Source organism: Formosa sejongensis, from assembly GCF_033447105.1.
Taxonomy (GTDB): Bacteria; Bacteroidota; Bacteroidia; order Flavobacteriales; family Flavobacteriaceae; genus Formosa.
In genome coordinates this window covers 1-57,671 of sequence record NZ_JAWQUN010000008.1, presented here as the reverse complement: position 1 = coordinate 57,671, position 57,671 = coordinate 1, and the positions used below count along the sequence as shown (strand labels likewise).

Sequence of the window (57,671 nt, the reverse complement as noted above, 5' to 3'; positions counted from 1 at the left end):
AAGCTAGACTTAAAGCCATCGTCTTTAGAAGGGCAAGACGTATTGGGAGACACTTACGAGTTCTTAATCTCAAACTTTGCGAGCGATGCAGGTAAAAAAGCAGGTGAATTCTACACACCTAAGGAAGTTTCTACTCTATTAGCACGTTTAACTAAATCTAAGTCTGGTGCACGTATTTACGATCCAACTTGTGGTTCAGCATCATTATTAATTAAAGCAGGTCAGCAAGTAGGTGATAATAACTTTTCTTTATACGGACAAGAAGCCAACGGAAGCACTTGGGCATTAGCTGTAATGAATATGTTCTTACATGGCTTCGACAATGCCTCAATACGCTGGGGAGATACGTTGCGTAATCCTAAGCATACTGAGGGTGATAACCTTATGAAGTTTGACACCGTGGTAGCAAATCCTCCATTTTCACTTGACAAATGGGGACAAGAGGAAGCGGAAGAAGATAAATATAATCGTTTTAATAGAGGTGTTCCCCCTAAAAGCAAAGGCGACTGGGCATTTATTAGTCACATGATAGAGAGTGCCTACGAAGACACAGGAATGGTGGGCGTAGTAGTGCCACACGGTGTATTGTTTAGAGGTAGTGCAGAAGGACGTATCCGTAAACGTGTCATAGAAGATAATTTATTAGATGCCGTTATAGGTTTGCCTGCAAATTTATTTTTTGGTACTGGTATTCCTGCAGCGATTCTAATTTTCAATAAAGGAAAAGACAAACGTACAGAAACCTTATTTATAGATGCTAGCCAAGGATACGAAAGCGGTAAAAACCAAAATGTATTAGGACCAAAACACATTTCTGATATCGTTGAAACTTACCTTGAATTTCGCGAAAAAAAAGCAAATCCAGGTGTACTGAAAGAGAAATATAGTTATGTCTCTACATTATCCGAAATGGAAGAAAATGAATACAACCTTAACATACCTAGATATGTAGATACTTTTGAGGAAGAAGAAGAAATTAGTATTAGCGAAGTGCAAAATGAGATTTCTAAAATAGAAAGCGAATTGGTAGATGTGCAACAGAAAATGCAAGAGTATCTAAAAGAATTAAGTTTATAGTTTATGGAAGAACAAAATAACATCATTATTTACACAGCCGATGATGGTAAAGTATCTATAGCATTATTTGAAAGAGATGGTAGTGTTTGGTTAAATCAAAATCAATTAGCTCAACTTTTTGTCACCTCTAAGCAGAATATTAGCCTGCATATAAATAACATATTGTCAGACAATGAATTAAGTGCTAATTCAGTTGTCAAGGAATACTTGACAACTGCCGTAGATGGTAAAGATTACAATATTACATTTTATACCTTAGAAATGATTCTTGCCATTGGCTATCGTGTACGTAGCAAACGTGGCGTACAATTTAGACAATGGGCAACCAGAAACCTTGCAGACTATATGCGTAAAGGTTTTATTATGGATGACGAGCGTCTTAAAAATCCTGATGGTCGTGCTGATTATTTTGATGAATTATTAGCACGCATTAGAGACATACGTGGCTCTGAAAAACGCTTCTACCAAAAAGTACGCGACCTGTTTAGTTTAAGTAGCGACTATGATGCTACCGATAAGGCGACCCAAATGTACTTTGCCGAAGCACAAAACAAACTACTATTTGCAGTAACAAAAAAAACAGCTGCAGAAATGATTGTAGCCCGTGCCGACGCCAAAAAATTAAATATGGGACTCACTAACTGGAAAGGCAGCGTGGTGCGAAAGCAAGACATAGCAATCGCTAAAAATTATCTTACCGCCGATGAGCTAGATAGTTTAAACAGATTAGTCGTTATCTTTTTAGAGCAAGCAGAGTTACGAGTTAAAAACCAAAAAGATCTAACTATGAATTACTGGCAAGGTAATTTAGATAAATTAATAGCTTTTAATGAGTTTCCTGTACTTAAAACATCGGGGAGCATAAGTAAAACCATTATGGAGAAAAAGGTGAAAGCACATTATATGGCTTTCGATAAACTCCGTAAAACAGAAGCTGCACAAGAAGCAGACAGGCAAGATTTAGAAGATTTAAAAGCGCTTGCAGAGCAAATTAAAACCAAAAAACAATAATGGAGCTACAAGCAATAGAAAATAAAAAAGGTTTTAAAGAAACCAAGTTGGGTTGGATTCCTGAGGATTGGAACGTAGTAAATCTTAGTAAAATTGGAACCTTCAAAAAAGGAAAAGGAATTTCAAAGTCTGAAATTAAAAAAGAAGGACTTCAATGTATTAGATACGGTGAGCTGTATACGTATTATGATAACACTTTTAAAGAAACAGTTTCTTTTATAGATAAAGAAACAAGTAGAAAAAGTAAGCTTCTAGCTTATGGAGATGTGCTAATTACTTGTTCAGGTGAAGATCGGTATGAAATCGGTAAGGCAGTGGCTTTTATTGGATCAAAGGAAACATATGCAGGTGGAGACTTAATGATTTACAATTCGAATAAATTAAATAGCCCATATTTAGCTGCTTTTTTAAATTCATCAATGGCAATAAAACAGAAGATAGCTTTAGCGCAGGGATATTCAGTAGTACATATATATTCATCGCAAATATCTGAGTTGAATATTCCGATGCCACCACTACTAGAACAAACAGCAATAGCAAATTGCCTAAGCACTTGGGACATTGCAATTACAAAACTAAACAATTTAATAAAAGCAAAACAACAGCTTAAAAAAGCTCTAATGCAACACTTGTTAAGTGGCAAAAAACGCTTGCCTGGGTTTAGTGAGGAGTGGGAAGAAAAACGTATTGAAGAATTTGCTGATGAATACAGTCAGAAAAATGAAACCAATGATGACATTGAAGTCTTATCCTGCACTAAATATGATGGACTAGTGCCTTCATTAGAGTATTTCGGGAGGCAAGTTTTTGGAGATGATTTATCAAAATACAAAGTAGTCCCTCGCAATTACTTTGCTTATGCTACAAATCACATAGAAGAAGGTTCTATTGGTTATCAAGATTTTAATGAGTGCGGCTTAGTCAGCCCTATGTATACTGTTTTTAAAACTAATGAAACCATAGATGATATTTACTTATTCAAAGTACTTAAATCACATAAACTAATCCATGAATACAACCGTAGAATGGAAGGCTCTATTGATCGTCGTGGAGGTCTTAGATGGAAAAATTTTAGAGGTATTAAGCTAAATATACCACCTCTAAAAGAACAAACCGCAATAGCTCAAGTTCTAAACACAGCAGATCAAGAAATAAACCTCTTAATTAACCAACGAAACCAATTGCAATTGCAAAAAAAAGGATTAATGCAGCAATTACTAACTGGTAAAAAAAGATTGAAAATATAATTAAAATACACTAAGGAAATTAAATTTATGGAAAGCAATTACGAATACAATATATATATTGACGAGAGCTGCCATTTAGAAAATGACAAGCAGCCCTTAATGTGTATTGGTTACATGAAAAAGATTATGTCGTAATCATAAGAGAAATAACCGATGCTTTACAATTGGTAACTGCTTTTAAAGTAGATAGTATAGAAGTAAATAGATATAAGAAGTGGTACTATGAATACGAAAATTAAAGGCAAAAAAAAACCTCACTTCGTAAGTGAGGAACGTATCTTTAGGCAATACGAACGATGCAACAAGTGCTAAGCCAAGTCCTGTACCCTTTGGGTAATGACATTGCAAAAGTAATTAAATTTTACTTGTAAACAAAATATCAACAAGCACATCACTCCTGTTATAGTGGTTTTGCAAACAATAAAACTATGGATACACCTTCGTTTAAAGAAGATCATATTTCACAAATACCTGCACTGCAGTTATTAATTAATATGGGCTACAACTACCTAAATCAAGAAGAAGCTTTAAGTGCTAGAAGCAATAAAACATCAAGTATTTTATTAGAAGGTATTTTACGTTCTCAATTACACAAAATTAATAAAGCACGTGTCTCTTCAGGTAAATCGGTTCCATTTACAGATAATAATATTGAAAATGCAATTATTGCATTAAGAGATATTCCTATGGTAGATGGCTATATGGTAACTAGCGAAAAATTATACGAGCTTCTTACGCTAGGCGTTTCATTGGATCAAAGCATTGAAGGCGATCGTAAAAGTTTTGATTTACATTATGTAGACTGGAAGAATCCTGAGAATAACATATTTCACGTAACAGAAGAGTTTAGCGTACTTCGCTCAGGGTTAAAAGAACAGTATCGAACAGATATAGTCCTTTTCGTAAATGGTATTCCACTTTGTGTTATAGAGTGCAAAAGACCAGATATGAAAGAACCTATAACTCAGGCAATTTCTCAGAATTTACGTAATCAGAAAGAAGATGGTATTCGACCTCTTTATGCAATGGCACAATTGGTAATGTCTATAACTGTAAATGAAGGCAGCTATGCTACCACAGGCACACCAGAAAAGTTTTGGGCTCAATGGCAGGAGGATTTTAAAAAACCAAATGCAGTAATAGACAAAGCAAAAGAAGATCATTATTATCAAAGTTTGTCTAAACTAAAAAACACGCCTATTCCAGATTCAATTAAGCAACGTTTATTTACGGATCGCTTTTATTATGTGAGAACATATTTTGACGCTTTAGAAGAAGAAGAAATAAAAGCAACACCACAAGATGAATATTTATACAATCTATGCCGTAAAGAACGCTTGCTAGACCTTATATATAATTTCACTTTATATGATAACGGAGCAAAGAAAATAGCGAGATACCAACAGTTTTTTGCCATTAAAAAAGCAATGAGGCAGATTGTAAAAGGAAACAAAGACGACCAACGCACAGGAGGAGTTGTTTGGCATACTCAAGGAAGTGGAAAATCTTTAACAATGGTAATGCTCGCACAGGCTATTGCTATGGAATCGAGTATTATAAACCCTAAATTAATTTTGGTTACAGACCGAACAGATTTAGACACCCAAATTACAGGGACGTTTAGAAAATGCGGTATGGATGTAGACAATGCTAAAACGGGTTCGCAATTAATAGAATTACTACATACAGAAAGTGATGCAGTAGTTACTACCATTATTAATAAATTTGAAACAGCCGTAAAGAAAATTAAAACACCTCTAACTAGTAATAATATATTTGTATTAGTAGATGAAGGGCACCGTACTCAACACGGAACGTTTAATATTGAAATGCAAAAAACACTACCAAATGCTTGCTTCATTGCATTTACAGGAACACCATTATTTAAAAAAGATAAAAGCACACTATCAAAATTCGGAACACTTATAGACAGTTACACTGTAGATCAGGCTGTAAAAGATAAAGCTGTAGTACCGCTATTATATGAAGGACGACACGCATTACAAGATGTAAATGCCACCCCTTTAGATAATTTTTTCAATATGGTATCAGAGCCATTAAGCGATTACGAAAAGGCAGATCTAAAAAAGAAGTTCTCAAGAGCTAATCAACTTAATATTGCTGATCAAAAAATTCTTGCAATTGCTTGGGATATCACTAAGCATTATGAGAAGAATTTTCAAAATACTAAATTCAAAGGTCAAATTGTTTGCCAATCTAAAGCAGCAGCGGTTAAGTATAAAAACTATTTAGACGAAATAGGACGTGTAACATCGGCACTTGTAATTTCTCCACCAGATGAACGAGAAGGAGAAGATTCGGCTTATGGCAAGACAGACGATTTAGTGAAGATATTTTGGCATAAAATGATGGATGAGCACGGTTCTCCAAATAAATATCAAAAGAATATTGTAAACCGTTTTAAAAACGATGATGACCCCGAGTTAATTATAGTTGTAGATAAACTCCTTACAGGTTTTGATGCTCCCAATAACACTGTTCTGTATTTAACGAGAAAATTAATAGGACATACTTTACTACAAGCAATTGCTCGTGTAAATAGAGTAAGTCCAGATAAAGATTTCGGATATATAATAGATTATTATGGCGTTTTAGAAGAATTGGATAAAGCATTAAAAACCTACTCTACTTTTGGAGATTTTGATGAGGAACAATTAGAAGGCACGCTTACAAATATTAGCGAAGAAGTAGATCAATTACCACAAATACACAGTGACCTTTGGAAACTATTCTCTCCTGTTACTAATAAGAAAGATGCTGAAGGATACCAACAACTATTAAGAGACGAAGCGTTACGAAACAAGTTTTACGACCAATTAGCAAAATATGCACGTATTTTAAAACTAGCCTTATCATCAATTGTTTTTCATAAAGAAACCGAAGAGAAACGAATTTCCAAATACAAGGAAGATTTATCTTTCTTTATGAAACTTCGCTCTGCGGTAGCATCTAGATATTCTGACAAGATAGATTACAAAAAATACGACGGTCAAATACAGAAGCTTATAGATACTCATATACCGACTTCAGGTGTAGTAACACTTACAGATCTAGTAAATATTTTCGATAGAGATGCTTTTGAAGAAGAAATAGAAAAGGCAACAGGAAAAGCCGCTAAGGCAGATATGATTGCTTCAAGAACATCAAAACACATCTCTGAGAAAATGGATGAAGATCCAGCTTTTTACAAACGCTTTTCTCAACTTATTGAAAAAACAATAGAAGATTATTTACAAGGTAGGATTGATGAAACGGTTTATTTACAAAGAATTAAAGAAGCAAAAGACGCTGTTTTAAGCAGAACTGACTCGAATATACCTGCATCTCTCGAAGATAAAGAAGTAGCAAGAGCATTTTTCGGAATAGGTATTGAGGAATTTAGCGGAATATCTGAAGATAAAGAGATGGTATTATTAATAGCAGAAGAACTTGCATTAAAATCCGACAGTATTATTTTAGAATTAAAGCAAGTAGACTGGTCTAAAAGCGTTGATATACCAAAAAAGATGGTGTTCTTAATTGGTGATTTTATAATAGATGAAATTCGAGATAAATACGATCTCAAATTGAGCTTTCAAGAGATTGATAAAATTGCTGAACGTATTGTGGAAGTAGCGAAAATTAGATGCAAATAATGGAACGTTCACTAAAATATGGTCCTGAAGAGATCGTTTACACTTTGTACTTTCGAGAGAGAAAGACATTAGGAATTACGGTAAATCCAGACAGAACAACAGAGGTTAATGCTCCAATAGGTAGTAGTATAAAGAAAATAGAAGAAAAAATACATAAAAGAGCAGCTTGGATTTTAAAGCAACAAGATCATTTTTTATCTTTTGAACCTAGAGAAACGGCACGAAAATTTGTTTCAGGAGAATCTCATTTATACCTAGGAAGACAATATCAACTGCAACTTATAACTAGTAATGAAGAAAAAGTTAAACATATAGGAGGAAAAATTGAAGTAAGAACAATTAATTCCAGCAAAGCAGAAAAATTATTAGAAGCCTGGTATTTAGAAAAGGCAGAAACTTGGTTTCATAATATTGCAGAACCTTTAATAAATCACTTTAAAAAATATCGAGTAGAACCCAACAAGTTGGAAATAAGAAAAATGCAAAATCGTTGGGGGTCTTGTTCAACAAAAGGAAGAATATTATTAAATCCAGAACTTATAAAAGCGCCTAAGGCTTGCATAGAATATGTTATTACACATGAACTCTGCCACTTAGTGCATAGAGACCATACAAATGCTTTTTTCGAACTACAACAAAAAGAATTTCCAGAATGGAAGAAATGGAAAAATAAATTGGAAGTTTTATTGGCTTAATTATGCCTTCCCTAAATTATACGAATTGCTTTTGGATCTGCAATAGAAACCTAGACGATTAGTCGAATGGCTATGTGGCTTGTTTGAGTCTAAATATTTCTGTTTCTAAAAAGAAATGTCTTCATTTAATATTGAGCCAATTCTCTGTCCCCCCGAAGAGGAATAATTCAGCTTCGGATCTTAATTTGTACTTATGTATATAAAACCAATAGCGTCCTAAACGATTAGTCTCTTTTTCAAAAAAGATATAACGACGTTGACATTATAGAATTACTTGTACTGAGGGGATACTTTTTCTATGTAAGTTGAATTTTGTTTTTTTGTTGGCCTATCGAAAATTTATAGTAAAATTTGAAGAGAAAGTATCGTAAAATTTAAACCTGCCTGCCGGTAGGCAGGTTTGAGCTAAACGAATGTATCTACTTATCTGAATTTCAGTTGCGAGTTCTTTAAATTTAGATGGTGAACGAAAAATTTAGATAAAAGTTCGTAAGCCTAGATTTTTTTGGCTTGGTTTATCCAGAGCGAAGCCGAAGGATCTTTTTATCAATGAAAAAAATGAGCATTTAATATTATTTAGGACACGATTGATATAAAACCTATTCTGATTCTAAAGATTTAATAAAGGATTCTGTTAGAGTGTTATCTCAATAATTTCCCTTGCCTCTCATAGATTATTTGACTATACCTTTATAATTTTTAATAATAGAAGTGAGTTTTTCGCTTTTTTCTACCTTGATAGTCTACTTGTTGTCTATCTTTTAATGCTGTGGTATGGCTACCATCCAAATCACTACTTGATCCGGTCTATACTTGATTTATTATTCTTTAGGAGTTGTATCCATCAGGATTTCCAAACATCTTCTTTACACCATTTACGATAGTGCTCAAAAATGGTTTTATAATGTGATTTTTTGTCACTAAACAAACTTTCAATGGGTAAATATTCCCATTGAGCACCTGTCTTTAGCTTGTATAGAATAGCGTTAACTGTTTCTTATAAAGGTGCTTTTGGCTTAAAACCTCTTTTTGTTGCTGGTAAATATGGAACTATATTTAATTCTTTAATATCTTTGCTCAGTACTTGGTACAGTGGGTTGTGATTTTATGTTTCGCAACACAAATATCTGCAACCCTTTTATTTTTCTTTAAAGAAAGTCAAGATAACTTCAGTAACAACTTACAGGAAATCAAACTTTTTAGTTTCTTAATTTTATTTCTTTAACAAACGTAAAACCTACTATAAGCAGTTTAGAATTAGGAAAACTTAAAAAAAAACTTGAAATTTGCAGCGTGAAAACAGCAACACTTTTTTTAGCATTATTCTTGCTTCTTAAACCTCTAATCCCATTAGTGGAATATGCTGCGTTTTATGATTACATTAAAAACGAGCTTTGTGAAAACAAAGAAATAGTTGAAATGAAGTGTAATGGAAAATGTTATTTAGCTAAAGAAGTGGCTAAAGTTTCAGATACACCTGAGTCTGGAAACGATAAAAAACAAGTTTCTTTTGAAACACTAGTCGTTTTTTATCAGAACATAACAGAGAACACTTTTACATCATTCGTTTTTCACATAAACAAAACAAATATTTCTTCAGAATATAATAGGTCTTATACTTATCTAGATAAAGACTCTGTTTTTCACCCACCAAAAGTTTAATCCTGTCCGTTTTTTTAAAGTATTCTATTGATGTTTTTTATCAATAGTTGATTGAGTACGTTCAATTCTGAATGTGCCATCTGTATGCCTTTAAAAAAACTCAAAAATCAATTTTTCGTATTAACACAATAGGATCACCTATAATGTAATCGCGTGTTTTAAATTTTTAAAACATTGTGTTTTACGTTATGTGATGCTGTGTTTACAAAGATTTCAATCAGACAATCTCTAGGTTTACCTATGGGAAATTCTTAAGAAAATAATATCGACGTGGCTGCGAAAAGTATCGGGTATGCGAAGATTAAACAGGCATTAAACCTATGAAGTTTTCAAACTTTCTTGTCATTGCACTATGTATTGTAGTTGCATCTTGTACAATAGAAAAAACCGATTATGAGGCTGAAATAGCTACAGAAACAACAGAATATTTCGATTTCGAAGTGGTTACTTCTGTAACTTATGATGGCTATACTATTAACATAGAAGCCTTAAACGGTACGCTTTATAAAGGGTATAACGAAATTCATCTTACAATTAGTGATTCTCAAACAGAAGAGCCTTTAGAGTATTTAGATGTATCTTTTTTACCTATAGTAATAGATGTTAATGGTAATAAAACCTCTTGTCCGCATAGTTATAATTTAGACTATAATGCAGCAGAAGGCTATTATTCAGGCTACACTGTTTTTACAAGCGAAAGTGATACTACAGTAAGCTGGCAGGCATATATTGATTTTCAGATTAACTCTCAATCGTACGCTATTAATCAAACTATTACCATTGAAGAACAATCTAATATGAATCTAAATATGACTGCCTTTACTGCTAGTGATAACGAGCAATATTTTATTGCGTTAGTGTCTCCGCAAAGTCCAGGTATTTCAGAAAACGATTTGGTTGCAGGGATTTACAAATACAATAAGCCAGAGCAGCCTGCGGGAACGTTTCCTGATTTGTCACAGTATTCATACGCAATTGTTAAGGGTTATACCTTGTTGTTAGATCCAAGAATGCCTGAACCTTCTATGGGGAATCATTCGTCTCCAAACAATCAAAATTTAACGCAGCAAAGCGATAGTTTATATCACGGTGTGGTGAATTATACGATGACTGGAAATTGGACATTGAATTTCATTTTTCAGAATGAAGATGGACAAACGCTAAAAGGGGCAGAGGTTTCTACAGATTTTACACCAGGAATTGAAGGTGCGAAAAGTGATCTTTTTATAGACATTTTATTCTAGAGTATGAAAAGAATAACACTCGCCATACTATTCCTGGGAACATTTGCAAGTGCTCAAACTATACCGGTTAAAACCGATAGTTTGGATGTGGTCTTGGATGAGGTTTTAATTATTGCGGCTAAAAAATCTAAAATTGAAACGGATATGAAAATGGCTGTTTCTGTTGATGAATTTCTAGCATCTTCCGATAATATAAGCTTTATAAAAAGAGGCGCTTATGCTTGGGAACCGCTACTTAATAATATGAGTACGGAGCGTTCTATGGTTACTATTGATGGGATGCATGTGTTCGGAGCGTGTACAGATAAAATGGATCCAGTTACGTCTTATGTCGAAAGTAATAATCTTTCAGATATCGATATTAAATCGGGACAGGAGGGAAGTATGCATGGTGCGACTGTGGCAGGAAGTATTGATTTGAAACGTAAAAGTACTGCGTTTGGACTCGGTCAGGTCTGGAATGGGGCCTATCAAGCGGGTTATGAGTTTAATAATAATCAGTTTTTTAACCTCGGAAATGTATCGTATTCAAGCGATAAATTGGTTGCCGATGCGAGTTTGTCGTATCGTAAAGCAGGAAATTATACCGATGGAAATAATGATGAGGTTGAGAATTCGCAATTCGAAAAATTCAACACCTCATTAGGATTGGCCTATAAAACAAGTGACTTGTCTTCTATGCGTGTCGATGCTATTTTTGATGAAGCTAGAGATGTGGGATATCCTGCGCTACCAATGGACTTGTCGCTTTCTAGAGCACTGATTACATCTGTCGGGTACAAGCAGTTTTTTGAAGATAAACTCTTAAAGGTTTGGGACACTAAAGTGTATTACAACGCTATCGAGCACTATATGGATGATACGACACGACCAGAAAATTTAGTACATATGGATATGCCTGGTTGGAGTACGACTTATGGTTTGCTGTCTAATGTAAATTTGAAAAAAGGAAATTATGCTGCAGAAATTCAGTTAAATGCTTATGATAATTTATCTATTGCAGAGATGCGTATGTATCCTCAAGATCGAAGTGAAACGACAATGTTTGCTTACAGTTGGCCTTGGGTAACGACGCGTTATGCTGGCTTGTCGATGAGTAATACATGGGATATTTCTGAACGTAGTCTGATAAGTTTTGGAGCAACTTTGGGTGTGAATTACAATTATTCAAAATATATAGAATTCAATTGGATTTTTCATCCGGGAGCACCTCAGGAAAAGACACGGTTTTTGCCAAATTTATACGCGAGCTACCAGTTTAATACTGGTGGATTTGATGCATCTATTGGAGGAGGTTACGGACATAGAGCACCTTCTGTATCTGAAGGATACGGCTATTATATCTATAACAGTTTCGATAGATACGATTACATTGGAAATCCTGATTTAGAGAATGAAATTTCTTATGAAGCCAACGCAAGTGCAGGTTTTAAAAATGAAAAGGGAGGAATTCAGGCACAGGTAAACTATTTCTATATTCAGAATTACATCATCGGGAGAATTTTAAGTCAGGGTAGTCCAATGAATTATCAGTCGGTTGGAGTTAAAGGCTATACCTCTTTGGAGTATGCTACTTTGTTCAACTTTTCATTGAATGCGAACTATTCCATTTTAAATAATTTACACTGGGATGGTACAATAACGTATGCTCGTGGCTTGGATGATGATAAAAATAATTTACCGTTTATCCGACCATTTAGTTATCAAACGTCCTTGCATTATTCGTATAAAAACTTTGGATTTTTAACGTCGATAAATGGCGATTTAGAACAGGTTAATTATAGTCCAGAATATGGGGAAGATGAAACGCCGTCGTATACCAATTGGAATGTGTCTGCAGATTACAGCTTTTACATTAAAAATCACAAAACAGTTGTTCAAGTAGGGGCAGAAAATGTATTTAATACGTTCTATACCACCTATGCAGATTGGGGAAATATCCCAAGAATGGGACGTAATATATTTACGTCGTTAAAAATAAATTTATAAACATGGATGCAAAAAATTGTAATCTATACTAAAACACTCGTCAGCCAGAACAAGTTTCAGCATGACGACAAATCAAAATAATATTAAAAAAATAATAATAATCAATTAAGTCTAAACCAATGAAAAATTTAAAAAAGTACCTTTTATTAGCCGTTATAGGAGTATCACTAGCAGCGTGTAGTGAAGATGATGTCCCTGTTGCAAACAATGTAACCTTAGAATTTAACAATACATTTTCAGGAACTCCAATTGTTCTTGGCGAAACAGAAAATATTTCAGCAGAAGGACAGGTTCATCAATTTAATGAATTAAAATATGTAATAAGTAATATCCGTCTTGTAAAGGCCGATGGAACGGAAATTCCTTATCATGTAAGCGATTTAGATAATGGAGCAACTATTGTCGATCAATCAAAATCAGAAACATTACAATATGTTTTAAGTGATATTCCAACTGCAGAATACAGCCAAATTAAATTTGGATTGGGAGTAGAATCTGCTTTAAACACTTTAGATCAAGTGAGATTTCCAGATTTTTATGCTAAAGCTGGAGCAAACGATACAGAAATGCATTGGGAATGGGGAACAGGATATCGTTTTACTAAAATTGAAGGTTTTTACGATACCGATAATAAAGAATTGTCTTTTCATTCTGGCAGTACAGTTGAGGGAACAGTGGATGATGAAAGCACTTATGTGCCAGGTTTTGATGGGTATAGAGATATTACATTAAATCTTCCTTCACATGCTGTTGTAGGCGAAAATGCACCTAAAATTAATATCGAAGCAGATTTTAATACTTTTTTAAGCGGAGAAAGTAACAAAGTAACTTTAGTCTCAACTTCAGATATTACTAATAATGCAACTCCAAGTGCCCATACATCTACAGAAATGTCAAAGTTTGTCGATAATATTGGAGGTAATGGAACAACAGATACTACAGGAATGTTCTCTATTATGAACGTAGAAAACTAAACAAAATTTCAGAGCCGGTTTTGATATGAAATCAGATCGGCTCTTTTAATCAAACAATACCAATTTAACATGAAACAAATAATCAGAGCAGTCTTTGTATTACTCGTGTTCACATCGTGTAGTCAAGATGATTCCGAGCTTGTTTCTAATAACAATCCGGAAATTACATTAGATATTCCATCTGGTTTTCCGGAGTTAAATAATTCAGTATATACTAATATTCCTACACTATACGGTGTGGAATTGGGAAAGAAATTATTTAACGAAAAAAAATTGAGTATCGATAATTCTATATCATGCTCGAGTTGTCATATACAAAGCAATGCCTTTGCAGACCATAATACAAAAGGGATTGGTGTAGGGGCCAGAATAGGACTTCGCAATCCGCCACCAATACAAAATATGGCTTTTATGCGGGCTTATAATTGGGATGGAAATAAGAGTAGATTAGAAGATCAGGTTTTGGTGCCTATCATCACCCATGTAGAAATGGATTCTTCAATTCTAGAAGTCATGGCTAAACTTGAAGCCGATGGGTCCTACACAGAATTATTTAATAAAGCTTTTAATGGGGATGGTATTACTGCTAATGGGATTTACAATAGTATCGCCCAATTTGAATATACACTGATTTCAGCCAATAGTAAATACGATAGAGTGAAACAAGATACGAGTGAAACGTTTACAACAAACGAAGCAGCCGGTTATCAAGTATTTCAAGACAAATGTATAAGTTGTCACAGCACGGAATTATTTACCGATCAGAGTTTTAGAAATATCGGATTTCCTTTAAATCCAGACCATGAAGAAGCAGGACGCGCACGTGTTACTGGTTTGCTAGAAGATTATATGCGTTTTCGAGTGCCATCGTTACGTAATATAGAATATACAGCTCCTTATGGAAGCTTTGGACAGTTTTCGACTTTAAAATCGGTTTTAGATTACCTAGATAGTGGTGTTTTAGAAACCGATAATTTAGATCCTATTCTTAAGGATAATAACAATAGAATTCCGCTATCAGAAGTAGAAAAAAGTAATCTTATTGCCTTTATGAAAACCTTGAGTGATGGTGAGTTTGTTGGGCAGTAATCCAAAATTACGACTAATAAATTAGGACGTATTTTGCTAAAAAAACATTCTAAATAAATTCTCTATTCTCATTAAAATCTTCATTTGGAATAGGATGTACAGCGTAAACGACATAGATTTGATAAAAGTGAACACCGTAAAGTAAGTACTCAAAACTAATCGTGTCCTAAATAATATTATATGTTCATTTTTTTCATTGATAAAAAGATCCTTCGACTTCGCTCTGGATAAACCAAGCCAAAAAAATCTAGGCTTACGAACTTTTATCTAAATTTTTCGTTCACTATCTAAATTTAAAGAACTCGCTACTAAAGATCAATAATATAGAAACATACGTTTAGCTCAAACAGCTTTAAATTTCGCGATACTTTCTCTTCAAATTTTACGATAAATTTTCGATAGGCCAACCAAAAAAACAAAATTCAACTTATGTAGAAAAAGTACCTCCCTCAGCGCAAGTAATTTAATAAAGTCAGCACCGGTCAATCTTTTTTAAAAAAGAGATTAATCGTTTAGGACGCTATTGACTCAAAACCTGTGTTTACGATTTTTATTTAATCTGTTGTAAGATGTACTATACCTGATTTTTTCAATAATTAATGAAATATTTATAACTAGATTTTCTGGTTGTCGCTTATTCAAAATTGTTATTCTTCTCATTTTAAATTACAATATCTTTTATAATAACATTTGCAAAAGCATGATATATGTTTAAATGAATTCCATAACCCTTGATTTGAAATGAATTTTAGTTATTTTTTTAAGGGATTTAAGAGTAGTAAGGGACTGGTCTCAGTATGAAACAAAATATTAATTTGAAATAATAATTATTAAATTGTTGATTTATTGTTAAAATTTTATTAATTTCAGTAATACCTAAACCTACTTACTGTTATTATTATGAAATATTCATTTTTTTTCATATTACCCTTTTTCTATTGTTTCGAGAGTAATACTACATCTACAGAATATGATTCTATGTTTTATAACATAGCGATTAACGTTTCTTCTAAAAATCCTTTAAAGGCTGTTCGTGTAGCAGATTCCTTATTTATACATGCAGAAAACTCAAAACAAGAAATGAAGTCATTACTATTGATGGCTATGGTTTTAGAGAAACAAGAAAGAAGAGTAGAGGCAATTACCTTTGCGTTACGCTCCTTGAAAATTGCTCAAGAGGAAGAAGATTACAATTCGCAGGCTAATACTTACAGGTTTTTATCTAGACAATACAGAAGTATAGGATTTATAGATAAAGGGAAGTTTTTTAATCAAAAAGGACTTGATGTTAGCACTCAAATTAAAGATCAAGCACTTGCCATTAAATTTAAAACGGTATCCAATTTAGAATTTGTAGAATACGAAATCGAAAATAAAAATTACGGACAAGCAATAGAATGGTTAAAATTGGCTGCTTTAAAATTAGAGAAAGAGAGAGATGGGCAAGTAAAGTATTTTAATTTGGCAAACTGTGAAGAACAGTTGGGAAGAACTTATATGGCAATGGGTGAAAAAGATAAAGCACTTGTTCATTATTCTAAAGCTAATTTTTATATAAATAAATCAGAATCTGGAGAATCTTTATGTGCAGCTTCAATTTATAATGGTTTAATAAACATCTATTTAGATTCTGGAAAAACAGACAGCGTAGCTATTTACTTAAAAAAAAACTTGATTATTGCTGAAAAAGGAAGTAATAACATAGTGAAAGAATTAGTTTATAAAAGTGCTACTGAATATTACAAACAACTTCAGGTTATGGATAGTTTTAATTTGTATGTGTCTAAATACGAATTAATTAATTCTGAAAATGTAATCAAGAAAAGGAGTATGGTAAACAGTGCTCATAATAAACTTAACGAAATTCCTGATTGCGAACCCAAAGATTCATTTAACATTATGGCTACCATGCTTTTTTGTGTTTTACCTTCTTTAGGAGTTTACTATAAAAGAAAAACGTTTTTACCTTATTTAGAGCATAAAATTTATAGTAATAAAAACAAACCTACTACTATTAAGTTTACTGAAAAAACAGAAAAAGAACTTTTACTAAAACTAAAAGAGTTTGAAGAATCGAAAGCATACTTAGATGTAAATATGTCGTTTCCTAAATTGGTAGGGAAACTAAATACGAATATAAAATATCTTAGACAGATGCTTAAAGCTCATAAAAGTTCAGATTATAACACATATATAAACGAGTTAAGAATATCTTATATTGTTGAAAAATTAAAGACTAATGAAGATTATTTAAATTACAAAATAAGTTTTTTAGCAGATGAATGTGGTTTTTCCTCTCACAGCAAATTTTCAACTAATTTTAAGAGATTCACAAATCAATCTCCTTCAGTTTTTATTAATTCTTTAAAAAATAAAAGTGCTTAACGGCATTCTTAAAAAGGGATGGTTATCTAATCACATTTAAATGTATATACTTAACGGAGTCATTTTACTTTCAAATCCTATTTTAAATTTAAAATAGGATTTGAACTTTTAGAACTGGAAGTCGGGATGCATTTTCTAGCCTATACTGTTCCAGTTATTCCTTCCTATCTATGCGTATAGTGATAAAACAGGTTTCATTTATATTTAGTGTTTTCTCCAAAAACTTCCATTTTATACCGATAGCTAACCTTTTGTAAGGTTTCTTGTCAGTTTAACACGTATTCATATTCCACTTTAAGAAATAAGATTATCCAAATTTATGTCTGTTTTCCACTGCAATAGGCATCACAGCTTTGGATCTATAAACAAGGTGTGTCTTTAAGTGTTTAGATTAAAAAACAGTCCATTAATAATGTTCTGAAAAAATAATAGCTAAGCAAAATTTAAAGATTATTTAGTTGGAAATAACCTTTAAAGGGAATGTGCTTAAATATTTCAGTGTATTAAGTAAAGTGTAAATTATCTCTGTTTAGATTCTATTTATATTTTATATTATTTGTGCTGTATTGTAAAATTTCAGGTTTATTCTTTACATCTGTTTTGGATGTCTCTTCATATGTATTAGGTAATAAGTCCATACCTCAAGTTTCTTCTTAAATATCAAACTTTTGATATTGTAATCAACTTTTAAACACGCATTTACAGCAGATAAAATATTTTGGTAATCCGTGTAAATACATTTAAATCAGTGTTTTAGTTTTGGAGTCCTATCTGTATTCGGGAAAATGGGTAAACAAGGGTTTTTTAACACAGGTATTATCTATTACATTAGTTTTAGAGTTGATTATTAAGAAATTCTAATATTATCTAATTGTTTTTTGATAATATTTTAATCTTAATCAAGCTCATAATTCATTTAGGCTACATGTTAAAAAAATCCAGATTTATGAAAAAACTTTTACTATTATTAATTGTATTCACGGCTAATCTTACCTATTCTCAAGTAGGTATTGGTACAGATATGCCTAATTCGTCTGCTCAACTAGAAATCGTATCTAGTAATAGAGGTGTATTAATACCACAAGTACCACTAACAAGTGTTACAGATGAAACTACTATTTCCGCAGGAAATATTGAAAGTCTATTGGTGTATAATACTAATACAGCAACAGATATAACTCCAGGTTACTATTATTGGTATCAAGGAAGTTGGAACAAGTTATTAGCAAAAAAGGATTTGCAGGGTAATATTGTTTTTTGGGATGTCGTAAATAATCAGTTTACTTATATCGATGAAAATGGTGACGTGCAAATTATTAATAATGATAACTTAGAAACGATTACAACTCTTGTTGATAATGGAGATGGGACTATAACTTATTTTAATGAAAATAATGATGAAGTTACTATAGACTTAACACAAGGATCATCAGGTGAAGATGGAGCAAATGGTATAGATGGTGTTGGAATTTCGAGCACAACAGATAATGGCGACGGTACATTCACGATTGTTTATACAGATGGATCAACTTTTACAACTTCAGATTTTACAGGACCACAAGGTGCTCAAGGAGTTGCAGGAGCTCAGGGTCCTGAAGGCGCCGTTGGAGCAACAGGTGTTGGGATATCTTCAACAGTAAATAATGGCGATGGTACTTTTACGATAACATATACAGATGGATCAACTTTTGTTACTTCAGATTTTAATGGAACAGCTGGAGTTGACGGGATCAATGGAACAAATGGTACAGATGGTGTTGGAATTGCCTCAACAGTAAATAATGGCGATGGTACTTTTACGATAACATATACAGATGGTTCTACTTTTGTCACTTCAGATTTTAACGGAACAGCTGGAGTTGACGGAACAAATGGAGAATCAGCATATCAAGAATGGTTAGATGCTGGAAACACAGGATCAGAGCAAGACTTTTTAGATTCATTAGTAGGAGCCCAAGGTATAGCAGGAACCGATGGAGTTGACGGTACTAACGGAACAAATGGAGAAACACCAACTATTGGAACAAATGGAAATTGGTTTATCGGAACTACAGATACCGGAATTGTTGCTGAAGGACAAAATGGAACTGATGGAGAATCAGCATACGCAATTGCAGTAGACGAAGGTTATACAGGAACAGAAACAGAATGGTTAGCTTCATTAAATGGAACAGATGGTTCAAATGGAGAAACTCCAACTATTGGCTCAAATGGCAATTGGTTTATCGGAACTACAGATACAGGAGTTGTTGCTGAAGGATCAAACGGAACAAATGGAGAATCAGCATATCAAGAATGGTTAGATGCTGGAAACACAGGATCAGAACAAGACTTTTTGGATTCATTAGTAGGAGCTCAAGGTATGGCAGGAACCGATGGAGTTAATGGTACCAACGGAACAGATGGTTCAAATGGTGTAACACCAACTATCGGAACAAATGGAAATTGGTTTATCGGAACTACAGATACCGGAATTGTAGCTGAAGGACAAAATGGAACTGATGGAGAATCAGCCTACGAAATCGCAGTAGATGGTGGATTTACAGGAACAGAAACAGAATGGTTAGCTTCCTTAAACGGGACTGATGGTTCAAATGGAGAAACACCAACTATTGGAACAAATGGAAATTGGTTTATCGGCACTACAGACACAGGAATTGTAGCTGAAGGACAAAATGGAACTGATGGAGAATCAGCATACGCAATTGCAATAGATGGTGGATTTACAGGAACAGAAACAGAATGGTTAGCTTCTTTAAACGGAACAGATGGTTCAAATGGAGAAACGCCAACTATTGGAACAAATGGAAATTGGTTTATCGGAAGTACAGATACAGGAGTTGTTGCTGAAGGATCAAACGGAACAAATGGAGAATCAGCATATCAAGAATGGTTAGATGCTGGAAACACAGGATCAGAGCAAGACTTTTTGGATTCATTAGTAGGAGCTCAAGGTATAGCAGGAACAGATGGAGTTGACGGTACTAACGGAACAAATGGAGAAACACCAACTATTGGAACAAATGGCAATTGGTTTATCGGAACTACAGATACCGGAGTTGTAGCTGAAGGACAAGATGGAACTGACGGAGATTCAGCCTACGAAATCGCTGTAGATGGTGGATTTACAGGAACAGAAACAGAATGGTTAGCTTCCTTAAACGGAGCAGACGGAACAAATGGAGAATCAGCATATCAAGAATGGTTAGATGCTGGAAACACAGGATCAGAGCAAGACTTTTTAGATTCATTAGTAGGAGCTCAAGGTATAGCAGGAACCGATGGAGTTGATGGTACCAACGGAACAGACGGATCAAATGGTGTAACACCAACTATTGGAACAAATGGAAATTGGTTTATCGGAACTACAGATACAGGAGTTGTAGCTGAAGGACTAGATGGAACTGATGGAGATTCAGCTTACGAAATTGCAGTAGATGGTGGATTTACAGGAACAGAAACAGAATGGATCGCTTCATTAAATGGTTCTAACGGAACAGACGGAACAAATGGAGAAACACCAACCATTGGAACAAATGGAAATTGGTTTATCGGAACTACAGACACAGGAGTTGTAGCTGAAGGACAAAATGGAACTGATGGAGTTGATGGCGCACAGGGTATACAAGGAATTCAAGGTGTCCAAGGAGCAGTTGGTCCTCAGGGAGAACCAGGAGTTGCAGGAACTAACGGAAGTGATGGAGCAACAGGTGTTGTAGATCCTAAAGATTTAACTGCAGGAGATGCTTCTATCACAGTAACGAATGGAATAGATGCTACGCTAGTAGATTCTAATGTAAAAGTAACCGACGGAGGTATTACTACGATCAAATTAGCAGACAATGCTGTTACTACTCTAAAAATTAATGCTGGTGCTGTTACTGCACCTAAATTAGATGCGGGTACAAGTACAGACGAAACTCGTGTAGGTGTTGCCGATGTTAATGGAGATGTAACTTACCAAGATCTAGATGTCTTAATTGATGAGCCTTGGAGAAATACAGATGATTCTGCAGCTACAAATAGCTCAACAGATATTAATTTTATGGGTGGTAATGTTGGTTTAGGTATTTTATCACCAAGCAACTTATTACACGTTAAACCAGAGACCGCAACTGAAGATCCTGTTAGGTTTGAAGGTTTACAATCAAGTACAGATAGTGCAGATAAAATAGTACTTGCAACTGCAGATGGTGTTCTAAAAACAGTAGACGGAACAGTAAGTCAATTAAAATCGTTTTTAAGTTATAAGGTGTCAAGTTTTAACATATTAAGTGTTTCTGTAACTATTGGTGGCAATAATTATAAAGCAATAGGTTTTCCAGCATCAGGAGAGGAATTTGATGAGAATGATGAATATAATACGGCTACAGGAGAGTTTACAGCCAAACAAGCAGGAATATATAATATTAATATACAAGCTAATAATAATGGACTTGTCTCTGCTGCACAATTTGGAGTGGGCATATTTAAAACCCCTGCAGGAAGCAGTTCTTCAGAACTTATGGCATCCGACACCTATTTAAGTGTGAATGTTAATCTTGCTATAACATCTTTAGATGTTTCTCCTCCTACACGATCTGCTCAAGCTTTGGTAAAACTCGAAGCAGGCGATATGATTCAATTTGGAGTTGTTACTCCTTTAGCTGCAGATGTATTAGCTGGCTACTCAGCTCAGTTTTCGATATATCAAGTAAAATAATATAGATAAATAATCTATAAAGAGAATGGGGTTATTTTTTGCCCATTTAATAAACAAATAAAAAGATATGAAAAAACAATACATACAGCTATTCTCTTTTCTATGTTTCCCTTTACTGACTTTAGCTCAGACTGTTAATGAAGGTATGCTTTACGTTGGTGAGGGTACGGCGTTTTCTACCGTAGAACGCTTTGATAACTTGTCTTCAGGGGCGTTTTACAATGATGGTGAGACTTTTATATATAGTCATTTTAACAACGATGGTGTTTTAGATTTTTATGAAAATACTGGAGTTACTAATTTTATGGGTACAGCGAATCAGAATGTTAGTGGTACACAAATAAGCTACTTATATAATGTACTTTTTAATAATAGTAGTAATCTAAATCCTTTTCATTTATCAGGAGAAATAAACATTAGCGGAACTACTGATTTTTATGATGGTATTGTAGACAATGATAATTATGGTGGGCAAATCACATTTAATACCAACGGTAGTCATGTTAATACATCAGATAATAGCCATGTAGATGGTTCTGTGAATAAGTTTGGTGATCTTGAGTTTACCTTCCCAATTGGGGATGGTGGGTATTATCGATTTGCAGGAATTTCTGCTCCTGGAGAATCATCGGCTTTGTTTGATGGTAAGTTTTACTTTGAAAACTCAAACAACCTCCATTCACATGTGTTAAAAGAAGTCGCTATTGAAGAGATTGATAATGCAGAATATTGGATTATTAATAAAGTTAATAACAATTCTGAAAATGGTTTAATTACACTGTCGTGGCGAGATGTAACCACACCTTCTTCAATGATTGAAGCTGCACAACAAGATGCATTAACGATTGTGCGTTGGGATGAAACGACAAATATGTGGGTAGACGAAGGCGGTGTTATAAACACAGGTGATCAGACTATTACCACATCTGCAAATAATTATGGCGTTTTTACTCTTGGCCGTCTTAACTCAGATCTAGATTTGCCTTGCGAACTGATTGTTTACAATTATGTAACGCCAAATGGCGATGGAAAAAACGATTATTTTATTATAGAACAGTCTTACACTAATTGTGCTAGAAACCTAAACGTTCAAGTTTATAACCGCTGGGGAGTTAAGGTTTTCGAAACCGATGATTATGGTGAAAAGGGAAATGTTTTTAATGGACATTCATCAGGGCGGTTAACCATTAAAGATTCCGACGTGCTACCTGCGAGTACGTACTACTATATTGCCAATTATCAATATGGTAGTGAGGCAGAAAATAAGTCTCATAAACAAGCAGGTTTTTTATACTTAAGCGATAACTAATATGAATCAAATTCGGATGACTTCAAAAAAAACAAATCTATTTATTCTAGTGGTATTTGTGAGTATGTTTTTTATGGTTCCAACTATAGAAGCACAACAAGACTCGCAGTACACTCAATATATGTATAATACCCTTTCTATTAACCCTGCATATGCTGGATCTCGCGGTTCTTTAAGTATGCTAGGATTGTATAGAAACCAATGGGTAGGATTAGATGGTGCACCAGAAACACTTAATTTTTCGGCAAATTCTCCTATAGGAGTTAAGCGTGTTGGTTTAGGTGTGGGCTTTATAAGTGATAAATTAGGACCGTCTTCAGAAAGTTTACTTTCAATAGATTTTTCCTATACTATAGAACTAGCAAACGATTTAAAATTAGCTCTTGGTGCAAAAGCGGGTTTTTCTCTATGGAGTTTAGATCCTAATAAATTAAATATTTATGATCAGAGTGATTATCCTGTAAATCAAGAAAATTTTAGTGCTCCTATTATTGGAGCAGGTTTGTATCTGTACTCAGAAAAATGGTATGTAGGATTATCTACTCCTAATTTTTTACAGACAACGCATTACGACGATGTTCAGGTGTCTACATTTACAGAAAAAACACATATCTATTTAATCGGAGGATACGTTTTTGATGTGAATAGAGATTTAAAATTAAAACCAGCAGTATTAGCAAAAGCTGTTGTTGGTGCTCCAGTAGCGATCGATGTTTCTTTAAATGCGCTAATATATGAGAAATTTACACTTGGGCTTGGATACCGGTTAGATGCTACTATTAGTGGATTGTTAGGGTTTCAAATAACCAACAATATAATGATAGGATATTCTTACGATTATGATACAACAGAATTAGGTAATTATAACAGTGGGTCTCATGAATTATTTTTGCGATTTGAATTAGGTACAAGACGAAGATCAATAGTAAATCCGAGATTCTTTTAAAAAACAGATTAATGAAAAATAAAATAATCATTTATAGTTTCTTCTTGTTATGGTTCAGCTTTGTGAGTATTCCACGAGTTCATGGTCAAGAGAAAAAGTTAATCCAGGCCAATGAGGATTACGAGCAATTAGATTATGTAAATGCTCAAAAAATCTATTTAGCAGTAGCAAAAAAAGGATACGAGTCTGAAGAGCTTTACACTAAATTAGCCAATAGTTATTATTTTAATGCCCAATACGATCAGGCTGTAAAATGGTATGATAATCTGTTTAAGATTGTCGAAAAACCACAAGACAACATTATTTATCTGCGTTATTCTCAGGCATTAAAAGCATTAGGACAGGCAAAGAAATCTATGGAATATTACGATGTGTTTGTGCTTCAAAATAATTTGAATACAAACCAGTTGTTAGCCAAGGATTATTTAGAACTAATTCAGGATAATTCTGGTAGATATGACTTAGAGACTATTGAAAAAATTTACGATGAAGATAAGATTTCGTTCGGGTATGTAAAGGTTGCAGATACGCTTTATTATGCATCTACAAACGATTCAAAAAGTTTCTTAAACAAAAGGAGTGCCTGGGATGGACTTAGTTTCTTGTCTTTGTATGAAATCGAATTGAATTCGGTAAATCAGGCTGCTAGTAGCCCGAAAATGCTAAAAGGAAAGTTGAAAAGTAAATTTCATGAATCTTCTCCCGTTTTTACGGCAGATAATAATACCATGTATTTTACGAGAAGTAATATAACTTTTGAAAACAAAAAGGAAGATCATAAATTAAAAATTTACAAATCTGTAAGGATAAATAACGAGTGGCAAGAGGCGGTAGAATTATCAATAAATAACGACGATTTTTCAACTGCACACCCTGCTTTAAGTGCAGATGGTACCAAACTTTATTTTTCGTCAGATCGTCCTGGTGGTTTTGGAGAATCGGATATTTATGTTTCAAGTTTAAGCTTAAATGGAACTATAGGCGCACCTGTTAATTTGGGGTCTAAAATTAATACCAGTGGTAAGGAAACATTTCCTTTTATTACAACGAGTAATGAGCTGTATTTTTCGTCGGATGGGCATTTAGGTTTAGGAGGATTAGATGTGTTTTATATTAAAATTAAAGCTGGAGAATATGGTAATTTATTAAATATTGGAGAGCCTATTAATTCCTATGCAGACGATTTTGCATTCGGTATAGACCTGAAGTCTAACAGAGGATTTGTAAGTTCTAATAGATCAGAAAAAAAGCGAGAATTTGTTTACGATAATATTTATACTTTCATTGAAACTTCAGCAATAATAGATGTCTTTCATGCACAAGTAGGAGGGCGTGTAGCCGATAAACAAACGGGTTTACCTATTCAAGGCGCTCAGGTTTCTTTAACAGATTCTGAGGGGGATATTTACAAACAAATTATAACCGATGAAAAAGGATTTTATAGTGTTGAAACTAATAAATTTCAATCCTATTTTATAAAAGCAGAGAAAGCGCACTATGATACCGATGAAAATGTTTCGCAAATAAATTTAGATAACCAATACATTAATTTCAAGTTACAGCAAAATGAAGTTAATATTGTTCCTGGAACCGACTTAGCAAAGGTGTTAAATATTCCAAATATTTATTTCGATTTCGATAAATCTAACATTCGTAAAGATGCAGAAGTAGAATTGCAAAAAATACTTGAAGCTCTAATTCAATATCCTAATTTAAAATTAGATATACGCTCATATACAGATAGCCGGGGTAATGATAATTACAATATGATATTGTCTACTAAACGCGCGCAATCGACTATGAGTTATTTAATTAATAAAAATATTGATGAAAGCAGATTAAGTGCTAAAGGTTTTGGGGAAACTCAATTAGTCAATAAATGTTCTAATGGTGTAGCCTGCACAGAAGAAGAACAACAAGCAAATAGACGTAGTGAGTTTATTGTTTTAGAGTAATTTTTAAGGCCCTCTTTTTCTTATAATTTCATGAAGTATTTTGACAGATTAATAGCTTTGAAAAGGAGGGTTATTCAAGTATTATAAGCTGTTTTGTTTTTTGCTATTAGTTAGCTAAACAATGATTTATAAGCTTTCCGAAATTTGTGTTTCAACCACCGGAACAGAAGAGTCAGATTTTTCTATGATGTTTCTTGTAAAACAATTTTAACTTAAAATCTGAATTCAGCTTTAAATAAGGAACAAATTAATGTGTCTTCATTATCACAAGGTTTATATTTTGTTGAAATTACATAAGGTAGAAGTAGATCTGTAAATAATAATAATAAGAATATTTCAAAATAAGGGTTAATCTAAAATCTTATATTTAACAATCCCCAGTGAAATAATTTCACTGGGGATTGTTATTTTTAAAAGCTTTTGTGTTAATTAAAATGACGTGAAAATGCTATGTTTGGATATAATATATATTTGTATTGTAAGTTATACGTTGTGGTTCATTTAATTATACACCAAAATTAAAAAATCAGAGCCTCTTAATCCCACTCTAAACAGTTACCTAGAAACCTGATTTTTACAAAACCTAAATTTTAACTATGAAGCTTTATTCAAATCTGTCTAAAATTAGCCTTCTTAAAAAGTATTCTACTAAGTTTTTAGCCATAGCTTTTTTAGGAATTCATATTCCGCTAATCGGATTAATTATATTTCTAACCTTTAATAAGAATGTTTTATCTACCTCTGTAATATTAATTTTCACTCTAATTTTTACCTTGGGAGCGACTGCGATTACTTTAGCGATACTTAATAAACTACTGGAGCCTATAAAGCTTGCGAGTAATACACTCAAGATGTATTTAGAGAGTCAGCAGTTACCTACTTTACCTACCAATTTTAAGGATGAGGTTGGCGTACTTTTAAAAGATCTACAGTTTTCTATAGAGGTATTTGATAATCTTATTGATTCTAAACAGCAAACCATTGCAATTTTATCTCACGACCTAAGAAATCCATGTTCGGGAATACTCATGTCATTGGATTTATTAGAAGATGAAGAAAGTATTAGTGAAAGAGAGATTATATTGAAAAATATTAAATCTTTAGCCGAAGACCAGCTTACGTTAATGGAAAGCACATTGTCTAATTTAAGGAGCGAGACACAGACTCAAGGAAAATTAGAAAAAAGTGAATTAAACTTAAAAGAAATTATTACTACAGTAATCGCTTCTCAAACAGATGCTTTGGAAGAGAAGAATATTGATTTAGTATTTAATTGTACGACAGAATTAATGATAAATGGAAATGAAACAGCATTCAGGCAAATCTTCATAAATTTAATAAGTAATGCCATTAAATTTTCGCAAAAAGGGGGAACAATTTGGATCAACGCAATAAAGACTAATTCCGAAATAAATATAGATATTATTGATCAAGGCTTAGGGTTTAAAAAAGAAGTGTCTGAAGCACTTTTTAAACCGTTTACAGAACATTCTCGCTTGGGAAGTAAAGGTGAGTCAAGTCAAGGTATGGGACTATTTATTGCTAGAAGATTCGTTAATAAACATTTTGGAAAATTAACAGCAAAAAGTGAGGGTACAGATCAAGGGGCTACTTTTTCAATTCACCTTCCACTTAATTAGTAATTTATTGATTTTCCATCTTTTTTTTATTGATAATTCTTAAATGAAACCTAAGTTTTTTATATTTATTGAAAAGGAATAATTTATAAAAAAAACTAATTTTGTGCTAATTCTGAATTTTAAAAAAAAAAAATCTAGTTCTATATTTTTTTTGTAATTTAATTTATTGAATTACAGTGATTTGTGTATTTTTTTTAAATTTATTTTTCACCGCACTTGATAACATTTATTTTAGCTTTTGTTAGGTCTTATTTCATCTAAATTAATTGAAGTAAAATGATAATAGACATAGAGGAAGTGCTCGTGAAATTTTATAATAATGAATAATCTATTTTCTATTTAATTGTAATATTTTTCATGATTATGGGATACAATACTGGTGATTCTCGACATCGATCAAACTCAACAAGAAATTATAGATGGTAAATGTAATAATTAGAACATTTAAATAATCAAATTATAGCTTTTAGAGTGGGACTGTTTTTAGTTAAAAACACCCTTCAATTTGTAGAATCAGGTTCCATTTACACGCTAAAAAATTAGATTTGGATAATAGAATTAACGAACTATTTATCACTCCAATTAATGTCTTTTTTTATTAAAGACTTACAGTAATTAGTTAATGATATTAATAATGCATTTTATTAAACTACCTTTACTTCAGTATTATTTATTTGACGATATTAATTAAGACTTCGCAAGATTGTAGGGAAGTATTTAGGCTTTTTTTAAAGCTTAATTTGATTCATTACTCATTAGAAAGGGAAGAGAAAAGCCTTGTAATTATTCATCTAGAATTGGATAACAAATAAATTTTTTTTTCATTATTGATAATGCGATTACTGTTGAATAATACGATTTTCATTTCAATATTTTAGTGTAATCAAAACCTACACGATTATTGAATTCGCAGATTAAATACTTTATAACTGAACAAAATTTTTAGTTATAATTTTATTTTACATTAACCACATAATGCTTAGAAATCATTAAAAATGATCTCTTCATTTTATGAAAAATTAAAAAAGATTATGCTTACAGATATAAAAGTAAACAAGCCTGAACCAATTAGTGTTTCGGGAAAGCCGTTAACTTATTTTAATCGCACTACAGACGTCAAACTTACTATTAAAGCTTTAGAAGCAGGGAAATCTGTATTAATAACGGCATTTTATAGTAACGGGTTGTTACTCCTTAAAGCATTAAAAATGCATTTAAAGAGACGCATGCCAAATGAATCTTTTCAAGAACAGAGGGAGTTACGTGCTGCATATCAAAAGCTATCTAATCTTGTTTTAATAGAAATTGTAGATCATAAATTACCGCTTAAAAAAGCCCCAGTTATTGGTTGGTTAGAAAAATTATATCCAGAAACTGCCGATTTTTTATTGCCTTTTCCTCAAATACAAGGTCTTAATAGTGCTTGGCAATGGTATGTAAACGGAATTACTGTTCCTGTATTACGAAATAAAATTCATCCGTATTATGGGACATATTTTCCAACACGTTTCGATCATTTAGTGATTTTTGATAACTGGTTAAAACGTTATGAAGGGCCTAAAAAATCGGCAATCGATGTTGGTTTTGGAAGTGGAGTGATGTCTTTTCAATTAATAAAACATGGATTTCAAAAGGTTTTCGGAACAGATATTAATCCGAATGCTATTGTTGGATTAACAGAATCTATGGGAGATACCAAAATGTCCAGAAAGATAGAATTAGATTTAGGTTCCCTGTTTGGGAAATTTGAAAAACCAACAGAATTAATCGTTTTTAACCCACCGTGGTTGCCACAATCCTACAGTCCAGAGCGTATTGATGAGGCGATGTATTATAACGAAAATCTATTTCCTGACTTTTTTAAAGGGGCAAAAGAGCGTCTGTTGCCTGAAGGTAAACTCGTAATATTGTTCTCAAATTTAGCGCAAATTACCAATGTAACAAAAGGTCATCCTATTGAAAAGGAACTTGCAGAAGGTGGTCGATTTGAATTGGAAAAGTGTTTAAAAAGATCAGTAAAATTAGCATCTACAGCAACAAAACGCGATCAGCATTGGCGTGCTTTAGAAGAAGTCGAGCTTTGGGTTTTGATTCCTAAAGTTGGATAATGGTTTAAAAAAGTAATTTTTGGCCCATAGCTAATAGGTTTAAAATATTTTTCATAAAATAGTCTGAAAATGGCTGAGCATTCTCTTACAAATTAGTTGTCGAGCTGTACGAAAAGGTATTATTAATGAATGCCTTTTTATGAGTGTTTTTCTTTCGAATGCAAAAAAACAGAGCGAATCTAATTGTCCAAAAAAAATCCATTTTAATTTTTAAAATGGATTTTTTTGCAATAATACTATACTGCTTTTTGTGTGTTTAAAATGTCCAATTTTAAAATATAATGGCTTGAAACCTTCGGCTATAAAGACATTTACAAATTCCATAATAATTAAATATTTCTCTCCTTCTATCTAAATCTGATTCTTATACATTTTTTTTAGTGTAATTCTTATAAATAGATTTGTTTATATAAGAATTAAATAATTTTTTAACCATTTATTTGCGAATATAAGGTGGTCTTTGCGGTTTCAAGACTTTGAGTATTGGCAAGGGCTACCGTAATATTTAGTGCGTTTTTTAACCGTAAAAAAATTAGTTATATAACAAGTTATTATAAGATTTTATGGATTACACTTCGTCTAATAAATTGATATTCAGTTTGGTATTTGAATTCTTTTATATACTTTGGTCAATGAAAAATTGGTTAACCAATTAATTGAGGCCTCGATTAAACCATCAATTTTTTAACAAAAAACTAATAGCAAAATGAAACAATTATTAACTAGACGCATGTGTCAAACCACACTATGCTTCATAACATTTCTATGCGGTTTTCTGACGTATGGAGCAGATTACACAATTAATTCTGCAAGTCAATTTAACAGTCTAAGTCTTTCTCCCGGAGATGTAGTCACTTGGGCAAATGGAACTTATAGCAGTGAACAAAGAATAAATTTCACAGCAAACGGAACGGCCTCCAATCCAATAATTTTAAGAGCAGAAACTCCTGGAGGAGTTATTTTTACAGGTTTAACTAATATGGATATTTCTGGCGACCATGTGGTTATAGATGGCTTCTACTGGAATGGTGGAGCAGGAAGTAATAATCACATACAGTTTAGAAAAAGCAGTGCGTATGCAAACAACTCCACAATACGGAATTGTGCTTTTAATAATCTGACTCCGAGTGGAACAGATAAGCACCGCTGGATTGTACTTTACGGTACTAATAACACCGTCGAAAACTGTTCTTTTTTAAACAAGAATAGCCCTGGAGCTTTAATACTGGTAGAGTTAGAGTATAACAATTTCAACCCTGTTGGGCACGTTATTAAAGACAACTACTTTTTCAATTTTATTAAAAGAGATCCTTCAACGACACACTCTGGAGACAGCGAAACGATTCGTGTTGGGACAAGTGAATTTCAGGATAAAAGTGCCAGTGTGACTGTAGAAGGAAATTATTTCTATAAAGCAGATGGAGAGAATGAAATTATTACAAATAAAAGTGCCGATAATACCTATCGCAACAACACGTTTAGAAGATGTCGTGGATCTTTAGTTATGAGACATGGTGCTCGTGCTACTGTAGACGGAAACTACTTTTTAGGTGAAAATGTTGAAGGTACAGGAGGAATCCGTATTACGGATAGTTACCACGTTATTACAAATAATTACATTCAAGATGTGGTAAGTTCTGGCGATAAATGGAACAACGGAATTACTTTAGTAGGAGGTTCAGATACCTCTGGAGGCATCACAAATGGATACCAAAAAGTAGATGATATTGTTGTAGAAAACAACACTTTATACAATGTAGATTCTCCTATCTTTTATAACGACAGATCGAGTTATGATCCTTCTGGAGTTCTAAACAATAATGTAATTTATACAACTTTAACCAACATAGTAAGTGGAGATATCTCTGGTACAGGTCAAAGTATGACTTATAATGGGAATGTATATTACGGAGCTTCATTAGGTATTTCTAATAATGGCTTTACAGAAGCTAATCCACAATTTTCTGCAAGTGGAGAAATTTATAGAGCAAGTAGTTCTGTAGTTTCTGGTAAAGGATCTTCAATTAGTAACCCGCATACACATAGTATGGTTGGGAATTCTGTAGGTGCAAATTTCTTAGATGCTTCAGGGAATTCGGCATCAGGAGATTATTTAACTGTGTCTTCTGTGAATGAGTTTACAGCAGCTGGTTCAACAAAAACAGTAGATGTGTCTTCGAGTATAAATTGGACAGTATCAGACAATCAATTATGGATTTCGGTATCACCAACTTCTAGTAATGGAAACGGTAGTTTTTCAATTACAGTTTCAGCAAATACAGGAGATGAAGCAAGAACAGGGACTGTTACAGTAAGCGGTTCTGGAGTTTCAAATCAAACCATAAATGTAAGCCAAGCAGGTTCTGAAGGAAGCGGAGGAAATGCCGGAATGCCATCAGATTTGATGGATAATTGCAACCAGTGGAAAATTACATATCCAACAGGTGTCGAAGATAAAACCATATGTGATGAGCCAGGAAATGAATTCTTTTATGTGAACGATGCTGGAACTGCAATCGTGTTCCGTGCACCGATAAGAAACGATAACGGAACGACACCTAATTCGGATAACATTCGATCGGAACTTAGAGAGCGTGAAGAAGACGGTAGTAAAGATATCTATTGGACCACAGATGGGACACATGAGATTTATGTAAAGCAGGCTATTACGCATTTACCTATTAATACTTCTAAGTTAGTAGCGACTCAAATTCATGGAAATAAAGCGGATGGGATTGATGATTCTATGGTGATGCGTTTAGAGGATTCTCACTTGTTTTTAGCTTTTAATGGAGGTGACTTAAGAAGTAATGTTACCATTAAAGAAAATTATAACCTTGGTGATATTCATGAAGTTATTTTTAAAGTAGTCGATGGAAAGCATTATTGTTATTATTCAGAAGATGGCAACTTATTAAGTGCATATAATAGTGGAAATGCTTCTCAATATTTAGTAAGAGCAGATGGAAACGATTATGTAATGGACCTTAGCTACGATCAATCGTATTTCAAAGTCGGGAATTATACACAAAGTAACCCTGTTAAAGAAGGTGATGATACTGATGATCCAGATAACTATGGAGAAGTTTTAGTATACGATTTCTCTGTAAGTCATGGTGAAGGTGGCGGAGAGCCAACAGAACCAACCGCTGTTACAGGTGTAGAATTTTCTTCTAGTTCGGCAAGTATTTCAGTTGGAGGAACTCAAGCGTTAACTGCTGAGGTAAGTCCGTCGGATGCTTCAAACCAAGAGGTGAGTTATAGCAGTAGTAATACGTCTGTTGCAACAGTAAATTCGAGTGGTGTTGTAAGTGCAGTTTCAGAAGGAAGTACAACGATTACGGTAACTACCGAAGATGGTGATTTTACAGATACTATTTCAATTTCAGTTACAGCGCCATCAAACGATACCAATTTAGCATTAAACAAATCGGCTTCTGCAACAGGAACTCCAGATGGAGATAATACAGTTGCTAATTTAGTCGATGGTGATACAGGTACAAGATGGTCAGTTTCAGGTATGCCACAATCGGCAACTATAGATTTAGGAGGTACATTTACATTAGGAAGTACAGAGTTGGTTTGTTATTCGGATAGAGCATATCAATACACCATATCAGTGTCTTCTTCAGAAAATGGAACGTATACAGAAGTAGTAAATAGAAGTTCTAATTCGACTTCAGGTTCGGTATCAAGTCCAATATCAGATACTTTTGATAGTGTCGATGCAAGATTTGTGAAAATAACAGTAACAGGAGCAGCTTCATACGAAGGAAGTTGGGTGAGTTTATTAGAGTTGAGCGTATTTGCTGGAGAAGGCGCACCTTCAACCATAGATGTGACTTCAGTAGCATTGTCTTCATCTAGTATTTCATTAGATGCAGATGAAACAGAGCAACTTTCGGCAACTGTGAGTCCTAGCGATGCAACAAATCAAGATGTGAGTTATAGTAGTAGTAATACGTCTGTAGCTACAGTAAATTCAAACGGATTGGTTACAGCAATTTCAGAAGGATCGGCAACGATTACAGTAACAACAGACGATGGATCGTTTACAGATTCAGTAGCAGTTACGGTGAATGGAAGTCAGAATGGAACAGCTCCATATAGTATTTCTAAATTCCAAGATTACTTAGCACAGTGTAAATTGCAATCGCCTTTAAGCGGAACAGAAGCTACGGCATCTGATATTATTTCAGGGTATTCATCTAGCACATTTTATGTAGCCGATGGAAATAAAATGGCTTTTTATCAGTCGAGAGATGATGAAGGTACACGTCAGAGAACAGAATTAAGATTCTTAGAAAACTGGAATGTAAACGACGATCAGGTATTTCATGCGAATGTAAATATTGTAGAACAAACGTGCGAGCAATTAACATTTATGCAAATTCATGATGATGCTAATGCAGGTAGTGGTCCAAATAAACCATTATTAAGAGTGTACCAAAGTGGTTGGCATTTATATGCAGCTGTGAAAACAGACGATGGTGGTTCAAATACAAGTCATATAGATCTTGGAGAAACACCTAACGGCTATTTTGATTGTGACATCATTTTAGAATCAGGAAATATGAGTGTTGAAATAAATGGAGAAGTGAAGTTAAACACAAATGTATCATATTGGACCTATCCAAGTTATTGGAAAAATGGTGTTTACTTACAGGATAGTGGAGAAGCTACCGTTTATTTTAATGAATTGACTTTAACTACAGATGGATCTACAACACCTCCAACTACAGAATCTACAAACGTCGCATTAGAAAAAGCGGTTACATATTCTACCCAACAATCGTCTAATCCAGCGTCTAATTTAGTCGATGGTGATGAGGATTCTAGATGGTCTGCAGAGTCTTACCCTGTATGGGCAACAGTAGATTTAGGAAGTTTGCACACTATAAATAGTACTGAAGTAATTTGCCATAACGACCGTGCTTATCAATATATTGTTGAAATTTCTACTGATGGAAATTCATTCACTCAAGTGGTAGACAGATCAAGTAATTCAACTGAAGGGTCTAATTCGTCGCCAATAGCAGATTCTTTTTCGGAAGTAAACGCTAGGTACATAAGAATTACGGTTACTGGAGCAAATAGTTACGATGGAGATTGGGCAAGTATAGACGAATTTAGAGTATTTGGTTATACGAATTCATCTACAGAAAGATTGAGTGCTTTTCCACAAGAGGAGATAGCAAGTTCTTCTAAGCAAGAATTATCGCTATGGCCAAATCCGGCAACAAACACGGTTAATATTCGTGGAGCGGGAGATTTTCATACGCTAACAGTTTATGATCAAATTGGTAAAGTGATTTTTAATCGTCCAATTCAAGGCGAAACTATTGATATTTCTAATTTAAATTCTGGGATGTATATTTTCAGACTTTCAGGAAATAATAAAGTGGTTAACAAGCGTATTATCAAAAAATAGTAAGAAAGATTAGTCGAAATTAGGTAGGTGGAGTTTTCTTCATCTGCCTTTTTTTATAACTTGTATTTTATTGAAAACTTAATGTAATAAATCGGAATAACAAGGTTTTAAAAAACTAGAGACCAGCCCATTGCAAAAGTATTTGTGTCCGAACCGATATCATTAAATGTCTGGGTTCTTAAATAGGTTACTTTAACGGCTTGTTTTTTAAATAGTGGAAACCCAAGAGCTACTTCACCTAAAATATCACTTCTATTATCCTTTTTTTCAATATTATTTATAGAAGATTCACCTGCAACACCGTAGCCTGCACTAATAGAAGTCCACATTCTGTTTTTAAATTGTCTGATTAAATGTGTCTGAACTGCAAATAACGGATCTTGTCTTCTAGTCTGATTGTTGTAAAAGTTATTGTTATTTGTAAAAATATAGACTGAAGTCGTTAATTCATAAGACCATAAACCCCAATTGTGCACCATTCCCATTTGAGGTCTAAAAACAAATCTGTTCTGACCTAAATTTAATAGTTTATCGCTATAATATTGTCCAAACGGAAAAGTAACGGCCAACGATACACCAAAGATTGTATTAACGGGGTTAGCTGCATAATACTCTTTTATGCCTTTAGAATCGAAAGCATCTGGGCCAATTAAATTTAGTGACATTCTTAATATAGGATCGGCAAATCCATGTCTGCTAATCGATTCTGGATTTCCAGCAAGTAAACCATCCCAATGTGCGCTTAAATAAGGGATTTTAACATCTAATCGGGCTAACTTATTTCCAAGTTTAAAGGGCTGAAAGTATTGTAATCCTATAAGATTTACATCTACAGATGCATTTTCGATTTGCAAAGTCGGATCAAAATAAAGCGTTCCAGCTTGATATCCATAACCCAATCCTAATACATGTACACCTAAAGGCATAGGTGTCCAACGACGTGGTTCAATATCTTGTGCGTACAAGGTTTTGAAAGTCATTAGAAAACATGCCATACAAACCAATACGATCGTAGATTTTGTAACTAAAAAATTCTGATTAGTCATTCTTTTGTATGGATTTAAGAGAAACTCAAATGTAATATAATCCTGAAAATTTATCTGCTTTAATTAGAAGTTTTGAAATCGCTAGATTTGTTAACAATAACACATGTAGATGATGCTTTTATCTACATGCGTCTGATATTTTAATTCAGTACTTTAAAAATATTACGTTCTATTTTTTGATCTAATTTAAATCAAAAGGGAAAATAACATTCCAATCAGATTTCATATCAACCACATGCCAACCTCTAGTGTTTGCTATTGTTATAAGCTCTGTAGGGAACGTTCCAATTTTAGAATCTGGACCGTAAGCCCATTCTCTTTTAGCATCTGTATGGTGAACCAAACCTTGAAACGTTTTTTTGCCTGCGCTTTGGCTCCATTCTAACATTTCCTGATCTCCAGAAGAGTTTCCAAAAGAGAAAACAGGCTTTTTACCAATATGTGCATTAATTCCTGCTGGTTTTGTGTCTTTGTCGTCTATAAATTCAATTTTAGGTAATCGCATTAAAACGGGTTTTCCATCTCTGTATTCGTATGAAACTTTGATGCTACTTCCAACAATATTTTGAGTAGGAACGCCATACGCATTCTCGGTCCAAGGGCGCATAAATTCAATACCACCACCTGAAACAATAAACACCTCAAAATCGTTTGCTCTTAAATAATCCATCAACTCAAGCATAGGCTGAAAAACCATATCAGTAAAAAGACGATCTTTAAATCTTGGATCTGGTTGTTTTGTAGTTGCGATCCAATTGGTTACAATGGTTTCAAAATCGACTGTAGAGTCTCCTGCATGTGTAACAGCTAATATTTCGAACAATCCTTTCTCGCCAGATTCTAGCAATGCTTTCTCATCGTTTTCTAAAACGGCTTTATAAGGTTGTGTGGTTTTCCATTCAGGGTGTTCTGGGGCTAAAGTTTTAATGCGATCAAAGGCAAACAGTAATTGAGTATATAATGGTTTTTCTGACCACAAAGTTCCGTCATTATCAAAGGTGGCAATACGATCTGTAACAGGGATGTAATTGTTACTGTCTTGATTGGTAACATCTTCAACAAATTCAATAATAGCCGATTTGTTTTCTCCTTCGTTCCAAGATGGTAGTGCATCTGTCATGATATCATTATTAATATCTTCAATAGCTCCTTCGACTTTATTTTCTGTTTTTTGATTGCATGAGATTAAAAAGATGCAAGACATGATTAAAATTGCTAATGATTTGATAGCGTATTTCATAAATTTTGGTTTAAACGAGCTGGAAAATCTTCTGAAAGATCCTGATTTATAATATTAATTTTTGCTTTAATATTTAAAGATAATATTTTTTTATAGTAAAAAACTAAATCCGTTTAATTAACAAATTTGTAATCGGAAATAAGCGCATTATAGAGACTGTATTTACCTTCTGTTCTGAGGTTTTGGATGCAGTTTGGACATCTGCATTTTAAAGACTAAAACGTATTTAAAAACTGGAAAAAGAGTGTTATTTCAAAGTGTTAGAATCAAAACATAAAAATTATTTTTCTTGATAAATATTTTATAGGACTCACTATATTTAACAGCAACTTAGGAAGTGAAATTTAGAAATGTTTTTAGAACTAAAAAACGTATCATTTATTGGTTACTCTAGAGCATATTATTGATGGAATTTATTTTTAAAGAAATTATAAAAAAGTGGCATGAGGTAGGTCACAAAGACAAAGCTTATAACGAGAAGCAATTAACAAACATATTGTATAAGCATAATATTGAACTTGAATTAATCGAGAATACACTCCACGATTATCAATCTTATTTTAATCGTGTAAAAAGATATTTGTATAGCCCAAAATGGGATAGCATATTTAGAGATTTTCCTTCGTGGTTTGGTTTATTAAGTGATAAAGAACAAGAGGTTTTAAAAGCATTTACAGATGAAGAATATGCTATTGAAGATGACAATGCGAAACTGTGGATTGTAGCTAAGGTTAAAAAAAGAATTCAGAACACCAATTTCGGGTTTTTATATGAAGCCGAAATATCTTTGCCAGATGGTATTTCTACCCCGGGGCAAGAAGGAATTCCTATAAATTTATGGTGGCAAGATGTTTCGGAAAGACATAATATTAAAGGTGTGTTTTTAGCGTATCAGCGAGCGATGTCTACTATTATTTTTAGAGTGTCTGCAGAGTTACCTGAGGAACATTTACACACAAAATTTAAATTTAAACCCAGACCATTAAATTTTTTAAAAGACAAAAAAGTAAGATTTAATAGTGTTAAGAATGACGAATTTACTTTAACACATAAGTTATTTAACAAGCGCGATTTTTTAGTAAAAGACCACAAAGTAAACTTCGAAACTTTAAGTCTTAACGACAATCAGAACGACGCTTTAAATCGTGTGTTTTCTCAAAATGTAACCTGTATTTGGGGACCTCCAGGAACTGGAAAAACATATACCTTGTCTAAAATTATTACAAAAGCCTGTTGTTTAGGAATGCGTGTTCTTGCGGTTGGAATTTCTAATGTGTCGATTGATATTTTGGGGCAAGAAATTATTAAAGAATTTGAAGGTTTTAGTGCCCATTCGAAGCAGTTGTTAGAAGATCGAAAATTATTGAGATTTGGTTATCCTATGCTTCCAGAAATTGTTAACGACGATAGATTATATCCTGAGAAGGATTTGGTTGATACTCTTAGAAAAGACTACAGTGCAGTATTAAAACTTCTAAATAGCGAAAAAGTAATTAGTATTGAAGAACGTGCAATTAATAGAAATAAACAGGTTGTTCTTAAGAATGAAATCAAGCAGATTAATCAAAAACGAATTCAAGAATCTAAACTCGTTTTTACAACTGCTGCTCAATGTTTTATAGGGGATAATTTTGAACATGAAAAATTTGATTTAGTTGTTGTAGATGAGGTTGGAATGATGCCTTTAATTCAAACATTAACCATGTCTAGTTTTACAAAGAATAAGTTTGTTGTTGCTGGCGATTTTAAACAATTGGGACCTATAAGTACAGGGAAAACAGAAGCCGTAAATAATTGGTTTAATAAAGATGTGTTTCAGTATTTTAATGATGTAAGTGATTTTGAAGAAGAAGTGACTGTGATGCTAACCGAACAACACAGAATGCATCCTGATATTTGTGAGTTAATCAATACTCGGTTTTATAATGGAAAACTGACGACAGTATATACAGAAGCGTTTAAAAAGATAAAAATTGTGGATCGTAATTTAACGGCGCCATTTTATTTTATTCCTGTAACTCCAAAAGATGGAGCTCAAGTTAAATCTACCCAGGGAAAGTCGCGAGTAAACACTAAATCTTCTCAGGTTATTTCAGATTTGGTAGAACTAATTCTAAATAATAATGAGAATATAGAAATTGGAGTAATTACGCCTTACAACGGACAGGTTATAAATATTAAAAGACATTTGCAGAATAAAAGGCTTTCTGCAGCGCAGCGCGACAGATTAAAAATTGGAACCATTCATTCTTTTCAAGGTTCAGGATATGACATGATAATTTATGATATTGTAGACAATTGCGAAAAAAATATTGGGAGGTTATATAAAGGTCTGCAAGGTGAAAGATTATTAAATGTAGCACTCTCTAGAGCAAAACATAAATTAATAATTGTAGGAGATCCAAAGGTTTTTTCTATCTCAGATGAATTGGAACAAGTTTCAAAAAAACTAAGGTCATTTATGGTCGAATTAAGGATGTCTAAATTTCAGCTAAACTTGCAAGAATTTTCAAATGGGATTTCAAAAATATAGTTTTTTTAAGAGTTATAAAAATCAACTTATTTAGTCTTTAAGTAGGTTGCTTAAAGACTAAGAATAAGCTGTTTTTTTTATCTTGTCAAAAACTAAATCCACGTTTTAATTTTTACGTCTTTAGCTTTCAAATCAAACATTAAATTATAAAGACCAAAGAAGGTCCGATTCATGTAAATAAAATGTTTAGAACCTCTGTTGGCATTCAATTTTCGTAATTGAGTATTCTTAGAATATTTCTCTCCTAGATCTGCTATTTTTCCGAAGAAATTCGCGTTTGAAAAATCAAAAATATCTTCATGTAAAGGTTGAGTGAACAAGGTTAACATTTCGTGAAACATAGCTGTGAAGAATACAATTTCTTCATCAGAATCGTCTGTTCTTAAAATCTCAAGTTCGTATAATTTAGCTTTGAATAATTCTGGATTATTCATATTATCTTTTAAAGCCAATTCAAAATAAGGGACATAAAAATCGTCTGGAATTAGTTTCATACATCCAAAATCCAAGGCTATTAAATCGCCTGCTTTCGAAACTAAAAAATTCCCTGGATGCGGATCGGCATGCACCTTTTTCAATTTATGAATTTGGTACATATAAAAATCCCAGAGTGCTTGTCCTAATTGATTTGCTAGATCTTGGTTTGTATTATACGCTGTAAATTCAGATAAGTGTTCGCCTTCCATATAATCCATAGTAATAATACGTTCGGACGACCATTGCTCGTAATATTTAGGAAATTTTAAATGCGGAATATGAGCACAAGCTTTAGATATTTCTTGACTTTGTTGTACTTCTAATATATAATCTGTTTCTTCAATAAGTTTGTTTTCTACTTCTTTAAAGTATTTATCGGAGCCTTCTCCTTTTATATTAAACATACTCATAGCAATGGGTTTAACCATCGCTAAGTCGGAAGCAATACTATCTGCTACACCTGGATATTGAATTTTAACGGCTAACTTTTTACCTTCTTTTTCAGCGATATGTACTTGTCCGATACTCGCGGCATTTACAGAATTCACATCAAAAGTGTCAAATAAATCTTCTGGAAGTTTTCCAAAGTATTTTTTAAATGTTTTTAAAACTAGAGGAGGCGATAAAGGAGGAACAGAAAACTGAGCCAAAGAAAATTTTTCGACATAAGCCTGTGGCATAATGCTTTTTTCCATGCTTAACATTTGGGCTACTTTAAGCGCACTACCTTTAAGCTGTTTTAGGCCGTCATAAATATCGGCGGCGTTATTTTCGTTTAATTTATCCTTTGCTTCTAATTCGGTTTTCGTGATTTTATCGCCGTAATATTTAAGATAATTCACGCCAATTTTAGCTCCTGTAGAGACTAATTTTGATGCCCGTTCTATTTTAGATGTTGGAATTTTATCTATCGATTTCATAACCTTTTTCTATTGCGTTTGCACTTTTTCTTTTAGTAAAAATTTCCCTAAATCGAGTAAGCTTTTTAGTGGAGCAACATTTAAAAAATCAAAACTTGTATTAATTGATTTTTCAATAAAAATGTCCGTTTTTTCGAACGCAGCCGAGCTGTCTTCCATCCAGAATTTTAAAGTGACTAATAATTGTACCCAAGCACTTTCTTGTAATCCTTTTTCCTGAAACTTATCTAGTGCTTGCTGTTTTGTTTCTAGAACCTCTATATTTAAAGTAGAAATATAAACTAGAAATTCTTGTCGTAATTTGGTCAAACATTTTAAATTTTTCAATTTATTTTCATGCTGATTTAAAGCAAATAAGACAAAACTTCTGTTCGCCGTAAGATTTTCGAAAAACGTAAAATAGAAGCTTAATAATTTATTTCGCGAATCAAAAGATTCATAATTTTCACTTTCTTGAAGCAGCTTTAAAGTATTGTCGAAAAAGGCTTTAAAAATATCGGATTCTAATGCCTGAAACGATGCGAAAAATTCGTAAAATTGCTGCTCTTCAAAATTATTAGCTTTAGCGAAAGCATATACTGTTTTTGGTTGCTGATTATGTTCTAAAACATAATCCATATATGAAGTTATAATGTGTTCGTCTGTAAAAATTTTCTTTTTTGCCATAATAAATTGATAAGATTTAAAAGAGTATCCTATAAATTTACGATGATATTTATTAGAAATAGAAAAGACAGACAGGATTTACAATGATTTTAACGCTTTGAGAATAAGAGGTTAACTTAACTATTGGTTTTCTGTTTGTTTTGTTAGACAAAATTTATCAGGTTACATTTTTTGTTTAAAATACAGCGCAAAAATATGACCTATTAAAATTGTTGACTTGTAATATAATGTTGTGAATACACTTACAAACAAACTGAGTTTTTAACTAGGTATCAAAAAATAGGGATTTAATAGGCATCAACATTTAAAAGTTGTTTAACAATTTTTAAAAGATGGTTGTTTTAAAATGCTTTTGTATCCAGCAAGTTTGGCTTCAATTTGTTTCGCTGTTTTAGTTATCGCTAATCCGCCAAGTCCTGTGCATCTTAAGGTGTGATGTATTGCATCTCCAACTCTTTTCATGGTGTCAATTACTTCGTCTAAAGGAATAACTTGATCATAATCAGATAAAGCCATATTTGCACAAGAAATTGCAGTAGAACTCGCCATAACATTTCTGTTTAAGCAAGGTGCTTCCACACGATCGGCAACGGTATCGCAAATTAGTCCTAAAGAACTTTGTAATGCAATTGAGGCTGCAGCTAAAGATTGGTTTAGAGAACCATCTTTTAAAACCACAATTCCTGCAGCTGCCATGCCTGAAGCCGAACCACATTCTCCCATGCATCCACCAACTTCTGCAGAAAAAGTAGCATGTTCGGTAATAAATACACCAATAAGTCCAGCGGCTAACATTGCTTTAACAAGATCTAATTTTGGTAGGTTTAAAACATCTGCAGTGCCAATTAAAGTTCCAGGGATTGCACCGCAAGATCCGGCAGTTGGAGCAGCAACGATTACACCCATAGAACTTTTAACTTCCATAATTGCAGACGTATACATGGTACATGTATTTAATACATCTCCGGGAACTAGTGTGTTTGCTTCAAAATTCTTTTTAAAAACTAGTGATTGTGGTCCAAGTATGCGATCTTTATATTTAGTGCCTCTTAAGCCTGTAACCACAGCATAGCGCATAACGTCTACTATGTTGCCCATTCGGTCTAGAACTTCTTCTGCCAGAATATTACCTCTCATACTTTCGTAGTCTAAAGCCAATTCCCAAAGTTTTAAATCTTTGTCGGCATTATAATCTAACATCTCTTCAACTGTTATAAAAGGGACTTCAAGATCTTTTCTTGACTTGATAGGAAGTACTGGAGAAATAACCTTAATGGAAGTCATGTTTTTTAATGAAGAAACTACTTTTAGTAATTCCTTTTGTTGAATTTCATTAGAGTGTACAGATATAAAATGAGATGAACCCTGATGTTGTTTAGCTTCTCCTAAATTTAGGTTGGTTACAGTATTGTATATTTCTTGCGTTTGACCTGTATATAAAAGGGTTACATAAAAATCGCCATACATAGATACAGCTGCTTGGTCTATTTCTATTATTTCTATCATTCCGCCACCAGTAGAAATTCCTATAACTTGATGGGTTTCAGTTTTGTTTTTTAAAGTTATTTTATATGTATTAGGGTGATCTGCACCAATATCATGAATGTCTATTTTTATTTTTATACCGGCATCTTCAATATGCTTTTCATAATCTTTTAGCCTTTCATCGTCTGCTTCCCATCCTAGTAATCCGCCAAATAATCCCATGTCAGAACCTTGTCCCGAATGCGTCGTTGCCAAGGATCCGTTAGGGTCAAATTCAATATATACGTCATTAATATCACCATCCATTAAGTCTAGACATATTTTTCCTATTCTTAAGGCAGCAGCACAATGGGAGCTTGATGGACCTCGCATTACTGGCCCGATAACGTCGTTAAATATACTTGGATATGATTTCATAATGATAACTAGTGGATTAGGGCGTTAGTGATATAATTAAACTATTAGAGCAACAACATTATAATGCCGATAACTTAGATGTATTTAAGTTAAATTTCAAATGGTGTGTCTATTCAATATTTCATTCTAAATACTAAAATTAATAAAATTACCGACATACGCTTTATTTGAAAAGACTTTGGTTAATATAGTATTACTATTGGTTACTATACTCAAAAAATGAAATTTTATATTGTCTTAATATTGCTTAATATAAAATGGTCTGCTAACATTTGTCTCTCTCAAAAAGTATTGAGAAAGAATCTATATTGTAGAATTAATCAAAATAATTAAAATCAATGAAAAGAAATATTATTCTATTATTTGTTATTTTTTTAATTGCTTATCAAGCTGAATCACAATCGGATAACGCTTTAACATTGGAGGATATTTATAAGAATGGTGTCTTTAAGCAAAAAGGTTTTGGTCCAGTAAGATGGATGAAGGATAATAAGGGATATTCTACTTTAGAACTAAATGAAGAAATTGGAGGACAGGATATTGTAAAATACGAAGCTAAATCGGGGAAAAGAACAGTTTTAGTTTCTGCATCCCAATTAATACCAGCTAATGAAAAACAATCTTTAGAGATTTCTGATTATCAGTGGTCAAACGACGATTCTAAATTACTCATATTTACAAATACAAAACGAGTGTGGAGGTATAATACCAGAGGAGATTATTGGATGTTAGATTTAACCACTAATACATTGAAACAGTTGGGAGAATCGTTACCAGAATCTACTCTAATGTTTGCTAAATTTTCTCCAGATGCTTCTAATGTTGCTTTTGTAAGTGAGTTGAATATTTATGTAGAAAATCTTAAAACCAATACAGTTAAGCAACTTACAAAAGATGGAGGAGATACAATTATAAACGGAACTTTTGACTGGGTTTATGAAGAAGAGTTGAGTTGTAGAGATGGATTTAGATGGAGTCCCGATGGTGAAAATATAGCCTATTGGCAATCGGATACTAAAGAGGTAGGTACTTTCTATATGATAAATAATATTGATTCGCTTTACTCAAAACCGATTCCTTTACCTTATCCAAAAGTAGGTACAGAATTATCTTCTGTAAAGGTAGGAGTTGTCTCTGTTACTGGCGGCGATACAAAATGGTTTTATATTCCTGGAGATACCCAAAATAATTATTTAGCTCGTATGGATTTTATACCAAATTCTAACGAGGTAATGGTACAGCAATTAAATAGACCTCAGAATATAAACAAGGTTTGGGTTGGGGATATAAATTCAATGGAAATCAACACTATATTGACAGAAACAGACCAAGCATTTTTAGATATTCATGATGATATTCGTTGGCTTGATAACGAAAAATACTTTACGTGGTCTAGTGAGCGAGACGGTTGGCTTCATTTGTATAAAGTATCACGCAATGGAGAAGAAATCTATCCCATAACCAAAGGGGAATTTGATGTTGTGAATATAGATAATATAGATGCTAAAGGAGGTTATGTGTATTATATAGCATCGCCAGATAATTTTACTCAGCGCTATCTGTATAGAAGCAGAATAGATGGTAAGGGGAAAGCGGAAAGAATTACTCCACCAAGTAATTTGGGGCAGAACAAATATCAAATTTCAGCAGATGCGAAATGGGCTATTCAAACTTTCGAAAACACGACTACGCCAACAAGATATTCACTAATTAGTCTCCCGTCTCACAAAGAAATTAGAATATTGGAAGATAATAACGAGTTAAAGCAAGAATATACTTCGCTAGGGCTAAATCCCAAAGAATTTATTAAGGTAAATATTGGTGATGATGTTTTAGACGCTTGGATGATAAAACCTAAGAATTTTGATGCTTCTAAGAAATATCCGTTATTTTTTTATGTATACGGGGAGCCTGCAGGATCTACTGTTCAGGATAATTGGGCTGGTGGAGATTTGTGGCATCATTATATAGCAGATCAAGGCTATGTTGTAATTAGTGTTGACAATAGAGGGACAAAAACACCAAGAGGTCGCGATTGGCGTAAATCTATCTATGGACAAATAGGTATTCTTGCCTCAGAAGATCAGTCTAAAGCAGCAACAGAAATTTTAAAAACGTATAGTTTCTTAGATCCAGAAAGAGTTGGTATCTGGGGGTGGAGTGGTGGCGGACAAATGACACTGAACTGCATGTTTAGATATCCTGAAATTTATAAAACAGGATTAGCCGTTTCTTTTGTTTCTGATCAAAGATTATACGATGCTACATACCAAGAACGCTATATGGGTTTATTAGAGGACAATGCCAAAGGTTATCACGATGGATCGCCAATAAACTTTGCGGAAAATCTAGAAGGAAATCTAATGATTATCCATGGAACTGCAGATGATAATGTTCATTATCAAAGTTTTGAAATGTTAGCAGATCAATTAATTAAATACAATAAATTATTTTATATGATGTCTTACCCTATGCGATCTCACTCAATTCACGAAAGAGAGAACACATCTTATCATTTAAGAGAGACTATGGAAAATTATTGGAAATTAAATCTGCCTGCTGGCGGAAAATAGAATTAATTAAGGGTGAATATTTTAAGATGTCTACCCTGAAAAAATAATTAAAAATTTAGCTGAAACACCTCATGAAAATAAAGATGATTTTTGGGTAATTATACTCTAAAAAAAGTTTTAAAAATCCAAATTTAAATTGCTGCGAATCTGTAAATAAAGCTTTGTATTTTTTGTTAGATAGTTAGCGTTATAAAACTACTGAATATGAAAATAAATGCATTTTTTTGGTAACCTAAAAAAAGGGTAACACATGGTTTAAAATCAATAAATGTTAAGTTGTAAATTTAATTTAAAATAGATTTGTATCTGAAGTTGGAAAAACGAATATTGAGGTTACCAAAAAAGAACTTCATGGACTATTTTAGATGAGGTTTAATCCTTAATTATTACAAAAATATTTAGAACAAAATTTTATTTTTAAGCGTTCAAGTATTTCGGTTAAAATATTTTTGAAGTGGGTTGTCCTTGCAAAAAGAAGAGAAACTAGAGAGGAAATAATTTTAGAACTAGTCAATAATCTAAGTGAAGACGGTAAGTCTTAGTGGGTTAGGTGATTACAATAATACAAATAATAAAGTAGCCTTAATATATAGTGCTTTTGTGAAAAGAAAAACCAAAAGATCTTCTTAGATTTATGGTATGAAATTATTTAAAAATGTAAACTTGTTTCTTTTAGTTTGCACCATATTATTAGTGTCTCATTTTAGTGAAGCTTACGGATTTCAGGAGCAGAAAATAGATAGTTTACAATACTATATAGAGTTGGCTTCTAACCCGAAAGATGAAACTAATTTGGCAAAGGCTTATTTGTTTTTCGACCATAGAAAAAAGGAAAGTATTGCCAACAATAACAAGGCATTTACTGTTTATTATCTTCAAAAAATTTCAAGAATTCAGTATCATTTAGGCGATTATTACGGGAGTGAAAATTCTGTAGTTAGCGCCTTGACTTTATTGTCGAATTCCACATCGCCTAAAGACATAAAAAGTAAGTTGGGATTATATAATTTGTTAGGTAAAATTTACGGAGAATTATTAGATTATAATTCGGCATTAAAATATTATAATAAGGGTTTAAAAATTGCATTAAAACAAGAATACATTAATATTATTCAAAATAATATAGCACTTATTTACATCAAACAAAATAAGTTTGAATTAGCAGAACAAGCGTTTTTAGAAATTTATAATAATAGTATTCACTTAGACGATAAAATACAAACATATAGAGCTTTAGATAATTTAGGTTTTGTTCAATCTAAATTAAATAACCCTCAGGGACTAACAAATATGCTTGAGGCTCTGGATCTAAAATTAGCCATTAATCACCATATGAGTGTTTATGCTAGTTATGGACATTTATCGAAATATTATGCTGATATAAACAATTTAGAGCAAGCGCGTTTTTATGCTGAAAAAGGCTATGAAATGGCAAAAATTATAAATAGTCCTACATTTATAAAAGATGCCTTAACCAACCTTATTACTTTAGAAGATGATACTAACGCACTTGAGTATATAAAAATTACCGATAGCTTATTTGTTAATAAGCAATTGGAAGAAAATAAGTATGCTAAAGTTAAATATGACTATACCGAAAAAGAAAATTTAGCAAAAGAAAACGAATTACAAAGTGAGCGAGAAAAAAGATGGAAACTCACATACCTTTCTATTGGGATTTTCGTGGCTTTAATGTCTGTTTTCTTTTTGATATTTCAGAAATTAAAATATCGAAAAGAAAAGATTCTACAAATTTACAATACTGAAATTCGCATCTCTAAAAAAATCCATGATGAGGTTGCGAACGATGTGCACCGAGTAATCAATAAATTACAGTTTCAAAGTAATGTTTCCGAAGCTATTATTGAAGATTTAGACCATATTTATGCACGAACACGAGATATTTCTAAAGAAAATGGAAATTTAGATGTAGATAATAATTTTGATGCCTTACTAAATGATTTGTTTCTAAATTATAAAAACTCAGATGTTAATATAATTACTAGAAATGCTTCAGAAATAGACTGGAATAAAGTTGATAATTATAAGAAAGTAACCATTTTTAGGGTGATTCAAGAGCTTTTGGTAAATATGAAAAAACATAGTAACGCTTCGCTTGTTGTGTTTAAATTCAGTAAAATAAAGAAAAAAATTGAAGTCGCTTATTCTGATAATGGGATAGGATGTGAAATAAAAAAGGGTTCAGGAATCCAAAATATGGAAACCCGTATAAAATCTACAAAAGGAACTGTTATTTTTGAAGCTGAACCCAATAAGGGTTTTAAAGCTAAAATAACCATATAGAGATGTTTAAAAAAGTTTTAATAGTAGACGATTACGATATTGTAAACGAGGGAGTGCTTACAATGCTTAACAGTAAAGACATTACTAATGTCGAAAAAGCGCAGTATTGCGATATGGCTTTGCTTAAACTTAGAAAAGCAAATCAGGAAGGAGAGCCATTCGATTTATTAATTACAGATTTATCGTTTAAAACAGATTTTAAAGAAGGCGATTTACAGTCTGGCGACGAGCTTGTATGTGCAGCTCGGGAAGAAGGTTTAACGCTTCCTATTATAGTATATTCTATGGAAGATCGTTTGCAACGGGTAAGAACCTTAGTTAATAAATATAAGGTTAATGCATATGTGTGTAAAGGACGAAGAAGCATCTTTGAATTGGCACAAGCAATTTCTGAAATCCAAGACAATAAATTGTTTCTTTCTCCGCAAGTAGAAAATGCGCTAAATCCGCAAACCTGTTTAGAAATTCAGGATTACGATATCGAACTAATTAAACAATTGTCGTTAGGGTTATCGCAGAGTGAAATTAGTAAGCAATTAGAAGAGCAGAATATTACGCCCAGAAGTTTAAGTTCTATAGAAAAGCGCCTGAATAAGTTGAAAGATGATTTTAAAGCTAATAATGTAATTCATTTAGTTGCTATTGTAAAAGATTTAGGATTAATTTAGTTCTATTCCGGTTTCCCGTAATACACCCACTTATAAAAAGTATAGGTTTGGGGAGTTATTAGTTACATTAGGGGAAAAGGGCATTTAACGCGTTTAAAGATGTGTTATCTGCCTCTTTTTGTAATTAGTTTTGCGATTTAAATAAAATTTTCACAAAGGATAAATCATACGTTTTCAGAAATATTATTAGATTATATTTGCTGCGGTAGTTAGAAGAATGAAGAACTACCTTGTAACTCATTTTTAATTATATTTTATTATGAAAATATTTCAGTGTAGTAATTGCGATTTTCCTGTGTTTTTCGAGAATACTGCTTGCGAGAGCTGTGGTTCGGCTTTGGGATATTTAGATTCAGAAAACGAGATCTTAGCTAATAATTCAGATTTTTTAAAATGGAGCGTTAAAGGTCAGACCTATACATATTGTAAGAATAAAAGCTTACATGCATGTAATTGGTTGGTGCCTATAAACCACGAAACTGGTTTTTGCACATCGTGTGATTTAAATAGAACAATTCCCGATTTATCGGTGCCAGAATACTATGAACGTTGGCAAATAATGGAAATCGCTAAGCATAGACTTATATATGCTTTACAGCGTCTTGAGCTTCCTATAATTAGTAAATTTGAAAATCCAGAAACAGGATTGTTTTTCGATTTTTTATCTAAAGAGGATGCAAATGTAGATGGCAAAAAAGTGATGACAGGGCATGCAAATGGTGTAATTACAATTCTCTTGGCCGAAGCAGATACTGTAAGTAGAGAACAGATGCGAATATCTTTAAATGAAAAATATAGAACCTTAATAGGGCATTTCAGACATGAAGTTGGTCATTATTATTGGGACAGAATATTTGCAAATGAAAACTTCTTATCAGAGTATAGAAATCTATTTGGAGATGAAAGGAAGGATTATGGAGAAGCTTTAAAGTTACATTATAAGAATGGAGCGCCTAAAAATTGGAAAGCTGATTTTATAAGTACATATGCCTCGTCGCATCCCTGGGAAGATTGGGCAGAAACGTGGGCGCATTATTTACATATTTTAGATGCTATGGAAACAGCTTTCTATTTTGGATTAGAAGGAGCTCCAAACCTAAGAAATTCACACCATATGCGTATTAAGGCTATTTATCCCTATAAAGATAATATCTCGTTTCAAGCTATTTTAGACGAAACATCATCTTTGTTTTATGCTGTTAATAGTATAAATAGATCGATGGGAATTACAGATGTTTATCCTTTCGTAGTTTCAGATAAAGTGAAGGAAAAGTTAGAGTTTATTCATCAAATACTGCAACGCTATAAAAAGGAATCCCATTAAGTTAATTCGCTTATTAATGTTAAAATAATTATACATTTTACTTTAAATCAAAATACTGCGTCTCACTGAATGTATTTCATAATCTTATTTTCTAAACATTGCGTGATAGAAAAATGAGGTCCTGAAAAACTTTAGTGAGACGCATTTTTTAAATTGATTAGACTGCGTCAGTTTAAAATAATTTCCTTCTCAATCTTCTTCAAAAGCACAGATTATAGTTCACTTCATATTACTTTGAGGTAATTGTTTTCATCTTTATCAAACCTTAATTGTTTCGTTATACTGCTAAATATTAAAGTGTATACCTATACAGTGTATAATTAGTACACGTAAAAGTGTTAAAGTGTGTAAAAATTATACACGTAATTTTATGGTATAATGTGTAAATCCCTTGTATACAGTGTGTTTAGTCTGGTGGCACATGTATTGCTAAACTATAAGCGTCACCCGATTAGTATATCGGAAACACGTAAAACGAAAAATAATTTAGTACCACATATATAAAATGAAAACGGCAACACTAACCTCAACACAATTTAATATTTTAGAATCCCCATTCAGTGGTTCTGAATTATTGAATAGGTTAATTTTTCAAAACAAATCAATTCCTGGAAAAGACACTATTCTTTGGAGCAAAATTACACTAGTAAGTATTTTTATGTTAATGTTGGCTGCAGCTTATGGTATTTATGTCTTTTACCAAGCCTTTAATGATATTCTTTTAAACCCTTTATACAACCCTTTATTTTACGGTTTCTTTATAGTAGCAAATGGATGGTTTGCTTTTAGTGGCTTAGCATATCTTTACAAATTACATTTATATTTAAAATACAAATCTATAGAATCTATTAGCGACGACTCTTTACCGAAAACAACAGTAATAATATCAGCTTATAACGAAGGAAAACAAGTTTACGATACATTAATTAGCTTAGCAAAAAGTGACTATCCTGAAGAAAAATTACAATTAATAGCTATAAACGATGGTAGTACCGATGATACTTGGAGCTGGATGCATGAGGCTAAGAACGATTTAGGAGATAGAGTTACCATTTCTCAACAACCAAAAACTATGGGTAAAAGTCAAGCTTTACATCGCGGGATTAGTATTGGAACTGGTGAGATTTTTGTAAACGTAGATAGCAACGCGATTATAGATAAAGATACATTAAGAAATTTAGTAAGTCGTTTTATTGTAAGCGGTCGGAATCGAACAGAATCCAAAGGAGTTAGGATTTTAAATAAAGAAAAACAAATAGTATCTAAAACAGATCAGGATACAGGCTTAACTAATATCCTTTTAAGATTTAGTGCACTTAGGTTGTTTCAAGGACATGCGAATGCGTATTCTAAGGTCTCAGCAGAGTCTAAAAAATTCTATAATATGTTTATTAAGCCAAGTACAATTAAGGTCCTTTTTGTTAAGACGTTTACTCGTTTAGATATGTATTTACTTAACGTAGAAAAGGTGTTAAAACAAAATTTAAGCTTCTCAGCTTAACTCATATAGATTTATAATAATTTAAATTATCTCTTTAGATATTTCACCAATCGGGACTAAAAGATAAGTCTGAATTAGAATTAGTAGAATAGGATTAATAGCAAATCAATTAATTTGAAGCTTTCACGAACATAAGTTCTTGGAGGCTTTTTGCATTTAAACCCTTTGTGGTAATCAGTTTCGCTAAAAAATTACGTAAACCTTTAAGTACATTTTAAAACAACGGGCATTAAAATAAAGACGGCGTGTAAAGTGCTTATATTGTTGATGTTTTCAATCGTTTTCTTCTGCTTTAAACGAAAAAAACACGTACGTTTAAAAGCTGAAAAATCATCTATATTTAAATAATATTTAATATTTAGGCTAAAAAATCATAATTTCACATATAAATAGAAGTGTTGTTTAACTATTGCTAAAACATCTGTTTTTTTAATACCCTTCATTTTATTTAAGGCTTAAAAAGAGTCACTCAATTAACATATTATTCATTATAAATGTATCACTTAGGAATAGATTTAGGAAGTTCATCGGTTAAAGTTGCTTTAGTTGATGCGGAAAGCGGAAAGAAAATAATATCACTGCTCGAACCACCAAACGAGATGGAGATTATAGCCATTAACCCCGATTGGGCAGAACAAGACCCAAATATGTGGTGGATGCATGTTTGTAATGCGATAAAACGTGTTACTGTTGAAGCGAATGTAAAGCTTTCAGATATAAAAAACATTGGTATTTCGTATCAGATGCACGGTTTAGTTATTGTGGATAAAGACGGAAACCCGTTACGAAATTCAATTATTTGGTGCGATAGCCGAGCGGTTGAAATTGGTAGAAAAGCTTTAAAAGATTTAGGTAAAGAGTTATGTGGAACACACATGTTAAACGCTCCCGGAAACTTTACAGCTTCAAAATTAAAATGGGTTATCGATAACGAACCAGAAATTTACAAAGACACCTATAAATTTATGTTACCAGGCGATTTTATTGCGTATAAACTTACTGGTAAAATGGCAACCACTAAAAACGGCTTGTCTGAAGGTATTTTATGGGATTATAAAAAAGACGATGTTGCTACCGATTTATTAGACTATTACGGTATCGATAAAAACTTGGTTCCAGACATAGTAGAAAACTTTACAAACCAAGGGACTGTAAACGCGCAAGCGTCAAAAGACACTGGGCTTCCGTTAGGGGTTCAGGTTACGTATCGCTCGGGCGACCAGCCTAACAACGCCTTATCTCTTAATATTTTTAACCCTGGAGAAGTGGCTGCTACAGGTGGTACGTCGGGTGTGGTATATGCCGTATCTAACAACTTAAAGCCTCAAGAGATTTCTAAAGTTAACCATTTTGCACATGTTAATTATACAAAAGCAAAACCTGTAATAGGAACGCTTTTAAATATAAACGGCGCAGGTATACAATACCGTTGGTTACGAAATAATAGTGGTGTAGATTCTTACGAAAACATGAACCGTAAAGCCTCTAAAATAGATGTAGGTTCTAATGGTGTGGTTGTTATTCCGTTTGGAAATGGAGCCGAACGTATGTTAGAAAATAAAAATGTAGGGACGCATATTTTAAACCTAAATTTAAACTTACACGATAATGCCCATTTATACCGTGCGGCTTTAGAAGGTATTGCCTTTTCGTTTGTTTACGGTATGGATATTTTGAAAAAAGATATTGGCGAAATTAAAGTAATTCGCGCAGGGAACGATAATTTATTCCGTTCGGAAATCTTTGCCAATACGGTGGCAACCTTAATCGATCACTCTATAGAAATTTACAATACTACAGGCGCTGTTGGTGCTGCTAGAGCTGCTGGATTAACAGATGGTAATTTCGAGAAATTTGGAGAAAACATCTCGAATAACGATCATGTAATGACGTATTTGCCTTTACAAAATAAGGCACCGTATGAAGCGGCATACAAAACATGGAAAACTGAATTAGAAATGATATTAAAACACAAATAAATTATGGCAACATTAGGCAATAAAGAGTATTACAAAGGTATCGGAGACATTAAATTTGAAGGAAAAGAATCCGACAATCCGTTAGCATTTAAATATTATAACCCTGAACAAGTTGTAGCAGGAAAAACCATGCGTGAGCATTTTAGATTTGCTATTTCGTACTGGCATACCTTCTGCGGAACAGGAGGAGACCCATTTGGTCCTGGAACATTAAATTTCCCATGGGATAAACCAACAGATGCGCTTGAAGCAGCTAAGGCAAAAGCAGATGCTGCATTCGAATTCATTACTAAAATGGGCTTCGACTATTACTGTTTCCACGATATAGATTTAGTAAATGAGGCAGCTACTTTTGGAGAACACGAAACAAGATTAGCAGCAATTACAGACTATTTAAAAGAAAAGCAAGCCGCTTCTGGCGTTAAATTACTTTGGGGTACAGCAAACTGTTTTTCTAATCCGCGTTATATGAATGGGGCGTCTACCAATCCAGACTTTAATGTGTTGGCAAGAGCAGGTGGACAAATAAAACTGGCTATAGATGCGACTATTGCTTTAGGTGGTGAAAACTACGTATTCTGGGGCGGTCGTGAAGGTTATATGAGCTTATTAAACACCGATATGGGTCGTGAATTAGACCATATGGGACAGTTTTTAGGTATGGCAAGAGATTATGCAAGAGCACAAGGTTTTAAAGGAAATTTCTTTATCGAGCCTAAGCCTATGGAGCCCATGAAACATCAATACGATTTTGATAGCGCTACAGCTATTGGATTCTTAAAGGAATATGGTTTAGATAAAGATTTTAAAATAAATATTGAAGTTAATCACGCGACTTTAGCACAACACACCTTCCAACATGAAATTGCTACTGCTGCAAAAGCAGGGATGTTAGGAAGTTTAGATGCCAACCGTGGCGATTACCAAAACGGATGGGATACAGACCAATTCCCTAACAACATTCAGGAAACTACAGAAGCCATGTTGGTGTTCTTAAAATCAGGTGGCCTACAAGGTGGAGGTGTTAATTTTGATGCTAAAATTAGAAGAAACTCTACAGATATGGAAGATGTATTCCATGCACATATTGGAGGAGCAGATACGTTTGCAAGAGCATTACTTACAGCAGATAAGATTATAACATCTTCGGCTTACGATAAATTAAGAACAGATCGTTATAGCTCTTTCGATGCAGGAAAAGGTAAAGATTTTGAAGCTGGTAAATTAGACTTCCAAGATTTATATAAAATCGCTCAAGAAAACGGAGAATTAGAATTACAAAGTGGAAAACAAGAATTGTTTGAGAATATTATCAATCAATATATTTAAAATATTTTAGCAGAGTAACTCTAAAACTGTATCGTCATTCTTAGTAGAGAATGCGATACAGTTTTTTGTATCCTTATTTTTTGTATTTTTCAGATTAAATTAACTAATAATATAACCATTTAACCATGTCAACTTCACACAATTCCGCCTTTTTATGGCGCTTAACATTAGTCGCCACTTTAGGAGGATTACTATTCGGGTATGATACTGCCGTAATTTCAGGAACCGTAAGTTCTTTAGATAAATTTTTTGTACTCCCCTTTGGGCTGTCTGAAATGGGTGCCAATGCGCGTTTAGGATTTTTAGTATCTAGTGCCTTAATAGGATGTATTATTGGAGGGATTTCTGGTGGTGTTATTAGTCGGAAATTAGGACGAAAAAACGGATTGATTTTAGCTGGTGTTTTATTTTTATTATCGGCTATCGGATCTGCTGCTCCCGAATTATTTATGAAACCTATTGGTGAAGGCGATCATACGTTTATGTACTATTTTATTGTATATCGTATTATTGGTGGTATTGGGGTTGGATTAGCATCTATGTTATCTCCGCTTTATATTGCTGAAATTGCCCCAGCAAAAAGTAGAGGACGTTTGGTTTCTATGAATCAATTTGCAATTGTTTTTGGTATGCTGATTGTGTATTTTGTAAACTACTATATTTCTAGTTTAGGAAACGAGGATTGGTTAAGTACTATAGGATGGCGTTGGATGTTTGCTTCGGAAATTATCCCTGCAAGTTTATTCCTTTTCTTTTTAATGTTTGTTCCAGATACACCACGTTCTTTAGTGTTGCAATCTAAACCAGAGCAAGCGTTAGATGTTTTAACTAAAGTAAATGGTGCTGCGGAAGCTAAAGTTATTCTAGCGGATATTAAGAGTACTGTAGTGACGCATTCTAGTAAACTATTCTCTTACGGTATTCCTGTCATTATATTCGGTATTCTACTATCTGTTTTCCAACAATTTGTTGGTATAAACGTTGTATTGTATTATGCTCCCGAAATTTTTAAAAGTATGGGATCAGGTACAGATACCGCTTTAATGCAAACGATAATAGTAGGTGCTATAAACTTATTATTTACAGTATTGGCTATGCAAACAGTAGATAAATTTGGTAGAAAACCATTGATGATTATTGGAGCTTTAGCTATGGCAGTTGCCATGTTTGCTTTAGGAACGTCGTTCTTTATGCATTCTTTAGGGATGTTCTCTTTAATTTGTATGTTAGTGTATGTTGCTGGATTTGCGATGAGTTGGGGACCTGTTACTTGGGTGCTTCTATCGGAAATATTCCCGAATAACATTCGTGGTAAAGCCTTAGCTGTTGCTGTGGCATGCCAATGGGTTGCGAATTATCTAGTATCGTGGACGTTTCCTATGATGGATAAAAATAGTTATTTAATTGAACAATTTAATCACGGATTCGCCTATTGGATTTACGGATTAATGGGCGTAATAGCAGCATTCTTCGTTTGGAAGTTTATTCCTGAAACTAAGGGAAAAACGCTAGAAGAAATGAATGAATTATGGACTAAAAAATAATATTTAAAATACTTTTATAAGATAACATCTCATACTGAGAAGTGTTAGATGTTATCTTTTTTACAAATTAAAAACGACTTCGAAAGAGGTCGTTTTTTGCTTCCCTAGCGTGTACTTGAAAAGAGTATAGGTTAGCGTAATAGGTTTAAAATAAATAGAACCAAAGAATTTAAAAATAGAAACTAAAATAATATCGAAGCGTCATGCTGAACTCGTTTCAGTATCACATAGGACTAAAAAATCACTCCTGATACCGGTTTAGGGTAACGGTAAGATGAAGGTAACGTCATGCTGGATTTATTTCAGCATCACATAGAGAGCATAACATCAGGTTTACTTAAGATAATTATAATTCTAAATTATGAGACCCTGAAACGAGTTCAGGGTGACGGTAAGATAAAAACTGTTGTATATAAATCTTTTAGAGGTCAGTATATAAATACTTATCTTTAAACCTAAGAAACACATTAAAACATGAACATATTTACAGGTCAAAATCTTCTAGAGTTTTCTGATCGATTTAAAACCGACCTTGATTGTAAGGA

Annotated in this window: 35 protein-coding genes (1 of these 35 running past the window's edge); 29 read left to right on the top strand and 6 right to left on the bottom strand. The window is 33.2% G+C overall.

Features of this window, described 5'->3' with window-relative positions:
• From R6X41_RS10035 to R6X41_RS10010, 6 genes are all read left to right on the top strand, one after another.
• On the top strand, positions 1 to 1,077 hold the 3' portion of the coding sequence (locus R6X41_RS10035; protein ID WP_318499872.1) for a type I restriction-modification system subunit M. The gene continues 450 nt to the left of window position 1, outside the view; 1,077 of the gene's 1,527 nt are visible here — the last part of the coding sequence; the start codon falls outside the window, past its left edge; it ends in the stop codon at positions 1,075 to 1,077.
• Positions 1,078 to 1,080: 3 nt separating this feature from the next.
• Positions 1,081 to 2,088 (top strand): virulence RhuM family protein, encoded by a 1,008-nt coding sequence (locus tag R6X41_RS10030; protein WP_318499869.1) that lies wholly within the window; start codon positions 1,081 to 1,083, stop codon positions 2,086 to 2,088.
• Entirely contained in the window at positions 2,088 to 3,335 is a 1,248-nt protein-coding gene (locus R6X41_RS10025; protein ID WP_318499868.1) for a restriction endonuclease subunit S, read from the top strand. Before R6X41_RS10030 ends, R6X41_RS10025 begins: the two co-directional genes overlap by 1 nt.
• Before the next feature lie 101 nt (positions 3,336 to 3,436).
• On the top strand, positions 3,437 to 3,574 hold the full coding sequence (locus R6X41_RS10020) for a hypothetical protein (RefSeq protein ID WP_318499866.1): 138 nt from the start codon (positions 3,437 to 3,439) through the stop codon (positions 3,572 to 3,574).
• Between the two features lie 189 nt (positions 3,575 to 3,763).
• Positions 3,764 to 6,991: a type I restriction endonuclease subunit R gene (locus R6X41_RS10015; protein ID WP_318499865.1), complete on the top strand. Its 3,228-nt coding sequence runs from the start codon at positions 3,764 to 3,766 to the stop codon at positions 6,989 to 6,991.
• Positions 6,991 to 7,686 (top strand): M48 family metallopeptidase, encoded by a 696-nt coding sequence (locus R6X41_RS10010; protein WP_318499864.1) that lies wholly within the window; start codon positions 6,991 to 6,993, stop codon positions 7,684 to 7,686. Before R6X41_RS10015 ends, R6X41_RS10010 begins: the two co-directional genes overlap by 1 nt.
• 844 nt (positions 7,687 to 8,530) lie before the next feature.
• On the opposite strand, the gene R6X41_RS10005 is transcribed toward R6X41_RS10010, so the two are convergent.
• Positions 8,531 to 8,623, bottom strand: a complete 93-nt coding sequence (locus R6X41_RS10005; protein WP_318499983.1) for a hypothetical protein — start codon at positions 8,621 to 8,623, stop codon at positions 8,531 to 8,533.
• Between the two features lie 356 nt (positions 8,624 to 8,979).
• On the opposite strand from R6X41_RS10005, the gene R6X41_RS10000 reads away from it, so the two are divergent.
• The 14 genes from R6X41_RS10000 (at position 8,980) to R6X41_RS09940 (ending at position 35,120) form a co-directional block, all read left to right on the top strand.
• On the top strand, positions 8,980 to 9,348 hold the full coding sequence (locus tag R6X41_RS10000) for a hypothetical protein (protein ID WP_318499862.1): 369 nt from the start codon (positions 8,980 to 8,982) through the stop codon (positions 9,346 to 9,348).
• Positions 9,349 to 9,668: 320 nt separating this feature from the next.
• A complete protein-coding gene (locus tag R6X41_RS09995) occupies positions 9,669 to 10,592 on the top strand; it encodes a hypothetical protein (protein ID WP_318499861.1) in 924 nt (307 codons plus the stop codon).
• Between the two features lie 3 nt (positions 10,593 to 10,595).
• Positions 10,596 to 12,581, top strand: coding sequence for a TonB-dependent receptor plug domain-containing protein (locus R6X41_RS09990; RefSeq protein WP_318499860.1), 1,986 nt, complete (start codon positions 10,596 to 10,598; stop codon positions 12,579 to 12,581).
• Between the two features lie 119 nt (positions 12,582 to 12,700).
• Positions 12,701 to 13,555, top strand: a complete 855-nt coding sequence (locus R6X41_RS09985) for an MbnP family protein (protein WP_318499858.1) — start codon at positions 12,701 to 12,703, stop codon at positions 13,553 to 13,555.
• A gap of 69 nt (positions 13,556 to 13,624) precedes the next feature.
• Positions 13,625 to 14,644 carry a cytochrome-c peroxidase gene (locus tag R6X41_RS09980; RefSeq protein ID WP_318499856.1) on the top strand — a complete coding sequence of 340 codons (1,020 nt, stop codon included), beginning with the start codon at positions 13,625 to 13,627 and terminating at the stop codon, positions 14,642 to 14,644.
• A 900-nt stretch (positions 14,645 to 15,544) separates the two neighbouring features.
• Positions 15,545 to 17,029, top strand: coding sequence for a helix-turn-helix domain-containing protein (locus R6X41_RS09975; protein WP_318499854.1), 1,485 nt, complete (start codon positions 15,545 to 15,547; stop codon positions 17,027 to 17,029).
• Between the two features lie 946 nt (positions 17,030 to 17,975).
• Positions 17,976 to 21,731, top strand: coding sequence for a beta strand repeat-containing protein (locus tag R6X41_RS09970; RefSeq protein ID WP_318499852.1), 3,756 nt, complete (start codon positions 17,976 to 17,978; stop codon positions 21,729 to 21,731).
• 67 nt (positions 21,732 to 21,798) lie between these two features.
• Positions 21,799 to 23,040, top strand: coding sequence for a T9SS type B sorting domain-containing protein (locus tag R6X41_RS09965; RefSeq protein WP_318499850.1), 1,242 nt, complete (start codon positions 21,799 to 21,801; stop codon positions 23,038 to 23,040).
• Between the two features lie 16 nt (positions 23,041 to 23,056).
• On the top strand, positions 23,057 to 23,986 hold the full coding sequence (locus R6X41_RS09960) for a PorP/SprF family type IX secretion system membrane protein (protein ID WP_318499848.1): 930 nt from the start codon (positions 23,057 to 23,059) through the stop codon (positions 23,984 to 23,986).
• An 11-nt stretch (positions 23,987 to 23,997) separates the two neighbouring features.
• Positions 23,998 to 25,941, top strand: a complete 1,944-nt coding sequence (locus tag R6X41_RS09955; protein WP_318499846.1) for an OmpA family protein — start codon at positions 23,998 to 24,000, stop codon at positions 25,939 to 25,941.
• A 219-nt stretch (positions 25,942 to 26,160) separates the two neighbouring features.
• Entirely contained in the window at positions 26,161 to 26,238 is a 78-nt protein-coding gene (locus tag R6X41_RS19835; RefSeq protein WP_489670886.1) for a T9SS type A sorting domain-containing protein, read from the top strand.
• A gap of 299 nt (positions 26,239 to 26,537) precedes the next feature.
• Positions 26,538 to 27,581, top strand: a complete 1,044-nt coding sequence (locus tag R6X41_RS09950) for a sensor histidine kinase (RefSeq protein WP_318499844.1) — start codon at positions 26,538 to 26,540, stop codon at positions 27,579 to 27,581.
• Positions 27,582 to 28,612: 1,031 nt separating this feature from the next.
• On the top strand, positions 28,613 to 29,689 hold the full coding sequence (locus tag R6X41_RS09945; protein ID WP_318499842.1) for a methyltransferase: 1,077 nt from the start codon (positions 28,613 to 28,615) through the stop codon (positions 29,687 to 29,689).
• Between the two features lie 706 nt (positions 29,690 to 30,395).
• Positions 30,396 to 35,120 (top strand): chondroitinase-B domain-containing protein, encoded by a 4,725-nt coding sequence (locus R6X41_RS09940; protein WP_318499841.1) that lies wholly within the window; start codon positions 30,396 to 30,398, stop codon positions 35,118 to 35,120.
• Between the two features lie 107 nt (positions 35,121 to 35,227).
• Here R6X41_RS09940 and R6X41_RS09935 read toward each other — a convergent pair whose 3' ends face one another.
• Together R6X41_RS09935 and R6X41_RS09930 are read right to left on the bottom strand one after the other, a co-directional pair.
• Entirely contained in the window at positions 35,228 to 36,166 is a 939-nt protein-coding gene (locus tag R6X41_RS09935) for a transporter (RefSeq protein ID WP_318499840.1), read from the bottom strand.
• A 181-nt stretch (positions 36,167 to 36,347) separates the two neighbouring features.
• Positions 36,348 to 37,406, bottom strand: coding sequence for an HAD family hydrolase (locus R6X41_RS09930; protein WP_318499838.1), 1,059 nt, complete (start codon positions 37,404 to 37,406; stop codon positions 36,348 to 36,350).
• Between the two features lie 406 nt (positions 37,407 to 37,812).
• On the opposite strand from R6X41_RS09930, the gene R6X41_RS09925 reads away from it, so the two are divergent.
• Entirely contained in the window at positions 37,813 to 39,939 is a 2,127-nt protein-coding gene (locus R6X41_RS09925) for a DEAD/DEAH box helicase (RefSeq protein ID WP_318499836.1), read from the top strand.
• Between the two features lie 92 nt (positions 39,940 to 40,031).
• On the opposite strand, the gene R6X41_RS09920 is transcribed toward R6X41_RS09925, so the two are convergent.
• The 3 genes from R6X41_RS09920 to R6X41_RS09910 all read right to left on the bottom strand — a co-directional run bounded on the left by R6X41_RS09920 (position 40,032) and on the right by R6X41_RS09910 (position 43,904).
• Positions 40,032 to 41,336: an ABC1 kinase family protein gene (locus R6X41_RS09920; RefSeq protein WP_318499834.1), complete on the bottom strand. Its 1,305-nt coding sequence runs from the start codon at positions 41,334 to 41,336 to the stop codon at positions 40,032 to 40,034.
• Between the two features lie 9 nt (positions 41,337 to 41,345).
• Entirely contained in the window at positions 41,346 to 42,002 is a 657-nt protein-coding gene (locus tag R6X41_RS09915) for a TetR family transcriptional regulator C-terminal domain-containing protein (RefSeq protein ID WP_318499832.1), read from the bottom strand.
• 315 nt (positions 42,003 to 42,317) lie between these two features.
• On the bottom strand, positions 42,318 to 43,904 hold the full coding sequence (locus tag R6X41_RS09910; protein WP_318499830.1) for an L-serine ammonia-lyase, iron-sulfur-dependent, subunit alpha: 1,587 nt from the start codon (positions 43,902 to 43,904) through the stop codon (positions 42,318 to 42,320).
• 338 nt (positions 43,905 to 44,242) lie between these two features.
• Between R6X41_RS09910 and R6X41_RS09905 the strand changes: the two genes are divergently transcribed.
• The 8 genes from R6X41_RS09905 to xylE all read left to right on the top strand — a co-directional run bounded on the left by R6X41_RS09905 (position 44,243) and on the right by xylE (position 57,126).
• Positions 44,243 to 46,477: a S9 family peptidase gene (locus R6X41_RS09905; protein ID WP_318499828.1), complete on the top strand. Its 2,235-nt coding sequence runs from the start codon at positions 44,243 to 44,245 to the stop codon at positions 46,475 to 46,477.
• A 639-nt stretch (positions 46,478 to 47,116) separates the two neighbouring features.
• Positions 47,117 to 48,781 (top strand): ATP-binding protein, encoded by a 1,665-nt coding sequence (locus R6X41_RS09900; RefSeq protein WP_318499826.1) that lies wholly within the window; start codon positions 47,117 to 47,119, stop codon positions 48,779 to 48,781.
• Positions 48,782 to 48,783: 2 nt separating this feature from the next.
• Positions 48,784 to 49,449, top strand: coding sequence for a DNA-binding response regulator (locus R6X41_RS09895; protein ID WP_318499824.1), 666 nt, complete (start codon positions 48,784 to 48,786; stop codon positions 49,447 to 49,449).
• 259 nt (positions 49,450 to 49,708) lie between these two features.
• The gene (locus R6X41_RS09890; protein ID WP_318499822.1) at positions 49,709 to 50,773 is read left to right on the top strand and encodes a zinc-binding metallopeptidase family protein; all 1,065 of its coding nucleotides are present in this window, start codon (positions 49,709 to 49,711) and stop codon (positions 50,771 to 50,773) included.
• Between the two features lie 505 nt (positions 50,774 to 51,278).
• Positions 51,279 to 52,274 (top strand): glycosyltransferase family 2 protein, encoded by a 996-nt coding sequence (locus R6X41_RS09885; RefSeq protein WP_318499820.1) that lies wholly within the window; start codon positions 51,279 to 51,281, stop codon positions 52,272 to 52,274.
• Between the two features lie 494 nt (positions 52,275 to 52,768).
• Positions 52,769 to 54,253, top strand: a complete 1,485-nt coding sequence (locus R6X41_RS09880) for a xylulokinase (protein WP_318499818.1) — start codon at positions 52,769 to 52,771, stop codon at positions 54,251 to 54,253.
• Between the two features lie 3 nt (positions 54,254 to 54,256).
• Positions 54,257 to 55,582: a xylose isomerase gene (xylA, locus tag R6X41_RS09875; protein ID WP_318499816.1), complete on the top strand. Its 1,326-nt coding sequence runs from the start codon at positions 54,257 to 54,259 to the stop codon at positions 55,580 to 55,582.
• Positions 55,583 to 55,707: 125 nt separating this feature from the next.
• Positions 55,708 to 57,126 carry a D-xylose transporter XylE gene (gene xylE / locus R6X41_RS09870; RefSeq protein ID WP_318499814.1) on the top strand — a complete coding sequence of 473 codons (1,419 nt, stop codon included), beginning with the start codon at positions 55,708 to 55,710 and terminating at the stop codon, positions 57,124 to 57,126.
• Positions 57,127 to 57,671: the final 545 nt, after the last annotated feature.

Coding starts and splice junctions, on each gene's coding strand:
- R6X41_RS09975 (WP_318499854.1), top strand. CDS start 15,545: ATGAAATATTCATTTTTTTTCATATTACCCTTTTTCTATTGTTTCGAG.
- R6X41_RS09895 (WP_318499824.1), top strand. CDS start 48,784: ATGTTTAAAAAAGTTTTAATAGTAGACGATTACGATATTGTAAACGAG.
- R6X41_RS09940 (WP_318499841.1), top strand. CDS start 30,396: ATGAAACAATTATTAACTAGACGCATGTGTCAAACCACACTATGCTTC.
- R6X41_RS09930 (WP_318499838.1), bottom strand. CDS start 37,406: ATGAAATACGCTATCAAATCATTAGCAATTTTAATCATGTCTTGCATC.
- R6X41_RS09965 (WP_318499850.1), top strand. CDS start 21,799: ATGAAAAAACAATACATACAGCTATTCTCTTTTCTATGTTTCCCTTTA.
- R6X41_RS10015 (WP_318499865.1), top strand. CDS start 3,764: ATGGATACACCTTCGTTTAAAGAAGATCATATTTCACAAATACCTGCA.
- R6X41_RS10030 (WP_318499869.1), top strand. CDS start 1,081: ATGGAAGAACAAAATAACATCATTATTTACACAGCCGATGATGGTAAA.
- R6X41_RS09890 (WP_318499822.1), top strand. CDS start 49,709: ATGAAAATATTTCAGTGTAGTAATTGCGATTTTCCTGTGTTTTTCGAG.
- R6X41_RS10025 (WP_318499868.1), top strand. CDS start 2,088: ATGGAGCTACAAGCAATAGAAAATAAAAAAGGTTTTAAAGAAACCAAG.
- R6X41_RS09885 (WP_318499820.1), top strand. CDS start 51,279: ATGAAAACGGCAACACTAACCTCAACACAATTTAATATTTTAGAATCC.
- R6X41_RS09880 (WP_318499818.1), top strand. CDS start 52,769: ATGTATCACTTAGGAATAGATTTAGGAAGTTCATCGGTTAAAGTTGCT.
- R6X41_RS09990 (WP_318499860.1), top strand. CDS start 10,596: ATGAAAAGAATAACACTCGCCATACTATTCCTGGGAACATTTGCAAGT.
- R6X41_RS10010 (WP_318499864.1), top strand. CDS start 6,991: ATGGAACGTTCACTAAAATATGGTCCTGAAGAGATCGTTTACACTTTG.
- R6X41_RS09970 (WP_318499852.1), top strand. CDS start 17,976: ATGAAAAAACTTTTACTATTATTAATTGTATTCACGGCTAATCTTACC.
- R6X41_RS09925 (WP_318499836.1), top strand. CDS start 37,813: ATGGAATTTATTTTTAAAGAAATTATAAAAAAGTGGCATGAGGTAGGT.
- R6X41_RS09910 (WP_318499830.1), bottom strand. CDS start 43,904: ATGAAATCATATCCAAGTATATTTAACGACGTTATCGGGCCAGTAATG.
- xylA (WP_318499816.1), top strand. CDS start 54,257: ATGGCAACATTAGGCAATAAAGAGTATTACAAAGGTATCGGAGACATT.
- R6X41_RS09995 (WP_318499861.1), top strand. CDS start 9,669: ATGAAGTTTTCAAACTTTCTTGTCATTGCACTATGTATTGTAGTTGCA.
- R6X41_RS09945 (WP_318499842.1), top strand. CDS start 28,613: ATGCTTACAGATATAAAAGTAAACAAGCCTGAACCAATTAGTGTTTCG.
- xylE (WP_318499814.1), top strand. CDS start 55,708: ATGTCAACTTCACACAATTCCGCCTTTTTATGGCGCTTAACATTAGTC.
- R6X41_RS09905 (WP_318499828.1), top strand. CDS start 44,243: ATGAAAAGAAATATTATTCTATTATTTGTTATTTTTTTAATTGCTTAT.
- R6X41_RS09915 (WP_318499832.1), bottom strand. CDS start 42,002: ATGGCAAAAAAGAAAATTTTTACAGACGAACACATTATAACTTCATAT.
- R6X41_RS09900 (WP_318499826.1), top strand. CDS start 47,117: ATGAAATTATTTAAAAATGTAAACTTGTTTCTTTTAGTTTGCACCATA.
- R6X41_RS09960 (WP_318499848.1), top strand. CDS start 23,057: ATGACTTCAAAAAAAACAAATCTATTTATTCTAGTGGTATTTGTGAGT.
- R6X41_RS09920 (WP_318499834.1), bottom strand. CDS start 41,336: ATGAAATCGATAGATAAAATTCCAACATCTAAAATAGAACGGGCATCA.
- R6X41_RS09935 (WP_318499840.1), bottom strand. CDS start 36,166: ATGACTAATCAGAATTTTTTAGTTACAAAATCTACGATCGTATTGGTT.
- R6X41_RS09950 (WP_318499844.1), top strand. CDS start 26,538: ATGAAGCTTTATTCAAATCTGTCTAAAATTAGCCTTCTTAAAAAGTAT.
- R6X41_RS09955 (WP_318499846.1), top strand. CDS start 23,998: ATGAAAAATAAAATAATCATTTATAGTTTCTTCTTGTTATGGTTCAGC.
- R6X41_RS09985 (WP_318499858.1), top strand. CDS start 12,701: ATGAAAAATTTAAAAAAGTACCTTTTATTAGCCGTTATAGGAGTATCA.
- R6X41_RS09980 (WP_318499856.1), top strand. CDS start 13,625: ATGAAACAAATAATCAGAGCAGTCTTTGTATTACTCGTGTTCACATCG.